47 protein-coding genes and 1 pseudogene (1 of these 48 only partly in view) are annotated in these 57671 nt (G+C 49.7%); 28 read left to right on the top strand and 20 right to left on the bottom strand.

What is annotated here, in order from left to right:
• Positions 1–32: 32 nt before the first annotated feature.
• The 7 genes from ACJHYR_RS17170 to ACJHYR_RS17140 form a co-directional block, all read right to left on the bottom strand.
• On the bottom strand, positions 33–680 hold the full coding sequence (locus ACJHYR_RS17170; RefSeq protein ID WP_000670937.1) for a hypothetical protein: 648 nt from the start codon (positions 678–680) through the stop codon (positions 33–35).
• A gap of 119 nt (positions 681–799) precedes the next feature.
• The gene (locus ACJHYR_RS17165) at positions 800–2179 is read right to left on the bottom strand and encodes an amidohydrolase family protein (protein ID WP_000665140.1); all 1380 of its coding nucleotides are present in this window, start codon (positions 2177–2179) and stop codon (positions 800–802) included.
• A gap of 9 nt (positions 2180–2188) precedes the next feature.
• The gene (locus tag ACJHYR_RS17160) at positions 2189–3139 is read right to left on the bottom strand and encodes a carbamate kinase family protein (protein WP_039720227.1); all 951 of its coding nucleotides are present in this window, start codon (positions 3137–3139) and stop codon (positions 2189–2191) included.
• 94 nt (positions 3140–3233) lie between these two features.
• The gene (locus tag ACJHYR_RS17155) at positions 3234–4652 is read right to left on the bottom strand and encodes a DUF1116 domain-containing protein (RefSeq protein ID WP_000083460.1); all 1419 of its coding nucleotides are present in this window, start codon (positions 4650–4652) and stop codon (positions 3234–3236) included.
• The gene (gene fdrA, locus ACJHYR_RS17150) at positions 4652–6199 is read right to left on the bottom strand and encodes an acyl-CoA synthetase FdrA (RefSeq protein ID WP_059327844.1); all 1548 of its coding nucleotides are present in this window, start codon (positions 6197–6199) and stop codon (positions 4652–4654) included. The genes ACJHYR_RS17155 and fdrA overlap by 1 nt, the downstream gene beginning before the upstream one ends.
• Positions 6189–7052, bottom strand: coding sequence for a DUF2877 domain-containing protein (locus ACJHYR_RS17145; protein ID WP_039720228.1), 864 nt, complete (start codon positions 7050–7052; stop codon positions 6189–6191). The genes fdrA and ACJHYR_RS17145 overlap by 11 nt, the downstream gene beginning before the upstream one ends.
• Before the next feature lie 39 nt (positions 7053–7091).
• Positions 7092–7697: an ankyrin repeat domain-containing protein gene (locus ACJHYR_RS17140; RefSeq protein ID WP_000153102.1), complete on the bottom strand. Its 606-nt coding sequence runs from the start codon at positions 7695–7697 to the stop codon at positions 7092–7094.
• A 257-nt stretch (positions 7698–7954) separates the two neighbouring features.
• Here ACJHYR_RS17140 and ACJHYR_RS17135 point away from each other — a divergent pair, with 257 nt between their 5' ends.
• Positions 7955–8452, top strand: coding sequence for a DUF1097 domain-containing protein (locus ACJHYR_RS17135; protein WP_001013882.1), 498 nt, complete (start codon positions 7955–7957; stop codon positions 8450–8452).
• Positions 8453–8543: 91 nt separating this feature from the next.
• Positions 8544–9476 (top strand): LysR substrate-binding domain-containing protein, encoded by a 933-nt coding sequence (locus tag ACJHYR_RS17130; RefSeq protein WP_001084390.1) that lies wholly within the window; start codon positions 8544–8546, stop codon positions 9474–9476.
• Between the two features lie 41 nt (positions 9477–9517).
• Here the strand turns inward: ACJHYR_RS17130 and ACJHYR_RS17125 are convergent, their stop codons facing one another.
• From ACJHYR_RS17125 to betT, 3 genes are all read right to left on the bottom strand, one after another.
• A complete protein-coding gene (locus ACJHYR_RS17125) occupies positions 9518–10606 on the bottom strand; it encodes an EAL domain-containing protein (RefSeq protein WP_000146391.1) in 1089 nt (362 codons plus the stop codon).
• A gap of 141 nt (positions 10607–10747) precedes the next feature.
• On the bottom strand, positions 10748–14731 hold the full coding sequence (gene ehaA, locus ACJHYR_RS17120) for an autotransporter adhesin EhaA (protein WP_072262391.1): 3984 nt from the start codon (positions 14729–14731) through the stop codon (positions 10748–10750).
• A 573-nt stretch (positions 14732–15304) separates the two neighbouring features.
• Entirely contained in the window at positions 15305–17338 is a 2034-nt protein-coding gene (gene betT / locus ACJHYR_RS17115; protein ID WP_000131044.1) for a choline BCCT transporter BetT, read from the bottom strand.
• A 128-nt stretch (positions 17339–17466) separates the two neighbouring features.
• On the opposite strand from betT, the gene betI reads away from it, so the two are divergent.
• From betI to ykgH, 4 genes are all read left to right on the top strand, one after another.
• Positions 17467–18054 (top strand): transcriptional regulator BetI, encoded by a 588-nt coding sequence (betI, locus tag ACJHYR_RS17110; RefSeq protein WP_001305448.1) that lies wholly within the window; start codon positions 17467–17469, stop codon positions 18052–18054.
• Positions 18055–18067: 13 nt separating this feature from the next.
• Positions 18068–19540 (top strand): betaine-aldehyde dehydrogenase, encoded by a 1473-nt coding sequence (gene betB / locus ACJHYR_RS17105; RefSeq protein WP_000089106.1) that lies wholly within the window; start codon positions 18068–18070, stop codon positions 19538–19540.
• Between the two features lie 13 nt (positions 19541–19553).
• Positions 19554–21242: a choline dehydrogenase gene (gene betA / locus ACJHYR_RS17100; protein WP_001159138.1), complete on the top strand. Its 1689-nt coding sequence runs from the start codon at positions 19554–19556 to the stop codon at positions 21240–21242.
• Between the two features lie 195 nt (positions 21243–21437).
• Positions 21438–22106 carry a protein YkgH gene (gene ykgH / locus ACJHYR_RS17095; RefSeq protein ID WP_059327846.1) on the top strand — a complete coding sequence of 223 codons (669 nt, stop codon included), beginning with the start codon at positions 21438–21440 and terminating at the stop codon, positions 22104–22106.
• A 242-nt stretch (positions 22107–22348) separates the two neighbouring features.
• Here the strand turns inward: ykgH and ACJHYR_RS17090 are convergent, their stop codons facing one another.
• From ACJHYR_RS17090 to rclR, 4 genes are all read right to left on the bottom strand, one after another.
• Positions 22349–23044 carry a lactate utilization protein C gene (locus ACJHYR_RS17090; protein ID WP_001305444.1) on the bottom strand — a complete coding sequence of 232 codons (696 nt, stop codon included), beginning with the start codon at positions 23042–23044 and terminating at the stop codon, positions 22349–22351.
• Positions 23037–24464, bottom strand: coding sequence for a LutB/LldF family L-lactate oxidation iron-sulfur protein (locus ACJHYR_RS17085; RefSeq protein ID WP_001305443.1), 1428 nt, complete (start codon positions 24462–24464; stop codon positions 23037–23039). Before ACJHYR_RS17085 ends, ACJHYR_RS17090 begins: the two co-directional genes overlap by 8 nt.
• A 10-nt stretch (positions 24465–24474) precedes the next feature.
• Complete coding sequence (locus ACJHYR_RS17080) at positions 24475–25194, bottom strand: (Fe-S)-binding protein (protein ID WP_001102128.1); 720 nt, start codon at positions 25192–25194, stop codon at positions 24475–24477.
• Positions 25195–25712: 518 nt separating this feature from the next.
• Positions 25713–26567 (bottom strand): reactive chlorine-specific transcriptional regulator RclR, encoded by an 855-nt coding sequence (rclR, locus tag ACJHYR_RS17075; protein ID WP_001305442.1) that lies wholly within the window; start codon positions 26565–26567, stop codon positions 25713–25715.
• A gap of 226 nt (positions 26568–26793) precedes the next feature.
• Here rclR and rclA point away from each other — a divergent pair, with 226 nt between their 5' ends.
• From rclA to rclC, 3 genes are all read left to right on the top strand, one after another.
• Complete coding sequence (gene rclA / locus ACJHYR_RS17070) at positions 26794–28119, top strand: reactive chlorine resistance oxidoreductase RclA (protein ID WP_001046305.1); 1326 nt, start codon at positions 26794–26796, stop codon at positions 28117–28119.
• Between the two features lie 108 nt (positions 28120–28227).
• Complete coding sequence (gene rclB / locus ACJHYR_RS17065) at positions 28228–28464, top strand: reactive chlorine resistance periplasmic protein RclB (protein ID WP_000474079.1); 237 nt, start codon at positions 28228–28230, stop codon at positions 28462–28464.
• Between the two features lie 11 nt (positions 28465–28475).
• Positions 28476–29069 carry a reactive chlorine species resistance protein RclC gene (gene rclC / locus ACJHYR_RS17060; protein WP_001299021.1) on the top strand — a complete coding sequence of 198 codons (594 nt, stop codon included), beginning with the start codon at positions 28476–28478 and terminating at the stop codon, positions 29067–29069.
• 159 nt (positions 29070–29228) lie between these two features.
• Here the strand turns inward: rclC and ACJHYR_RS17055 are convergent, their stop codons facing one another.
• The gene (locus ACJHYR_RS17055; protein WP_001305439.1) at positions 29229–30098 is read right to left on the bottom strand and encodes an aldo/keto reductase; all 870 of its coding nucleotides are present in this window, start codon (positions 30096–30098) and stop codon (positions 29229–29231) included.
• 247 nt (positions 30099–30345) lie between these two features.
• Here ACJHYR_RS17055 and ACJHYR_RS17050 point away from each other — a divergent pair, with 247 nt between their 5' ends.
• Complete coding sequence (locus ACJHYR_RS17050; protein WP_410233119.1) at positions 30346–31203, top strand: helix-turn-helix domain-containing protein; 858 nt, start codon at positions 30346–30348, stop codon at positions 31201–31203.
• A 120-nt stretch (positions 31204–31323) separates the two neighbouring features.
• Here ACJHYR_RS17050 and fdeC read toward each other — a convergent pair whose 3' ends face one another.
• The gene (fdeC, locus tag ACJHYR_RS17045) at positions 31324–35577 is read right to left on the bottom strand and encodes an inverse autotransporter adhesin FdeC (RefSeq protein ID WP_000092571.1); all 4254 of its coding nucleotides are present in this window, start codon (positions 35575–35577) and stop codon (positions 31324–31326) included.
• 565 nt (positions 35578–36142) lie between these two features.
• Here fdeC and ACJHYR_RS17040 point away from each other — a divergent pair.
• Positions 36143–36994 (top strand): aldo/keto reductase, encoded by an 852-nt coding sequence (locus ACJHYR_RS17040; RefSeq protein ID WP_001174448.1) that lies wholly within the window; start codon positions 36143–36145, stop codon positions 36992–36994.
• 26 nt (positions 36995–37020) lie between these two features.
• On the top strand, positions 37021–38010 hold the full coding sequence (locus ACJHYR_RS17035) for an aldo/keto reductase (RefSeq protein ID WP_001172285.1): 990 nt from the start codon (positions 37021–37023) through the stop codon (positions 38008–38010).
• Between the two features lie 30 nt (positions 38011–38040).
• Here the strand turns inward: ACJHYR_RS17035 and ACJHYR_RS17030 are convergent, their stop codons facing one another.
• The gene (locus ACJHYR_RS17030; RefSeq protein WP_000910713.1) at positions 38041–38934 is read right to left on the bottom strand and encodes a LysR family transcriptional regulator; all 894 of its coding nucleotides are present in this window, start codon (positions 38932–38934) and stop codon (positions 38041–38043) included.
• Between the two features lie 224 nt (positions 38935–39158).
• Positions 39159–40085, bottom strand: coding sequence for a LysR family transcriptional regulator (locus ACJHYR_RS17025; protein WP_001305437.1), 927 nt, complete (start codon positions 40083–40085; stop codon positions 39159–39161).
• 156 nt (positions 40086–40241) lie between these two features.
• On the opposite strand from ACJHYR_RS17025, the gene ACJHYR_RS17020 reads away from it, so the two are divergent.
• The 5 genes from ACJHYR_RS17020 to ykgO all read left to right on the top strand — a co-directional run bounded on the left by ACJHYR_RS17020 (position 40242) and on the right by ykgO (position 43892).
• Positions 40242–41162, top strand: coding sequence for an alpha/beta hydrolase (locus ACJHYR_RS17020; protein WP_000860029.1), 921 nt, complete (start codon positions 40242–40244; stop codon positions 41160–41162).
• Positions 41163–41406: 244 nt separating this feature from the next.
• Positions 41407–42549 carry an NADH-dependent flavin oxidoreductase gene (locus tag ACJHYR_RS17015; protein ID WP_001586711.1) on the top strand — a complete coding sequence of 381 codons (1143 nt, stop codon included), beginning with the start codon at positions 41407–41409 and terminating at the stop codon, positions 42547–42549.
• 473 nt (positions 42550–43022) lie between these two features.
• The gene (ykgR, locus tag ACJHYR_RS17010) at positions 43023–43124 is read left to right on the top strand and encodes a small membrane protein YkgR (protein WP_000662257.1); all 102 of its coding nucleotides are present in this window, start codon (positions 43023–43025) and stop codon (positions 43122–43124) included.
• 364 nt (positions 43125–43488) lie between these two features.
• On the top strand, positions 43489–43752 hold the full coding sequence (locus tag ACJHYR_RS17005) for a type B 50S ribosomal protein L31 (protein WP_000803998.1): 264 nt from the start codon (positions 43489–43491) through the stop codon (positions 43750–43752).
• Positions 43752–43892, top strand: coding sequence for a type B 50S ribosomal protein L36 (gene ykgO, locus ACJHYR_RS17000; protein WP_000866436.1), 141 nt, complete (start codon positions 43752–43754; stop codon positions 43890–43892). The genes ACJHYR_RS17005 and ykgO overlap by 1 nt, the downstream gene beginning before the upstream one ends.
• A 34-nt stretch (positions 43893–43926) precedes the next feature.
• Here ykgO and ykgL read toward each other — a convergent pair.
• Positions 43927–44152, bottom strand: a pseudogene (gene ykgL, locus ACJHYR_RS16995) (protein YkgL).
• Between the two features lie 824 nt (positions 44153–44976).
• Here ykgL and ecpR point away from each other — a divergent pair.
• The 7 genes from ecpR (at position 44977) to ACJHYR_RS16960 (ending at position 52413) form a co-directional block, all read left to right on the top strand.
• Entirely contained in the window at positions 44977–45519 is a 543-nt protein-coding gene (ecpR, locus tag ACJHYR_RS16990; RefSeq protein WP_001305433.1) for an ECP biosynthesis operon DNA-binding transcriptional regulator EcpR, read from the top strand.
• Between the two features lie 74 nt (positions 45520–45593).
• Positions 45594–46181 carry a common pilus major fimbrillin subunit EcpA gene (gene ecpA / locus ACJHYR_RS16985; protein WP_000730980.1) on the top strand — a complete coding sequence of 196 codons (588 nt, stop codon included), beginning with the start codon at positions 45594–45596 and terminating at the stop codon, positions 46179–46181.
• Positions 46182–46238: 57 nt separating this feature from the next.
• Positions 46239–46907: a fimbrial chaperone EcpB gene (gene ecpB / locus ACJHYR_RS16980; protein ID WP_000716404.1), complete on the top strand. Its 669-nt coding sequence runs from the start codon at positions 46239–46241 to the stop codon at positions 46905–46907.
• Between the two features lie 25 nt (positions 46908–46932).
• Positions 46933–49458, top strand: a complete 2526-nt coding sequence (gene ecpC, locus ACJHYR_RS16975) for a fimbrial usher EcpC (RefSeq protein WP_072837336.1) — start codon at positions 46933–46935, stop codon at positions 49456–49458.
• Complete coding sequence (gene ecpD, locus ACJHYR_RS16970; RefSeq protein ID WP_001265646.1) at positions 49448–51091, top strand: fimbrial adhesin EcpD; 1644 nt, start codon at positions 49448–49450, stop codon at positions 51089–51091. Before ecpC ends, ecpD begins: the two co-directional genes overlap by 11 nt.
• Entirely contained in the window at positions 51060–51770 is a 711-nt protein-coding gene (gene ecpE, locus ACJHYR_RS16965; RefSeq protein WP_021564009.1) for a fimbrial chaperone EcpE, read from the top strand. Before ecpD ends, ecpE begins: the two co-directional genes overlap by 32 nt.
• A gap of 313 nt (positions 51771–52083) precedes the next feature.
• Positions 52084–52413 carry a YkgJ family cysteine cluster protein gene (locus tag ACJHYR_RS16960; RefSeq protein WP_001303809.1) on the top strand — a complete coding sequence of 110 codons (330 nt, stop codon included), beginning with the start codon at positions 52084–52086 and terminating at the stop codon, positions 52411–52413.
• 248 nt (positions 52414–52661) lie between these two features.
• On the opposite strand, the gene ACJHYR_RS16955 is transcribed toward ACJHYR_RS16960, so the two are convergent.
• The gene (locus ACJHYR_RS16955) at positions 52662–53276 is read right to left on the bottom strand and encodes a YagU family protein (protein ID WP_001019920.1); all 615 of its coding nucleotides are present in this window, start codon (positions 53274–53276) and stop codon (positions 52662–52664) included.
• A gap of 406 nt (positions 53277–53682) precedes the next feature.
• On the opposite strand from ACJHYR_RS16955, the gene paoA reads away from it, so the two are divergent.
• The 4 genes in view from paoA to paoD are tightly spaced (at most 9 nt apart) and all read left to right on the top strand, a layout consistent with a single transcriptional unit that may run on beyond the window.
• On the top strand, positions 53683–54372 hold the full coding sequence (paoA, locus tag ACJHYR_RS16950; protein WP_059327848.1) for an aldehyde dehydrogenase iron-sulfur subunit PaoA: 690 nt from the start codon (positions 53683–53685) through the stop codon (positions 54370–54372).
• Positions 54369–55325: an aldehyde oxidoreductase FAD-binding subunit PaoB gene (gene paoB, locus ACJHYR_RS16945; RefSeq protein ID WP_000643330.1), complete on the top strand. Its 957-nt coding sequence runs from the start codon at positions 54369–54371 to the stop codon at positions 55323–55325. Before paoA ends, paoB begins: the two co-directional genes overlap by 4 nt.
• Complete coding sequence (paoC, locus tag ACJHYR_RS16940; RefSeq protein ID WP_001586706.1) at positions 55322–57520, top strand: aldehyde oxidoreductase molybdenum-binding subunit PaoC; 2199 nt, start codon at positions 55322–55324, stop codon at positions 57518–57520. Before paoB ends, paoC begins: the two co-directional genes overlap by 4 nt.
• Before the next feature lie 9 nt (positions 57521–57529).
• Positions 57530–57671: the 5' end (the start) of a molybdenum cofactor insertion chaperone PaoD gene (gene paoD, locus ACJHYR_RS16935; RefSeq protein ID WP_000122401.1), read on the top strand. Its footprint extends 815 nt past the window's final position; 142 of the gene's 957 nt are visible here — the first part of the coding sequence; its start codon is at positions 57530–57532; its stop codon lies beyond the right edge, outside the window.

Here is a 57671-nt window from a genome sequence, read left to right as displayed (position 1 = left end):
GCCGTGAAATTCAATTATTACGCACACGCCGTTTACCCCGCAAAAGAAACACGCAATAACTTTAACTGCCCGTTAATCATGCCAAATTCCAGTATAGTTGTGCCATCACAAACAGCCGGTGGAATTTGTTCATTAGCCTGCGAACCAATATTCAGCGTAATGCCATCGTCAGAAATATTCCCCGACATCGCCAGTTCACATATTCCCGTGACGTAGTGGCGCTCCCCTTTCTCTTCGTAATAGAAACGTCCATCATTGAGGGGATAATATTTTCTTTTTTGCTCCGCTGGCGTCAGCGAATGACTGAGATAATCATCAATCCATTGGGTACCCGGATGTATCGTGAATTTTGTGACATTATGCAGACGCCGCATAATGGTTTCTGAATGGCGATCAAATAGTGCTTCTGTGAAGGGTTCAGATTCAGGCAACTCAATCTCAGCGAGAAAGCCGAAATAGGTATCGTAGGGGAATTTTAAGAAGGTTTTTAGTTTCGTGGCATTCTTTGCACTCAGCGCTTGCTGAAACTTTTGCAATTGCGTTAAGGCATCTTTTTTCTGCTCCGGCGTGACCAGGGGCTGTATGCGCACCGCCTCGCATTCGTGTTGTGAATTTCCAGCAGGGCAAGTTGCCAGGACGGCCTGACTCAGAAACAACAGCGATAACCAAAGAAATTTCACGGCGTCTATCCATCCCTGGATAAAAAAGATAATCCGCAGTGTACGTCATGGGCAAAACGCAGAGGATATCGGGTTTTAAAATCGGAATAGTGCCTGCCCGGATATCCTCGCTGATAACGTTACACCACACTCCCCCACACCAGTTGTCCTTTATGGAACGTTGCCGTTCTCGGCGAGATACGCGCCACCGCCTCGGCGGAACAGGAGGCGTCCACCAGCACAAAACTGGCGTCATCCTGCGCTTTGGGCCACACGCGCTCGCCTTTTTCATTCAGCGGCAATACATCGCCAGTGGCTAAAAACAGCGAACGGGACAAATTCTGTTCGTTAGGGCGAATATAGAGCTGCGCGTACAGATTGGCTTTTTCCAGCATGTCGCCCAGGCCATAAGGTGACCAGTGGTCAATAACGCTGTCAGTTCCGGTCATGACTTTTACGCCTTTGTCGTGCAACTGTTTGAGCGGCATATGCAGCGTGCCAATCGGCACCGTCGAGGCGATAGAAATTTGCTGCGCCGCCATCCGGTGCGCCAGTTCATCTACCTGTTGTTCGTTGAGCGTTGCCAACGCAAAGGCGTGACTGATGGTCAGCTTGCCCTTCAGCTGTGGCGTTTTCTCTACCGTTTCAACCATATAATTGATGGCTGCCACACCTGCCGGAGTGGTTTCGTGCAGGTGAATATCGACGCCTTTGTCGTAGTCCAGCGCAATCTGAAACATGGTGTCGAGGGATTTTTCCATCGCGCCATCAACACTGGTTGGGTCCAGCCCGCCGACGTAATGCGCGCCCGCCTGCATCGCTTCACGCATTAAGGGTTCTGATTTCGACAGCAGCAAACCGTGCTGCGGGAAGGCGACGATTTCACACTCGAAGCCCGCCTGACGTCGCGCCAGCACCGCCTGCAAATTTTGCAGATTTTTCAGGCCGGAAACCGGTTCGATATTGCAGTGGCTGCGGGCAATGGTGGTGCCTTTCGACTGCAATAAATCGATCAGTTTTTCCGCTCGTTCCTGAGTGTACGGTTGCAGCTCCGGCAGCATTTTCTGCTCGAGTTTGATCATGTCCTGGATGGTGGTGCCTGCCGGGCGATTGAGCGAGCGCCACGGCCCGCCGTAAAAGGTTTTGTCGAGATGAATATGCATGTCGCGGGTGGTGGGCAGCATCAGCTTACCGCCAGCGTCATAGTACGGCAGCGTGGCGTCCGGATGCTGCTTGTTCTCGCGCAGGGCAACAATTTTGCCGTTCTGAATCTCTACGGTCTGGTGCGCCGTGCGGGTCTGTACCGCCACACCGTTTTCGTAGTCAAAACCGGTTTCCAGCAGCACGTTGTCGAGATAGTAGTGCGGGTCAGTGATTTTCATGGTGTTATTCGCGTCGCAGTGGGTTGTGCCAGAGACTGCCGCATGGGCGAGCGGCACAGAGGTACCAAACAGCGCGGCGGCGGTGACCATCTTACCGCTCTGGCTCAGAAACTCACGGCGGCTATTGCTTTCTTTCATCTTACGTCCTTACGTTTTAATAATATGGGTGCCCGTTTCACCGCGCAGCGCCGCAGGCAGGCATTCCGGCGTGGTGATAATCACTTCTTTGCCGCCCTGTTCCAGGAACGTCAGGCTGGCGATGATTTTTGGCAACATGCTGCCAGGCGGAAAATGCCCTTCCTGCATATAGCGGGTCATGGTGGCAATATCCACCCGATCGAGCGCCTGCTGCTGCGGTTTACCAAAATGAATACACACTTTTTCCACGCCCGTGGTGATCACCAGAATGTCGGCGTGAATTTCACGGGCCAATAGCGCGGTAGAGAGATCTTTGTCGATAACCGCGTCCACGCTTTGGTAATCCCCCGCTTCAGTACGCACTACCGGAATTCCACCGCCGCCCGCGCCAATTACCACAAAGCCTTGTTGGATCAGCGTCTTAATGGCAGGTGCTTCGACAATACGTTTCGGTTCCGGCGAGGCGACCACGCGGCGATAGCCCCGTCCGGCATCTTCAACAAAACGCCAGTCAGGATTTGCCTTTTGTAATTCGTCACGCTGGCTGTCACTAAAGAATGCGCCGATGGGCTTGGTGGGATGAGCAAATCCCGGATCGTTTTTATCCACTTCCACCTGAGTCACCACGGTGACGGCTTTTTTCTCGCCGTGACGCGCCAGTCGGTTATTCAGCGCCTGTTGGATCAGGTAGCCGATGCCACCTTGCGTATCCGCCACACAGTTCGCCAGCGGCGTTAAGGGCAGCCCTTCGCGCTCGTGGGCAATCTCCGCACGGCGTAAATCCAGCCCGACCTGCGGCCCGTTGCCGTGGGTCAGCACAATGTCGTAATCGGAAGCCAGCATTTCCAGCACCGTATCGGCGACGGCCTTCACCGCCTCCGCCTGATGCTCAATCGACTGGCTGGCGTTATCTTTGATAATGCTGTTGCCACCAATGGCAACGACCACAAGCTCTTTCATGTTGTTATGTCCGCTACAGAGGGTGATGGGGTTATGAGAGTGAGGTTGCCCCTCTCCCCAGAAGGGAGAAGGGATCGTAAGGTGCGTTTGCAGGTCAGACGCCGTAACGTTCGCACCAGCCGAGAATGGCTTTCTCGAAGCAGGCGAATGGTGGATGCACAATGCCCGCGCCAATCATGCCGATGCCCGCATCTTTATGAGCGATGGCGGTGTTGATCACTGGCAGAATGCCGCTACTGCCCACGCGGGTGATGTCGATTGCCGACGGCACGCCCATAAAACCGAGCAGCGGAATGGTGACGTTGGGGTTTTCGCCGAGAGTGATTTCGCGCATCTGACGGGAGAAATCGATAGCTTCTTCCACCGTACCGCCCACCAGCGCGACGATCGCGGGCGCGGTCGCCATAGCAAATCCGCCAATGCCGTAGGTTTCGGTGATGGCGCTGTCGCCGATATCCAGCCCCGAATCTTCCGGCTTATAACCGGCAAACATCGGGCCGATCACCTGCTGCGCCGGACCGGTAAACCATTGCCCCGGTAATCCGCTGACCCGCAGGCCGAACTCGACGCCGTTACGCGCCATCGTGGTCACCACGGTGCTGTATTCGATGCCGTGCGCCGCATCCATCGCCGCTTTACACATCGCCATCCACGTCGGGCCGGAGAAGTAGTCGCTGCTGGCGACAAACTCAAACACTTCGCGCTGTTTCTCCACGGAATAACCTGCCTGAATAATTCCCGGCGTCAGCGCCTGAATCAGCAACGTCGTCCCGGCGTTATTGCGGTTATGGCACTCATCGCCCATATGCAGCGCCTGCGCCAGCATTAAGCGCAGATCGATCTCGCCGATAATTTTCATCGCATCGCGCAGCATGGGGCCCTGCACATCACGCATCCAGTTGAGGCGGTCGATCACGCTCTGGTCGTTAGCGCCCATACGCAAAATCTTCGCCATCTGCTCGCTCATGTTGGTATAAGCGATGTTGCCGTAGGTTTTGTTTTTTACGATGTGCATAAACATCGAGGCCGAGGTAACACCCGCCATCGATCCCACACAGTCGTGTTCATGGCACGGCGAGAAGGTGATCTCCCCGGAGGCCGCCAGTTCAGCCGCCTCGTCGAGATCTTTCGCCAGCCCTTCGAACACCAGCGCTCCGGTGACCGCGCCTTTCATCGCGCCGCACATTTTTTCCCAGGTGACCGGCGGCCCGGCGTGAAGAATGGTTTTCGGCGTCATGCCCGGCACCACGTTAATCGCCTGATCAAAACCAATCAGCACCGGATGCGACTGGATAATGCGCTCCAGCGCCTGCTGGTTAGCGGCGGCGATTTTGTCTGCCAGCGGCGAATCGGCAATGTTATCCAGCGCCTGCACCACCTGCATATTGCCCTGCCCCGGCGGCGTCCAGTCGAGTTGGGTCACTTCTACATGCTGCTTTTTCAAATCATCGCTAAACATGGCGATGCCGACGTTAATAACGTTCAACGGTTGGCTAAACAGTGACTGGCTCATCAGGCTTCCTCCCCTTTGCAGATAAATTCACGCGCCAGCAATCCGGTATTGGTGCTGCTGCTTGCCAGAATTACCCCAGCATCAAGCAGCATCTGGCTTTGTTGTTCTAACGATGGCGTATCGAGATCGGTACCCAGCACATAGGCGAGAATGATCAACTCGCGCCCTTCGGCAGCGGCGATCGCTTTCGCCTCTTTGATCGCCTCGATGGTGGAACCGACCGGATCTTCATGCGATCCAAACCCGAGCACAAAATCCATCACGATCACCGCCACTTCTGGATCGCGCGCTTCTTCGATCAACCGGCTGATGCGGTTGGTCGGGTCAATCATTGGATGCGGCTTGCCGTTGGTAAAATCGTCATCGCCAAAGTCGAGGAAGGTGTGTTTGATGCTGCGGTTGATATCTTGCAGGCGGAATTCAGGATCGGGCTGGATGTTGCTGTAGACATCGCCGTGTTTTTCCATCACCGCGAACATGGTTTCGTCACACAGCGTGCCGCCGCAGAACAGGCCACGAATGTATTTCTGCTGCGGTTGCAGACGCGCACGCACATCCGCAATCAACGGCTGGTTCAGGGTATGCAAGTCGAGATGTTCTTGTTTCACACCGGAGAGCATCACCGCTTTTAGTGCCGCCTCTTTGGTGCCGCGAGCAAACTGTAGCCCCTGCTCATCCACTGGCGTTTCGCCACGACCGAGGAAGCAGACTACCACTGGCTTACGGCAGGCGCGTGCGCGTTCCAGCACTTTGCGGGCCACCGCAGGCGCAGGCGGTTTGGAGATAAGCACAATGATTTCAGTTTGCGGATCGTTTTCCAGCATCCCGATGGCGTCGAGCATCATCAGGCCGCCGATTTTCTCGCTCAGGTCGCGCCCGCCGGTGCCGATCAGTTGCGAAACGCCGCCGCCAAATTCATGAATGCGGACGCTCAGTTCCTGGCTACCGGTGCCGGATGCGCCAACAATGCCGATGTTGCCGCGACGCACGGCGTTACCAAAGCAGAGCGCCGCGCCGTTGATAATCGCCGTACCGCAGTCTGGCCCCATCATCAGCAGCCCTTTTTCGTGGGCCAACTGTTTGAGCGCCAGTTCATCTTCAACCGAGACGTTATCGGAAAACAGCATCACGTTAAGATCATTTTGCAGCGCCTGATGCGCTTCGCGCGCGGCAAACAGACCGTTGACCGAAATCACTGCCAGGTTACTTTCCGGGATATGCTTTTTGGCGCTGGCAATAGTGGCGTAACGCGCCTCATGCGAGCCGCTTTGCGCTTTGGTGTTAAACAGTTCTTCAATCTCCACCAGCAACTGCTCGTTGTCCGCACCCGATTTACCATTGATGACAATCATCAGGTCACCGTTTTTCGCCTGCTCCAGTTCCGGCGTCAGCAGTCCTAAATTCTTCAACACGCCTTTATTCATTTCAGTCGCCATCGCCACAAATGCCTGCTCGACGCCGTCGAGTTTATTTGCACGCGTGGAGATAGACATCAGAGAGACAGAATCAAAATAGGTATTCGGTTTAATGACTATTTTAACTGACATAATTCCCTCCGTAGGTTTGGCTCAGCGCACAACCATCGGCCATGCCATACAGCATGTCGCAGCCGGAACTGGAGCCAATATGTTTAATTTTTTCTATTGCCTGGGTTGAATTCCCAGGGACACCATAAATAATGTTGTGAATAAAACGATGAATATTTTCCCGGCAGCGTTGTTGTAATGCGGCTTCCAGCGTTATGGCACTTAATAACGTGGTATTATTTCTGCCGCGTTGCAGACCGAGATAAAATTCCTCTTTGTATTTTTCCGCCGGATGTCCGGAAATAAATAAAATAAGCGCCAGACCTGTTAAATAATCGTCGGCTGATGGCGTAAGGCCAATCCCTAAGCCCATCATACTGGCGACTGCTGAGGCGATATTTTGTTTATCGTTTACGGCCTGAATAACTGCCCGTCGTTTAATATGTAATTCTTTATTTAACGCCTGATAAAACGGATTATCGCCGCAATAATTAAACAGGGTTTCATTTTGCCCCAGGTGCTGATGAATAATGTCATGCCACTGTTGCCAGGCGATAAGGTGAAAATTCACAGCGGTCATTTGCAAGGTTGGGGACAGCCAACGCAGGCAATGACTCATCTCTATATGAAGATGTTGACCAACCGTAATGCCTTGATCGTCAAACTGAACCTTATCACCATGCCGGAACAGACCATCAAAGTGAGTGAGTGCCAACCGACAACTGTTTGGCGCATTGTCGTACTCTTCACAAAGCAGCGTCAGCAACTGCTGGCGGGCCGGAAGTGCGATATTTACCGCTCTGGCAAAGACCTGTTCAACCTGTCCTTGCCCCCGCTGCGCCAGAAAATCAGCATCCGCAGTTAGCGCCCACACACACCGTCTTTCTGGTGTGTTGATAGCAAGCCTCCCGGTTTATGCACCTGCCGCAATCAGCAACTGAGCAATCTCTTCAAAGCCTCGTTCCCGCGCCAGTTCCAGCGGCGTTTTGCCATATTTATCCGTCATGTGCGGGCTGGCACCGTGTTCCAGCAATAACTGGACAATCGCCTGCTGTTTAATCCCGCCATCATTAAGCACGATTGCTTCCAGTAGCGGCGTCCAGCCAACATGGTTGGTCTGGTTAACGTTAATCTCCGTATGCGCCAAAAGCTCTTTTACAATACTTAAATGGCCTTTTTCACAGGCAGGCGTCAGGCCGACACCGCCAAAACGGGTGACGCAATTAAGATCAGGTTTAGCCGGTAAAATAATCCGTAACAGGGTTAAATCGCCGGTCAGGCAGCTAATTAAAAAAGGATTTGAACATATTTGATCTTGCTTATTAATATCTGCTCCGGCATCAATTAATGCCTGAACGCAAGCATATTGCTGATATAAACTTGCCAGCGTAATTGCCGTTTTCCCCTGACGATCGCAGGTATTAATATCGACACCCAGCGCAAGGCAGGTTTTTACTTTATCGATATCACCCTGTTGCGCAGCCAATAAATAGTCGGCAGGTAGATTTTTTATAGTCATTCACATTCCCCTGATTTTTGTGGCTGTTTTCGATGAATTGAGAATAGCAACGATAATCTGATAAAAGAACCCGCTTAAATTTAATTCGCCGTATTTCGCCTTTTTGTTGAATGATGTTCAACAATCTTTTCGCAGTGTGCGGTAGTGCAATATTTGTTTCTTTGACCCGATACCCTTTCACTCAATCAGGTTTTATTTCTCTATAGTCTGCACATGTAAGAGTAGCTTTCGTCCATGTCTAACCAGAGGGGAACAAGATGAACGGACTCACGGCAACGGGTGTCACCGTCGGTATTTGTGCAGGGCTTTGGCAGTTAGTGTCTTCACATGTCGGGCTCTCTCAGGGATGGGAATTATTAGGAACTATTGGCTTCGTCGCCTTTTGCAGTTTTTATGCCGCAGGCGGCGGTAAATCGGGGTTTATCAGAAGCCTGGCGGTTAATTATTCCGGGATGGTGTGGGCGTTTTTCGCCGCGCTGGCTGCCGGTTGGCTGGCCTCGGTGAGTGGATTGTCCACGTTCTGGGCGAGCGTGATTATGACTGTACCCTTCTCGGCGGTGGTGGTCTGGCAAGGACGTTTCGGTTTATTGTCTTTTATTCCCGGAGGCTTTCTCGGCATGACGCTATTTTTTGCCAGCGGGATGAACTGGACGGTGACATTACTGGGTTTTCTGGCGGGTAACTGCGTGGGGATAATTTCAGAATATGGCGGACAAAAATTAAGCGAAGCGACGACTAAACGCGACGGGTATTAAAAGTTATTCAAAAATGATTATCTATCTTTAACCGATACCTCTACAGTCATGACTGGAGAAATTCATATTCGATAATGGCGGGAATGGTTTAATGAACTCAATTTTTACCGAAGAGAATCTGTTGGCATTTACTACCGCTGCGCGTTTTGGCAGTTTCAGTAAAGCCGCAGAAGAGTTGGGTTTAACCACTTCCGCCATTAGCTACACCATCAAGCGAATGGAAACAGGGCTGGATGTGGTGCTGTTCACTCGCAGTACCCGAAGCATTGAGTTAACGGAGTCCGGGCGTTATTTTTTCCGCAAAGCTACCGACCTGCTGAATGATTTTCACGCCATCAAACGCAGCATCGATACTATTTCGCAGGGTATAGAAGCACGGGTGCGCATTTGTATTAACCAACTGCTTTATACGCCCAAACACACCGCACGCTTATTACAGGTACTGAAAAAGCAGTTTCCAACCTGCCAGATTACCGTGACGACCGAAGTGTATAACGGCGTCTGGGATGCGATTATTAATAATCAGGCGAATATTGCTATCGGCGCGCCCGACACACTGCTGGACGGCGGCGGCATTGATTACACGGAGATTGGCGCAATTCGCTGGGCTTTTGCTATCGCCCCGGATCACCCATTAGCCTTTGTGCCGGAACCCATCGCCGAAAGCCAGCTGCGTCTCTACCCTAATATTATGGTGGAGGACACCGCGCATACGATTAATAAAAAAGTGGGCTGGTTGCTGCATGGGCAGGAGTCGATTCTGGTGCCAGATTTCAACACCAAATGTCAGTGCCAGATTTTAGGCGAAGGAATTGGTTTTTTGCCGGATTACATGGTCCGCGAGGCGATGGCACAATCCCTGCTGGTTACCCGACAAATCCATAATCCGCGCCAGGATTCACGCATGTTACTGGCGACCCAGCACTCTGCCACCGGTCAGGTGACGCAGTGGATTAAAAAACAATTTTCGCCAAATGGCATATTAACGGGGATCTATCAGGATTTACTGCATCGGGAGAATTAATCGCTGCCAACCTCCCGATGCGCTGTGAATAGCGGTTTACATCAACCACCTGCTTTCATTACCCATTCAGAGATAAATTTATTACCCGGTACTGGCGGAGAGTACAAATAGCCCTGCAAAAAGTGAACGCCTTTGCCGATCATTAAATCCGCCTGCTCCTGGGTTTCTACCCCTTCCGCCACGATACTCAGACCAGGCTTACGCGCCAGTTCGACAATATTGTCCACAATATGACCGGATATTTCGTCCACGCTCGCCATTTGCACAAATGACTTATCGATCTTAATAAAATCGACCGGGAACGCCTGCAAGTAACGATAGGTCGCATAACCCGTACCAAAGTCATCCAGCGCAAAGGTAATGTTGTGCTGATGAAGGCTGTCAAATATCGCTCTGGCTTCTGGCGTTACCGGAATAGGGTTACGTTCCGTTAGCTCGAGAACCAGTTTGATTTTATCGTTACCTAATTTCTTAACCAGGTTCAGGCATTCTTTTTCAAATCCCGCAGCCAAAAAACAACCCGCCGAGACGTTGATGCCAATATGGAAATTGTCCGGCAGCAAATGTTTTACCGGCATCAGAATATCCGCAGTCTGTTTCATCAACTGGCGAGTCATTATGACGATAAGACCAGATGACTCCGCCAGAGGAATAAACTGATCCGGTGGGATAATTCCCGTTTGTGGATGTTCCCAGCGGACAAGCACCTCACAGCCCGTCAGTACCCCAGTCTGCGCGCAGAAAACCGGTTGGATCCACGGTTTAAATTCATGGTTTTCCAACGCCAGACTGATGGCTTCAGGCGTGACGATATGGTGACAACGGTTATCAGGAATATAAAAATTATTTTTATTTCCCGTGCCACTGATGACTTGCGGATGATATTGAAAAAAGATATCCCGCCAGAAGGTAATATCACTCTGGATGCCTAGTTTTTCATACAGCTGCTTCTTTTGATGTGAAATTGTCTTTGCACTGCGATTTCTGTACTGTGAGATTTCTGTAACCGACATTCCCTCCATTAGCAGCTTGAGTAAAAGCCGTTCTTTTTCGGACACGATACCAGGCAACGTCAAATTCACCGTTGCCCCGAACTCTTCCAAAAAAACACTCAAATCATGCGAAGCCATTGAACACACCTTGATTAAATCTTGTGCGCCAGCTAAATCTGCGAGTCTTCACTCTGACGGATAAAGCTGGCTGCAAGAAAATGACACAGAGAGCCGAATTATCTCCCGTTCGGCTCTCTCTCCTTTTACTCATTATTCAGATCAGAATTGCCACTTAATGCCAACCATTGCAGAGGTGTCATTATATCCCCTATCGGCAACCTGAACGCCCACATTCCCCCAGACATTCAGGTTGGCATTTAGCTGTCCTTCCACCCCGGTTTTTATCTCAGCAATATTTCGGGCTCCATCCTGAGTGACGGACACGCCATCCATACTGGTGCTGAAATCCTTACTGTTATGCAGCCAGTTCACTTCTACAAACGGCTGGAACTCGCGGGATTTACCGTCATCCATTTTATGGTGGCTCTTCAGCCAGGTTTTTACGCCAAGTCGGGTTTGAACATTGCCATCACCGTTGCTATGAACGAGGGTTCCGTTGCTTTCGCGGTGATTATCGGCTTTGACTCCCATCCAGGTAACCTGTGCTTGCGGCTGAACATACCATTCATTACGCGTTCCCTGGCTGCCATTACATTCAGCTAATTTGTGTTTGTATCCAGCTTCCAGTGAAGCGGTAAATCCTTTTGATTTATAGGATTCACTTTGTAAGTCATCCCCTTTCACTGTGTTATCAAACCAGCTGTACTGCGCCCAACTGTCGAAATACGCGCCATTACGCGACTCGTCATCGGCATACCAGGTGGCATAGAGGCCTGTGCTATATCCGTTCACACTCGCTTTAGCACGATAACCAGTTCGCGAGGAAATGGTTTTGCTGTCGCTGTTGCCATATCCCGTCATGACCCCAACATGCCAGCTGTCGCTGCCGTTTTGGCTCCACTGCGCGATATCGCCTCCCAGTTGCAGAACATAGCGATTGCTTTGGGTTTTCAGCTGGCCGCTGCCATCACGCCATTTATTATGACCACCTTCATGGCGCATCCACATAGTGGTTTGTTTCTGCTCACCCGTCACCATGTCGGTATAGTACGTATTACCCAGACGCTCATGCAGACGCGTGGTGAACATGGTATTCGCTGCTGCAAGGTTCGCAATGTAGCTACCCGCCTCCGGTCGTAGGTCATTATCCACATTCAGATCCGGACCCGGCGTAGGTGTCGGGTTAGGGTTCGGCTCTGGATTCGGGTTTGGCTCCGGATTCGGCATCGGGTCTGGCTCCGGCTGCAGTTCAGGAGAATCACTGCCGCTGGTCAGATACCAGTTACCACTATTTGCCCCTTGTCCACGCGCGAGAGTGTAGTCATATGCCCCCGCAACGATACGCCCAGCCTGAACAAATTCGCCCTCAGACTGACCGTCAACATGGATAAGTTCGATACCGTTAAGGGTTTTCGCACCTGTACCGCCAGCGTTATTCACCGTAACGGCAGTCGTGCCGCTAGTATCGCCCTCGACAACCAATTTATCGGTTACTGAGTCATCGCCATTCAGTACCGTATTCATTACTAGTTGACCGTTATTACCGTGGTAGTTCCCCTTCACCACTAACACATTGCCAGCTTGCTGTCCTGACATTCCGGTCATCAGCGTACCGTTGTTGGTCAGATTGCCGCCCAGGGTGTAATTCACAGACGCAGCCGCTCTTTTTTCAGCGCTATTATTCAACGCCAGGGTACCGTTGTTCTCAACGTTTGCGCTACCCAATCCCTGCGCATGACTTACCAGGACATTAGCCGAATTAGCAATGTTCACATTCGCCGTTAGGTTGCTGTTATCGCCCGCGATATCCAGCGTGCCGCCCTGAATATTCAACTCTCCGCTCCCCGTTAACGAACCGGATGAATTGCCCCCGTTGGTAACCGTCAGACTCCCGCCGTTCAAGCTCAGCAGTGAATCGGCGCTGCCATTGAGCGTGCCCACGATCTGGCTGTGACCATTCATATCCAGTTCAGTCTCTGCCGCCAGACGCAGTTCATGGGTATTACCCAACACGTTATCGTTATTCAACAAAAGCGTCCCACTGCGCAGATCGGTAACACCGGTATAGTCGTTGTCTTTGTTAGAAAGCGATACGGTCTGACCCTTCTGGCTGCTGAATGCCAGGTCACCACTACCGGTAATCTTTGCGCTGAGATCGGCGGCATTCTCGCTTTTACCGTTAGAGCTCAGCACCAGAGCATCGCTGTCGGTAGCCTGCAATTCAAGCTGGGTCAGGCCGTAACCGATATACAGACCGTCATTGTTTACCCCACTCGTCAGACGATAGTCGTAAGTGCCGACGGCCGCTTTTTGCCCATTCTGCTGAATATCACGTTGGGCGCTGCTGGAGAGGATTTGCCCATTTTTATCCTGCAATTGCAGATTGCCCGCATCGCCCAGAACTTCCGCACCTTGCGCATCAACCAACTTAATGGTGCTATTACCATCATCGACTTCAGTGAGCGATAACGCAGAGTCAATATCACGAGATACTGAGCGGACAACGTCACTGTCAGAAACCTGAATCACACCCTCGCCACGCAAATCCAGCGTTTTGCTGACTTTGACGGTCCCTTCTGTCATCTGTGCACCAGCTGTCAGGGCACCAAAATCAACGGTTCCGCCGGAGAATCCCAAAGTGCTAATGGAGTGAGCGCCCTTACCCACTGTTACCAGGCTTCCCTGACCCGCAGTGATCCCGCCTTTCTGCAGAAACTCAGCATTCTTTTCCAGGTTAAATGTCGTGTTCTGGAACGCCAGTGAACCCTGGAACCAGTCTGTATAAGCAAACTCATCGAAGGAGAATTCGTGATTCCCCATGTTTATTTCAACAATGCCTCTACCTTCAAGATCGTTATCAAATACCCAATCTTTATTGGCATTGATTTGCAGTTTGCCATCAACATCCAGTTCTGCACGGCCGATGTTCTTGTCTTCAGAAATAACCGCGACAGCACCAGAAGCGACATCAATATATCCGCTGAATGCATAGTTATTGCCGGTCAGCGTCACTGTCCCACTGTCGATACTTATTGTACCGTTGCCAGAAATCTTATTGGCAAAGGTCATGCTATCGTCAGCCTTCAGGTGTAATTTCCCGCGGTTGGTGATTTCTGCAGAGCCTATATTTTGGGTGATCCCCAAAGCGCCATTTTGCTCAATTTTGACTTTACCGCTGAAGGCAGAGTTATCCCCGGTTAAGTAAGTCGTGCCATTGAGCGCATTGATATAGCCCAGGCCCTCGCTGCCACTGACAATATCCGCGGAAATAGTCGCGTTTTTATCCGTGTGGTTTAAGGTGATTTTCTTATCGGATGTCTTTGCCCACACAAACTCAATTTTTTCTGCATCAATAATCCCTGCTGCCTTCGCAGCACTTCCTTCCTGTGCCCCTAACGCTAACTCAGAGTTGGTGCTTAAACTAATTTTCGGTGCGGATATTTTACCTCCATCTGATACGACTAATGTTGTATCAGAACGTTGGTCGTAATAACCCAGGCTAATATGTTCACGAGCATTAACTTCACCACCGTTATTAACCGACAGGAACTGATTACCGCCATATCCGCCGTAAACGCCCATAAAGAAGGTCCCGGCATTTACCTGACTACCTTCGCCGCTTACATTCCCCTGCGTATAAGTCAGACGACTGGTGCCCTTAACATGGATTTTGCCGCCATTGGAGACATTAAAATAGCCTTGATCATGTCTCATGCCTGAGTTTGACTCATACAAATCATCAGCATATAACTCGCTGCCAGCATTGGAGACATTCAGGAACCCCGTACCTTTCAGCAAAAAGTTAAGTGGGCCATTGATTGTTACCTTTCCTCCGGTAATATCCAACCCACCACCAGAAGCGAGAGTCAGACGCGGACGGGAAGTATCTGTCGCATTGATTACCAGATTGGCATTGTCGGTCACTGAAATACGGTAATCAATAGTCTGGTTATCTTTACCGAATACAGCTGTGTAATCTTCACTTACAGCGATATCTTTAGACAGTGCCAGAGATGAATATAAACTTATCGCGCTAATTAAAACAGCCCGGGACTTTTTTCCTTTTACTCTACTCCCCAGCTCAGAGCAGACGCTCCAACAGTTACGGGACCTGTTCCACTTTAGCCGATATATTTTATTCATCACAATCTCCAGCAATACATCCAAATAAAACCAAGATTGCATAAACAGCAACGCATTAAATGCCATTCCGGTTACTGTTCATCGCATATAAAAATTCAAAAATTTTGCATAGCATTGGCAACCACATATCTGAGTATGTAGTTCAGAGGGTAATAAAATAGAAAGTTATTACTTAAAACTTATTTTAAGTTAACACTCTTAACTTTATCATTACATTCCCCCCCAGTCTCTAATACCTGCGCATTATATGTATCCAGGAACTCAAATCAACTCAAAATATAAACAAAAGCAGGAGAAATACATTTAATATACAGACGGTAAAAGTGGTAACTCTTATTAGGTATCCAAATATAAGAATCGTCTTATTAATAAATATATAACTCTATAGGACTGAATCCATTCAGCTAATACAAAATAAAATAGTTAATTAATAAAATATAAAATCATGAAGTGATACAAGAGGAATTTCAGGATATGACATGACAATCATATATAATATATGCATAATTTTTTACAGCGAGTCAATGATTCCCGCGCCATATGCAGACATGGCGCGGTTTTATGCAATAACAATCACGCATCCGGGAACATCACGCTATGGCCCGGCGCTTCACGATGGAGATGGATAAAGTTAAGGTGCCGCTCGTACTGGTCGAGAATATCGGTGATCACCTGCTCTTTGCTGTAGTCCATCAGGTCGTTGCCCTGGCTGCCTTCTAACAGGAAGGTTTCCAGCCGGTAGTAGGTCGATTTCCCGCTACGTGCGCGGTAGGTAAAGCCCGGCACCGAATATTGCTGCGGCCAAATCTGATAGACAAAGTTTTGCTCTTCGCCCATATGCACCAACAAATCCAGATGCCCCAACTGTTGTCCCTCTTCCGGCGGCAGGCTTTTTAGCTCCACGTACGCGCCGCGCAACCGCAGCTCCTGCGCCACTTCTTCCATTGCCGGGTAACAGACCGTCTCCATCATCTGTTTAGTGTAACGCGTGCCCGGATAATTCATCAGGCGCGAGAGACGTTTTTTCCAGCTCAGGCGATCCTGAAGCCCCAGCGGTCGCGGCGCGGTATCACGGTTGGCACTTTCACGGCGGTAATCTTCTACCTTCAGAGATTTATACAACCCCGCCATCACGAAGAAAATCACAAAGCTGAACGGCAGCCCCATGATTACCGTGGTGTTTTGCAGCGCGGATATCCCGTTGGTCATCAGCATGCCGAGCGTTAGCAGGCCAATCGCCACCGACCAGAAGACGCGCAGCCAGCCGGGGGCGTCGCTGTTGATATCTTTAAGCTGCGAGGTGAAATTCCCCAGCACCAGCGCCCCGGAGTCCGCCGAGGTCACATAAAACAGCAGGCCAGTAATGGTGGCGACGGAGGCGCTAAAGGTAAACGCCGGATACTGCGCCAGCAGGCTGTAGAAGCCGCGCTCCGGATGGACCATCGCTTCCTCGGCAAATGCCGCGCCGCCGTGGATGATTTCATACAGCGCGCTATTGCCGAACACCGAGAGCCATAACAGCGTGAAGGTAAACGGAATAATCAACGTGCCCAGCACGAACTGGCGAATGGTACGCCCGCGCGAGATACGCGCCAGAAACAGGCCGACAAACGGCGACCATGCCACCCACCATGCCCAGAAGAAGAGCGTCCAGTTATTCATCCACTCAACCGGACGGTCGAAGGCAAAACTGTTGAGCGTCATGCCCATAAAGCGATTCACATAGTCGCCAACGTTCAGCACCAGCGCATTAAGCAGGAACGAGGTGTCGCCCATAAACAGCACGAAAAGGATCAATCCCAGCGCCAGCGCAACGTTAAGTTCCGATAACACACGAATGCCCTTATCGACACCGGAGGTGACAGAGATCGTTGCGATGATCACCGACAAGGCGATCAGTGCCGCTTTCGCCGCCATTGAATCGGGAATATCAAACAGTACGCTCAAGCCATAGTTAAGCTGTACCACACCGATACCGAGCGTAGTGGCAATACCGAAGATGGTGCCGATTACCGCTGCAATATCCACTGAATGACCAATCGGCCCGTTAATCCGTTTACCGAAGATCGGGTACAGCGCCGAGCGGATGGTGAGCGGCAAATTATAACGATAGCTAAAGTATCCGAGCGCCATGCCCATCAGCGCATACATCGACCAGCCGGTTAAGCCGTAGTGAAACAGCGTCCAGACCATCGCCTGACGCGCAGCCTCAATCGTCTGACCCGCGCCTTCCGGCGGCTGCATATACTGCGTTACCGGTTCGGCTACGGAGAAGAACATCAGGTCGATACCGATCCCGGCAGCAAACAGCATCGCCGCCCAACTCAGCAGACTGAATTCCGGTTTGGATTGTTCTGGCCCGAGCTTCACCGAACCAAAACGCGAACAAGCGATACAGACCACAAAGACAATATAGAGCGTTGCCGCCAGCAGATAGTACCAACCGAAGGTTTTAGAGACCCAGTCCAGCGTGCGGCCAATCCACAGGGCCGAGAAGTCGCGAAACAGGATCGTTGTCAGGGAAAACAACAAAATCAGTCCGGCGGAGGTGTAAAACACCACCGGATTGATTTTGTCCTTTTCCCTGCTGTGTGAAAGGTCTGTCATCCAGTATCCCCACTGTTATTGTTACCATTTAAAATCAAATTCGTAACAATTAAGACACATTTTATATTGAACGTCCAATCAATAACCGCTTTAATAGATAAACAACGCTGATGAATGGAGTGGCGAAAATGCCCAAATTGGGGATGCAGTCGATCCGGCGCAGACAACTGATCGACGCCACGCTGGAAGCAATCAATGAGGTGGGCATGCACGATGCAACGATCGCGCAGATCGCCCGCCGTGCAGGCGTTTCTACGGGGATCATCAGCCACTATTTCAGGGACAAAAATGGTCTGCTGGAAGCAACCATGCGCGATATCACCAGTCAGCTGCGTGACGCGGTTTTGAATCGATTACATGCACTTCCGCAGGGCAGTGCAGAGCAGCGATTACAGGCGATTGTTGACGGGAATTTCGATGAATCGCAGGTCAGTAATGCTGCGATGAAAGCCTGGTTGGCGTTTTGGGCCAGCAGTATGCATCAGCCGATGCTTTACCGTTTGCAGCAGGTGAGCAGCCGCCGCTTGTTGTCGAATCTGGTGAGCGAATTTCACCGCGAGTTACCGCGCCAACAGGCACAGGAAGCGGGCTACGGCCTTGCCGCGCTGATTGACGGATTATGGCTGCGCGCGGCACTGAGCGGCAAACCGCTGGATAAACCTCTCGCACACTCGCTGACCCGTCACTTTATTACTCAGCATTTACCCACCGATTAACCGAGGAGACGTGATGTCCCGAATGGCAGAACAGCAGCTTTATATACATGGTGGTTATACCTCCGCCACCAGCGGTCGCACCTTCGAGACCATTAACCCGGCCAACGGTAACGTGCTGGCGACCGTGCAGGCCGCCGGGCGTGAGGATGTCGATCGCGCCGTGAAGAGTGCCCAACAGGGGCAAAAAATCTGGGCGGCGATGACCGCTATGGAACGCTCGCGTATTCTGCGTCGGGCCGTTGATATTCTGCGTGAACGCAATAACGAACTCGCAAAACTGGAAACCCTCGACACCGGAAAAGCGTATTCGGAAACCTCAACCGTCGATATCGTTACCGGCGCGGACGTGCTCGAGTACTACGCCGGGCTGATCCCGTCGCTGGAAGGCAGCCAGATCCCATTGCGTGAGACGTCATTTGTCTATACCCGCCGCGAACCGCTGGGCGTAGTGGCAGGGATTGGCGCATGGAACTACCCGATCCAGATTGCCCTGTGGAAATCCGCCCCGGCGCTGGCGGCAGGCAATGCAATGATCTTCAAACCGAGCGAAGTCACCCCGCTTACCGCGTTAAAGCTGGCTGAAATTTACAGCGAAGCGGGCCTGCCGGACGGTGTATTTAACGTGTTGCCGGGCGTGGGCGCGGAGACCGGGCAATATCTGACCGATCATCCGGGCATTGCCAAAGTGTCATTTACCGGCGGTGTCGCCAGCGGCAAAAAAGTGATGGCTAACTCGGCAGCTTCCTCCCTGAAAGAAGTGACCATGGAACTGGGCGGTAAATCGCCGCTGATCGTTTTCGACGATGCAGATCTCGATCTCGCCGCTGATATCGCCATGATGGCGAACTTCTTCAGCTCCGGTCAGGTGTGTACCAACGGCACCCGCGTCTTCGTTCCGGCGAAATGCAAAGCCGCATTTGAACAAAAGATTCTGGCGCGCGTTGAGCGCATTCGCGCGGGCGACGTTTTCGATCCGCAAACTAACTTTGGCCCGCTGGTCAGCTTCCCGCATCGCGATAACGTGCTGCGTTACATCGCCAAAGGCAAAGAGGAAGGCGCGCGCGTACTGTGCGGCGGCGATGTACTGAAAGGCGATGGCTTCGATAACGGCGCATGGGTTGCACCGACCGTGTTCACCGATTGCCGCGACGAAATGACCATCGTGCGCGAAGAGATCTTCGGTCCGGTGATGTCGCTTCTCACTTATGAATCTGAGGACGAAGTGATTCGCCGCGCCAATGATACCGACTACGGCCTGGCGGCGGGCATCGTGACGGCGGACCTGAACCGCGCGCATCGCGTCATTCATCAGCTGGAAGCGGGTATTTGCTGGATCAACACCTGGGGCGAATCCCCTGCTGAGATGCCCGTTGGCGGCTACAAACACTCCGGCATTGGTCGCGAGAACGGCGTGATGACGCTCCAGAGTTACACCCAGGTGAAGTCCATCCAGGTTGAGATGGCTAAATTCCAGTCCATATTCTAACCAGGAGGTTTATTTGCAATTTGACTACATCATTATTGGTGCCGGCTCAGCCGGCAACGTCCTCGCTACCCGTCTGACTGAAGATCCGAACACAACCGTGCTGCTGCTTGAAGCAGGCGGCCCGGACTATCGCTTTGACTTCCGCACCCAGATGCCCGCCGCGCTGGCATTCCCGCTACAGGGTAAACGCTACAACTGGGCCTATGAAACGGAGCCCGAACCGTTTATGAATAACCGTCGCATGGAGTGCGGACGCGGTAAGGGGCTTGGCGGGTCATCACTGATCAACGGCATGTGTTACATCCGTGGTAACGCGCTGGATCTTGATAACTGGGCGCAAGAACCCGGTCTGGAGAACTGGAGCTACCTCGACTGTCTGCCCTACTATCGCAAGGCCGAGACTCGCGATGTGGGCGAGAACGACTACCACGGCGGTGATGGCCCGGTGAGCGTCACCACCTCCAAACCCGGCGTCAATCCGCTGTTTGAAGCGATGATTGAAGCGGGCGTGCAGGCGGGCTACCCGCGCACGGACGATCTCAACGGCTATCAGCAGGAAGGTTTTGGCCCGATGGATCGCACCGTCACGCCGCATGGCCGTCGCGCCAGCACCGCGCGTGGCTATCTCGATCAGGCCAAATCGCGCCCTAACCTGACCATTCGTACTCACGCCATGACCGATCACATCATTTTTGACGGCAAACGCGCGGTGGGCGTCGAGTGGCTGGAAGGCGACAGCACCATTCCGACCCGCGCGGCGGCGAATAAAGAAGTGCTGTTATGTGCAGGCGCGATTGCTTCACCGCAGATCCTGCAACGCTCCGGCGTCGGCAACGCTGGACTGCTGGCGGAGTTTGATATTCCGCTGGTGCATGAATTACCTGGCGTCGGCGAAAATCTTCAGGATCACCTGGAGATGTATCTGCAATATGAGTGCAAAGAACCGGTTTCCCTCTACCCTGCCCTGCAGTGGTGGAATCAGCCGAAAATCGGTGCGGAGTGGCTGTTTGGCGGCACCGGCGTTGGTGCCAGCAACCACTTTGAAGCAGGCGGATTTATTCGCAGCCGTGAGGAATTTGCGTGGCCGAATATTCAGTACCATTTCCTGCCAGTGGCGATTAACTATAACGGCTCGAATGCAGTGAAAGAGCACGGCTTCCAGTGCCACGTCGGCTCGATGCGCTCGCCAAGCCGTGGGCATGTGCGGATTAAATCCCGCGACCCGCACCAGCATCCAGCGATTCTGTTTAACTACATGTCGCACGAGCAGGACTGGCAGGAGTTCCGCGACGCAATTCGCATCACCCGCGAGATCATGCATCAACCCGCGCTGGATCAATACCGTGGCCGCGAAATCAGCCCCGGCACGGAATGTCAGACGGATGAGCAGCTCGATGAGTTCGTGCGTAACCACGCCGAAACCGCGTTTCATCCGTGCGGTACCTGCAAAATGGGTTATGACGAGATGGCAGTGGTTGACGCCGAAGGCCGCGTACACGGGTTAGAAGGCCTGCGTGTGGTGGATGCGTCGATTATGCCGCAGATTATCACCGGCAATTTGAACGCCACGACGATTATGATTGGCGAGAAAATAGCGGATATGATTCGCGGGCAAGAAGCGTTGCCGAGGAGCACGGCAAGATATTTTGTGGCAAATGGGATGCCAGTAAGAGCGAAAAAAATGAGTCGTGATTTGAACTAACTCAGGAACCTATCAGATTGAGAGTTACCGTTCTACTATGAGGACCGAATCCTTATATAAAACACTGAGGTAACTCTCATGCTTCATATCCAGTATTCATGATGCTGGCTTTTTGCTGATATTTACCCTGAACATTCCTGATACAGACTATTAATACAACCTTATCTGCGACAGATTTCATTTTCTGGATATATTATGAATGAACAAATCAAACAGGATATCGATCTGATTGAGATTTTATTTTATCTGAAGAAAAAGATTCGTGTTATCCTTTTTATTATAGCCATCTGTATGGCAATGGTGCTTTTATTTCTGTATATCAATAAAGATAATATAAAAGTGAGTTACAGCCTAAAAATAAATCAGACAACACCAGGCATACTTGTTAACTGTGATAGCAATAATAACTTTGCCTGTCAGACCACAATGACTGAAGATGTTATACAGCGAATTACTACATTTTTTCACACCAGCCCAGATGTCAAGAACAGAGAAATAAAGCTGGAATGGTCAGGAGATAAGAGAGATTTACCAACTGCTGAAGTGGAAATATCTCGCGTGCATGCGTCTATTATCAAATGGTATGCGTCAGAATACCATAATGGCAGGCAAGTTCTTGATGAGATACAAACGCCTTCAGCAATTAACAGTGAGCTTTATACAAAAATGATATACCTGACCAGGAACTGGTCATTGTATCCGAACGGTGATGACTGTGTCACTATAAGCTCACCAGAAATAAAAAATAAATACCCTGCTGCCATTTGCCTGATTCTGAGATTTTTTCTAAGCATTGTAATTTCTGTAATGTTTTGTCTTGTCAAAAAAATGGTAGATGAATACCAACAAAACTCTGGGCAGTAATAAACAGCATTCTGATAGAGAGTGCCTGTATAAAACTGAAGTGACAATGACCGGGAAGGGAGCCCGTCTTCAGGAATGGATTCCTGTCTTTTTCACTGTAAATATCCTGGCATTATTAATGTCAGGATATTTACAGAAGAGCAGCATAACCATGACGGAACGGGGTTAAGTCAGGTTGTCCTTAACGCTATTCACAACCTCGTATGCCGCCTTCAGGTTTATGTCCAGACTTCATATCTCTCTCAGCAATCCTCAATAATCAGATACACCGCTTTCACCGGACCATGAACCCCAACGACTTTGATAAGCTCAATATCCGCCGTTGAACTGGGGCCGCTAATGATGTTAATGCAGGAAGGCATTCGTTCACCGGCCTGCGCTTTCTGATGCAATTTTTCTGCGAGTTGCGCTACACGCGGCAGGATAGTGCTTTTACGCAGGATAAAAAGAGAAGATTCCGGGAGCAGGCTCAATGAACGCCCGCGCCCGGCGGCGGAAAAAAGAACCACGCCTCCCGATTCGGTTAAACCATATTCAGCATACACTACGCCAACTTTAGCCTGCTCTGCTTGTGATATGTTCTCAATACCTTTCGCCGGATCCCAAACAACGGCATTGCATTCCTGCTGCAAACGTTCACTAATCCCCAATTCCTCCAGCCTCGTGTCACCGCTAATCACGACCGACTGCTCTCCCAGCTCTTTACACAGACGTATTGCAGCTTCTGCCGCCTTCGCCTCGCTGGTCAGCTCACAGCGCGTCAACATAACATCGCTGGCAAACTGAATAAACGCGTCACAGCGCTGCTGTTGGTTAAGTTCGGTAAGCCGCTCGTTAGCATAGTTGTTAAGCGGCGCATCTTCTGCTTGCGGTTCAAGTCGCAGCGGGCGACCCAGTGCCTGAGCAACGTTATTCAAAAATTCGCTCCGATTATCCATTCTTTTTCTCCTGCGCCTGATGTTTCTTAAACCAACTACGGAAACTCTCTCCGTCAGCTTCAGGAAGATCGCGTGCTTCCATCCAGTCGCTAATCGCGCCAAATTTGAGTGGTGTTTTGCCGCCATTGATAAACCAGCTTGCCGCATGAGCACCAGCCATCATCCCGACTTTCCACAATCCTGGATGACTATTGGCATAAGCGAACATTTTTATCGCCCGTTGCTCTGCTTTTGCGGTGATCCCTTTTTCAGCCATCACCCGACGATGACGCAAAATCAGTTTTGACAGCGGAATACGCACCGGACACACGTTGTCACAAGCAGTGCATAAAGAGCAGGCGTAGGGTAAATCTTTAAAATCTTTATAGCCGCCAAGTAGCGGAGAAATCACCGCACCAATTGGCCCTGGATAAATAGAGCCATATCCATGACCGCCAATATGGCGATATGCCGGACAAGTATTCATACAAGCCCCGCAGCGAATACAGCGCAGCACATCCCGAAATTCAGAGGCCAGCACCTCAGAACGCCCGTTATCGACAATAACCAGATGAAACTCTTCAGGACCATCAACGTGCCCCGCTTCGCGCGGTCCTGTCAGCCAGGTGTTGTATCCCGTCAAACGTGCACCAACGGCACTGCGCGCCAGCATGGTGATCAATACATCTACCTCGGCAAACGTGGGGGCAATACGCTCCATTCCCATCACTGCAATATGCGTTTTAGGCAGCGTGGTACACATTCGCGCATTACCTTCATTGGTCACCAGGCATACCGAACCGGTCTCTGCCACCGCGAAATTACAGCCGGTAATACCTATTTCAGCACTGAGGAAATCTTCGCGGATTTTTTGCCGGATGAATAAGGTCATTGCTTCAGGCGTTTCCGCCCCCTCATAGCCCAGACGTTCGTGTAGCACCCGACGGATCTGATGGCGATCTTTATGAATTGCCGGGACCACAACATGAGAGGGCGGATCTTGATCCAGCTGGAGAATGTATTCACCCAGATCGGTTTCAATCACCTGAATGCCAGCATCCTGCAACACATGATTGACACCAATCTCTTCGGTCACCATCGATTTAGATTTCACCACCTTCCGGGCATTTTTGCGTTGGGCAACCTGTAAAATGTAGCGGGTAGCGTCTTCTTTGGTTTTTGCAAAATAGACGTGACCGCAGTTTTGCGTCACTTTTTCTGAGAGCTGGTACAGATAAGCGTCGAGATTACTCAGAACATGATCACGTATCTGGGCGGCCCGATCGCGCCACTCCTCCCAGTGCCCCAATTCATCGACCATTTTTTGCCGATTTGCCCCAATACGCTGCTGCGCGTTTGCCACCGCTTTGCGCATGATCGGATCTTCAATTTGCTGACGGATGCGTGTCTTAAAATCTGTATTACTGGTTTTGATCGACATCTTTATATCCTCAGCGGCTCATCAGCACTTCAGCAATATGCATCACTTTGACTTTCTGCCCTTCCCGTTGTAATCGCCCACTGATGTTCAGCAGGCAACTCACGTCAGCACCAATTAAATACTCAGGGCGGACTTCCATCAGGTGCACAACCTTTTCTTTCACCATCTCGCCGGATATTTCGGCCATTTTGACCGAGAACGTGCCGCCAAATCCGCAGCAGGTATCCTGTTCAGCAAAGGTCAACAGCTCCAGTCCACGCACATTTTTCAGCAACGTAAGTGGCTCGTCCTTCACCCCCAGCTTACGGGCCAGGCTACAAGATGGGTGATACACCGCTCTCCCTTGCAAACTGGCACCTACATCGACTACCCCTAATGTATTAACAATAAAAGAGGTGAGATCCTGCATACGCGCGGCAACCCTTTCGGCACGTGATGCCCATTCAGGCTCATCCGCCAGATACGTTGGGTAACTTTTTACGGCATAGGTACAGGAGCCAGCCGGTGAAATAATGGGATCGTCGTTATCCTCCAGTGCGGCGATCAGATTTTTCATCCCTGGAATCGCTTCTTTGATATAACCACTATTGATCGCAGGCTGACCGCAGCATCCCTGTTTCTCTGGGAAATTTACGCGACAGCCGAGTTTTTCCAGTAGCAGCACGGAGTCTCGTGCCATTCTTGATTTCAGGGCGTCACCAATACAGGTGACAAAGAAATTGACATTCACAACTAATACTCCATTACTTCATGCCCATTTATGCCCGATGGTTCCCCCCTTCCGGGGGAGCAATCATCAATAAATATGGCGTTCTTTTTTAATTGGCTAGCAACATACCACCCCTCATTTGTATGACAAATGATAATCTTTCATCCAAACTTCAAATGCAATAACTAATTTTATTTCTTTCGGCATCGCTCACATTTTATGGGGAGATCGACGATCATTTTTGGCATAAGAAATCCATTTAAAAATGGCCACATCCCTTATACCTATTCAGTGCTACTTATTCAGGGGTTATTGAGATATACACTGATGGTGTACAAACAAAATCACCAACAATAATTACGTATCAAGTAATAATCGGCATTTTATTTAATTGAAGCAATTTAGTTTGTATCTTTTATTTAATTACTAAGCCAGACCACTTCAAAAAAATATATAAAAAACTTGGAAATAGAAATAGTTGAAAGGCTCACAACTCCCGGAATGCGGATTATCTTTGCCCTGATTTCTGGCGGTTTTATTCAGGGTGCAAGCTGTCTGACCCTTTCCCGATATTCTCCCGGGGTACAACCAAACTCGCGAACAAACGCCTTGTGAAAAGATGATTCACTGGCATAGCCTACTGACTCAGCGATCACCACAACAGGGAGCGTTTCCCGGGAAAACATCTGGGCCGCTATTTGTAGACGCAACTTTGTTAATACAGCCAGCGGCGTGGTTCCGGAAACATCACGGAAAAGCTGGGCAAAACTTGCCCGGGACATGTGGGCGATGCTGGCCAGCGATTCGACGGTCCAGGCGTGTCCTGGCATTTCCAGCATTTGCTGTATTACCGCACCAAGACGTGGATGCAGAAGCAAACTGAGAATGTTTTTCTCTGTATTAACCTGTGCAATCCACTCACGCACCGCGAGGATAAAGAATGTAGCGCAGATCTGGCTACACAGTGCATCCACTCCCGGCATTGCCGATCTGGATTCCTGTTGTAAAAACGGGATCGCCTCCCTCAGCCAGTTATATTCCACGCTATGGTTCACTGGTGCTACAAACAGCGTTTCCGGCAAAGACGTTAAAAAATAACGCGCCGAATGTTGCAGCCGAAGAGTGCCACAGACAATATAGGTCGATTCATTATCGACATGACTCAGGCGATGAGCTGAATTTTGTGGTAGCAGGACCACATTTCCCGGGCGTAATGTAAAAATCTCTCCCGTCGGCATTTCCAGCTTCGCCGCTCCTTGCGTTAACGCATGCCAACGAATAACCGACAATTCCCCGGCACCATGTGGAAGTTGCCAGTCACTTCCTAACACGCAATTCTTATCGATCGTTCCTTGTGGAGCGTTAAGCATCAACAAACGGCTAAGAGCATCCATATCAGACTCCTGAGTGGTTTTTTGATTACAAACACCAACAATCTTAGTCAATAATTAATCTAATACCATCAAATAGTTAATCATGATTTTTGTTTTGTGATTCTGATTAAGAAAAAGAAAATACCAGACGATAAGACAAAATATCAAGCGTTGTGAAGAAATGTTATTTGCTCTTTTGCGTCTATAGTCATGATGTCAAATGAACGCGTTTCGACAGGAAATCATCATGAATAAATATCAGGCAGTTATTATTGGTTTTGGCAAGGCTGGAAAAACATTAGCCGTCACGCTGGCAAAAGCAGGTTGGCGTGTGGCTCTCATCGAACAATCAAATGCAATGTATGGCGGGACCTGTATTAATATCGGCTGCATCCCAACCAAAACATTGGTTCATGACGCACAGCAGCACACAGATTTTGTCCGTGCCATACAGCGTAAAAATGAAGTGGTTAATTTTTTACGTAATAAGAATTTTCATAATCTTGCGGATATGCCCAATATCGACGTGATCGACGGCCAGGCGGAGTTTATCAATAATCATAGCCTGCGTGTTCATCGGCCTGAGGGAAATCTGGAAATTCATGGCGAGAAAATTTTTATTAATACCGGTGCACAAACCGTGGTTCCGCCAATTCCTGGAATTACCACAACGCCAGGAGTATATGACAGCACCGGATTACTTAATCTAAAAGAATTGCCTGGGCATTTAGGTATTTTGGGCGGCGGATATATTGGCGTTGAGTTCGCCTCTATGTTCGCTAATTTTGGCAGCAAGGTAACCATTTTAGAAGCAGCTTCGCTGTTTTTGCCTCGGGAAGATCGGGATATTGCTGATAATATCGCGACGATTTTACGCGATCAGGGCGTCGATATAATCCTCAATGCCCATGTGGAGCGAATCAGTCACCATGAAAATCAAGTGCAAGTGCATAGCGAGCACGCCCAACTGGCGGTGGATGCACTGTTAATAGCTTCCGGTCGTCAACCGGCTACCGCTTCGTTACATCCAGAAAATGCAGGTATCGCAGTAAACGAGCGCGGGGCAATTGTCGTTGACAAGCGATTACATACCACCGCAGACAATATTTGGGCGATGGGAGATGTTACCGGCGGGCTGCAATTTACTTACATATCACTGGATGATTACCGCATTGTACGTGATGAGTTACTGGGTGAAGGCAAACGTAGTACTGATGATCGGAAAAATGTGCCTTATTCCGTATTTATGACACCGCCCCTGTCCAGGGTTGGTATGACAGAAGAACAAGCCAAAGAGAGTGGTGCTGATATTCAGGTGGTGATATTGCCTGTAGCTGCAATTCCGCGCGCAAGAGTGATGAACGATACCCGTGGGGTATTAAAAGCGATTGTTGATAATAAAACCCAACGTATATTAGGGGCATCACTGCTGTGTGTTGACTCCCACGAGATGATTAATATAGTGAAAATGGTGATGGATGCCGGGCTGCCTTATAGCATATTACGCGATCAGATATTTACTCATCCGTCGATGAGCGAATCACTCAATGATCTATTTTCATTAGTCAAATAAACTCAAAATCAGACGCCAGAACAAATATTCTGGCGTCTCAGAGAAAAGAATCTTATTAATTCTCTGTTACTCTATAACTTCTTAATCACTTCATTGATGGTATTTTATATGTTTAAAAAATCTGTTTTATTTGCAACACTATTATCTGGCGTTATGGCATTTTCCACCAATGCAGATGATAAAATAATTCTGAAACATATCAGCGTCTCGTCAGTATCAGCATCACCGACAGTTCTGGAGGATGCCATTGCTGATATGGCCAGAAAATATAATGCTTCATCCTGGAAAGTCACATCGATGCGAATTGATAATAATTCAACCGCAACAGCAGTATTGTATAGATAAGGATGTTTACAATGGAGAAATACCTGCACCTGTTAAGTCGGGGAGATAAAATTGGCCTGACATTGATTCGTCTGAGTATTGCGATTGTTTTTATGTGGATTGGGTTATTAAAGTTTGTCCCTTACGAGGCAGACAGCATTACACCATTCGTCGCAAACAGTCCACTAATGTCGTTCTTTTATGAACACCCGGAAGACTATAAACAGTATCTGACTCACGAAGGCGAATACAAACCAGAAGCAAGGGCATGGCAAACGGCCAATAATACCTATGGTTTTTCCAACGGTCTTGGCGTCGTGGAGGTGATTATTGCTCTGCTGGTTTTGGCTAATCCTGTCAATCGCTGGTTAGGTTTATTGGGAGGGCTGATGGCATTTACCACACCGTTGGTAACACTCTCATTTTTAATCACCACCCCGGAGGCATGGGTACCCGCATTGGGTGACGCTCATCATGGTTTCCCTTATTTATCCGGTGCTGGTCGCCTGGTATTGAAAGATACTCTGATGCTGGCAGGTGCTGTCATGATAATGGCAGATTCGGCGCGGGAAATTCTTAAACAACGCAGTAATGAATCCAGTTCAACGTTAAAAACTGAATATTGATAATCCGAACACTGTCTGTTGTTCACTTTTTCAGGCGTCAGGCCCCCTTTCTGATGATGAAGCCTGACGCCATATTACCGGAGATATGACAGAGTGAAGATCAATATCACTCCCCTGTTAAAAGATTCTTGTCGTCTCAGGTAAAATAAGTGATTAATATCAATCATGTATTTTTACAGCAAGACAACCACGAACAAACTCAGGATTAAAATGTTTTACCGATTCCCCAACATAACCCAAATCAAGCGAACTAATTTGCGCCATTTCTTTCTCTGTCAGTGAGAAATCCCAAATAGCAAAATTTTCTTCGATACGCTGTTGATGTGTCGATTTCGGAATAACGACCACTCCCCGTTGAATATTCCAACGCAGAATGACCTGAGAAATCGATTTTTGATGGGCATCTGCAATACTCTGAAGCAGATTATTTTCAAAGGGTTTATGTCGTCCACCACCTAACGGAGCCCATGCTTCAGGCTGCACGTTATAATACTTCATGGTTGCCAGCGCCTCTGGTTGGGCAAAATAGGGATGCAACTCGACCTGGTTGACCATCGGTTTAACTCTTACCGTTTCACAAAAGTTCGCCAGAACATGAGGGTAGAAATTGGAAACCCCAATCGCTTTTAATTTGCCCTCTTCATAGGCATCTTCGAGTGCACGCCACGCACTGAAATAATCGCGCATGGCCTGGTGCAATAAAAAGAGATCGAAGTATTCCAGTCCCGATTTTTTTAATGATGCTTCAATACCTGCTGCTGCAATATCCTGATTCAACATATCCTGCACCCACAATTTAGACGTTATAAATAACTCTTCTCGGGTACATAAACCTTCAGATATGGCTTCACGAACGGCTTCACCGACGGCATCTTCATTACCGTATACCGCTGCAGTGTCGATGAGTCGATAACCCGTGCGGATAGCATTCAACACTGACTGTTTGCACACGTCTTTATCGGTAACCTGAAAAACACCAAATCCCATCATCGGCATTTTCAGATTGTTACTTAATACGGAAAATTCCACTGTCAGTCCCTCCATTAGGTATGAACAATGAGTCTACGTTAAAACGTAACCTCAAATTAGTATGTGGATTTTGATATCACTTATGCAAAAAATTCATTAATAATGTAGGACTGAAACCTCTCTATTTTTGGGGCAATGAAGCAGACGCTATCAGTGCTTTTGCCTTGGGACTTGCTATTTTTGATACACTTAGGGCCCAGGACATAACGAAAATGTGCGATATGACAAAGAATTAACGGAGAATGTGATGATCAGGCAGAAGATTCTACAGCAGCTCCTGGAGTGGATTGAGTGCAATCTTGAGCACCCTATTTCAATCGAAGATATCGCACAGAAATCTGGCTACAGCAGGCGCAACATCCAGCTTCTGTTCCGAAATTTCATGCATGTGCCTTTAGGAGAATACATTCGCAAACGAAGGCTTTGTCGTGCCGCCATTCTTGTCCGACTCACCGCGAAATCTATGCTTGATATTGCACTCTCTTTGCATTTTGACTCACAGCAGTCATTCAGCCGCGAATTTAAAAAGTTATTCGGCTGCTCTCCCCGTGAATACCGCCACCGTGATTATTGGGATCTCGCAAATATCTTCCCTTCTTTTTTAATACGTCAACAGCAAAAGACGGAGTGTAGATTAGTCAACTTTCCTGAGACACCTATTTTTGGCGATTCATTTAAATATGACATTGAAGTGTCGAATAAATCACCGGATGAAGAAGTCGAACTGCGACGTCATCATTTAGCCAGATGTATGAAGAGTTTTAAGACGGATATCTATTTCGTCTCCACATTCGAACCGTCAACAAAATCGGTCGATTTGCTCACAGTTGAAACTTTTGCCGGTACGGTATGCAAACAAACCGATTCAGAGATGTCGAAAGAGTGGACAATTAACCGAGGACTGTATGCCTCTTTCCGCTATGAAGGTGAGTGGGAGCACTACCCTGAATGGGCGCGAAACCTCTATCTGATGGAATTACCTGCCAGGGGGTTAGCCAGAGTGAACGGCAGTGATATTGAGCGATTTTATTACAATGAAAACTTCGTCGAAATTGATAGCAATAACATTGTTTGCGAAATTTTTATCCCCGTTCGCCCGGTTTAGCTGTAGCGATGTTTACATGAATTTATAACGAGACTACTGTCAGGCAATTCAATAAATAATGGCGTTGAAGATGTCAACGCCATTATTGTTTATTAGAATGTTACTTTCATATTCTTAATATTACTTCATCGCCTCCTCGCCCTTTGCCGTATCGGCATCCACCGCGGTTATGGTCACCGTCACTGGCTTCATTTCGTACCCGCCATAGGTCAGGGCGTTAAATGTGAACGTATAGACACCAGGCTTGCTGGTACTAAATGTACGCGTGATTTTTCCGCTCACGAAATGGTCATTTTTCGACGGCAGGAATTGATAATCCTTCTCCGTCACTCCTTCCGGAGCCTCAATGTCGACCCACACATTCCCCCCAACAGGGTTATTTGCCGAGAACAGGGTAACCTCCAGCTTCGCAGTCGATTTCCCATCCGCCACCAGCGATTGCACATCAGATGATGCGGTGAGCTCCGCGTTTTTATCATCCGCGACGAATTTAGATTCGGCAGTTTTCGTTGATACCTGACCGTTGGTCTGACTCACTTGCGCCTTGAGTGTGTATGTCGCCGCAACAGTAGTGGTAGCGGTGAAAATAGCCTGCCCTTGCTCATTCGTTGTCGCAGTGCCATTCGGTTCCAGGTTTAACGAAGCCGGGCTGGCAGTCAGCGTCACGTCGCTATCTTTCAACAGGTTGTTATTGGCATCAGTCACCGTAACTTTATACGTCTGTTTGGCTTTGCCGTCCGCCAGTGCATAGTTGCCAATCACCTCAATACCGGAGACGGTTGCGGTAGCCTTATCGGCTACAAACGTTATAGTCTGCGCATCTGAAGGCTGGTCATTTCCTGCCGACGCCGTGATCTCATAGGTTCCGGCAGTCACGGAAACCACCTGCAACTCTGCTTTCCCCTCATCGTTGGCTTTCACCCAGACATTATCGCCAGTAAGCGGCTTGACACCCCGGGGCAGATTAAAGGTCACCAGAGTGCCTGGAACAGGGTTACCGTTTTTATCCTCAACGGTCGCCGTCAGCGTAAAGGCATCTTTGCCGTTTGCCACTTTTTGAACGGCGGTGTCTACCTGCAGGTTTGCCTGACCGGTGCTGGCATCCGCGTTGAATTTCACCGTGACCGTCTTCTGAGAGTTTTTCACCGCGGCCGCGATTTCAAGTTCCCCTGCAACGGTTGATATCAACTCAATATCCGCCTTACCTGCCGCATTGGTTGTTACTGTATTCCCCGTCTTGCTAGTCACACCCTGCGGTAAAGTCAGCGTAACTTCTTGCCCCTGCAACGGGTTACCATAGCTGTCCACGACGGTCAGGGTTACCTGGTTAGCAGACTGTCCATTTGCCAGTTGGTTATTCACCTTCACCGCCATATCACTGATCACTGCCCGGGAAGCGTCGCCTGCAACATTCAGCACCAGTGGCTGAGCAACGGCATTTTGGCCGTTCACTCGCGGCATCACAGACAACTGACCTGCAGCCGATCCCAGCGTTAAGGTCGCCACGTAGACCCCATTACTTTGCTCTGTCCAGCTTCCTGCTGAAGGTCGCGCTGATCCCGTGCTGGCGGCACCGCTAAACACTGGTGCATCTGGCTTCAGCCCGGTGACCGGGTTCCCGTACGCATCCTTCACGGTGAAGGTGAGTTCCGTCGTCGTTTTAACCGTTGGAGTCTTATTGTCCGCAACAAGCGTAGAGTTCGCTGATGACATCTCTCCGGCGATGACCGTCAACTGCGCGGCTTCGGTGGCTGCTGGCTGGCCGTTGAAGAGAGGCATGACACGAAGCTCGCCCGTCTTTCCGCCTGTGGTCAACGTAGCAACATAGGAACCGTCACCTTTTTCGGTCCAACTGGAAATGGTCGCCCCTTCAGAGGCGGTCCCCGTCAAACTTGCCGACAACGAAAGACCACTGATAGCGTTGCCATGCGCATCTTTTGCAATAAGCGTTACGGTTGTGCTTTCACCGGCTTTTACGTGATCTTCTGCGACAGAGACTTTCGACTGGTTTGAAGATAATGCATCAGCCACCACGGTTACTTTTGCCGCATTTGCTGCCGCATCCTGTCCATTTAGCTTCGGCATAACTTCTAATTCACCCGCCGTAGAGCCGAGAGTAATCTGCGCAGTCCACGTCCCATCACCATTATTTGTCCAGCCAGATGCCGTAGAACCAGCAGCTGCTGCGCCCGATAATGACGGTGCATCCGGATTGAGGCCTGTTACAGGGTTGTCATTGGCATCTTTTGCCGTCCAGATTGCCGTAACTGTACCGCCGACCACCGGTTTATCCGGATTCAGGGTGATGGACGAATGTGCTGCATCAAGCGGCCCGGCAACAAACTTCAGCGTTTGTTGTAATGTGCCCAGCTGATACTGCTCGCTGAAGGCACGCACAACAACGTTTCCGGCACGGGTCGAAGAAACCGTGGCGCTGTAAACCCCTGGTTTTATTTCCGAAATGGCACCAACGGTTACACCATTAGTGTCTTGCGGAACAAGTCGCAGGCGGCTGGCTTCTCCCGTCACCGGATTACCCTCGGAGTCCACCGCTGTCAGTGTCAGCGTGTAGGCTTGCTGACCATCAGCAACCACGTCACCTGATGGCTCGTTAGCGCTCAGGGTGGAGTTTGCCACATCCATCATCGTGGCCCGCAGTTCTGCAGTGACGGTTTTGCTCATGCCATCAACGCTAACAGTAATCGTTGCCTCACCTGACTGCGTGCCGGTAGTAAAGACAGACTGATACACCCCTGCTTCAGTTTCGGTGAACTCACCCAGTGTTGGCTTTGCCTGTGATTTAGTGGCCTTCAGGGTACGAGTCACAATATTTCCAGCCGGTTTGAAGGTTAGTTCAGTCTTGATCTGATCTTTCATGCCCGTGACTGGCTGGCCCTCGGCGTCGCGCAGAGACAGCACCAGCGGCTTTTGCTCATTACCGTTAGCAAGCATTTGAATACGGCTCTGACCGTCAAGCGTTAACGCCGTACGATCGGCGCTCATACCAGCTCCGCTAATAACCACTTCTGTCTGCACACGTTTCGAGGCATTGCCTTTGTTATCGTAGGCAATCGCTGAAACCGCATAATAATTGTCTTTGCCTGGACGATAAGCCGGGAGCGTTACTTGCCACTGACTACCCTGACCGGTAATTTTGCCACCTTCAGCCAGTAATGACGGCGCTTCCCACTGCACATTTTTCAGTCCGTGAGTTGCTTTGCTGACCACAAGTCCCAGGGAAAGTGTCTGACCGCCCTTACCTTCAATCCGCTCAGGCAGAGCAATACGGATCACTTCAGATTTGCGATACTCAAGAACGATATTGTTATTACGCTCAACCAGGTCATAGCGGCTGCCTGCCAGCATTCGACGCTCGCGAATGCTGTCTGTATCGAGTTGTTTTTCCAGAGGTTCGCCAATCCGATAATTAACTTCCAGGCCAAAGCGAGTGTCATTCTCACCACTCTTGCCCTGCTTATGCCCGGCACTCAGGGTCAGAAGAGGCACTGGCGTGTAATTCACTTCAGCGGTAATCGCATGTGGATCTTTCTGGCGTTTATCTTTACCAAACAGCCCGACTTCATCGCCATAATACTGTTCATACATCAGGCTTGCGCCAAGCTGCGGCCAGGCAGGTAAATAGCCCTCAGCACGAATATCCCAGCCATTCGCCGGGCGTTCCTGATAATCCTCAACATCCGGCGATTTTTTCCAGCCAGAAGCCCGGATATAACCATTGGCGCTCAATTTCAAATAATCACGCCAGTATTCCGCACCAACACCAATGCGGGTATGACTACGGGATAAATCATGGTCGATAAAGGTGTTCACCCCCGCCATCCAGTCATTTCCTGAAAAATGACGCCAGCCAAAACCAATATTTGACTGAGTACGATCGTCGGTACGATGTATTGCTCCCTGAGTGAACAACATATTTGTCGGCGTATCATAAATCGGATAAAGCATTTCCAGCGAAGAATCCTTCAGCGAGAATTCTTTATCGACATTCAGTTTGACGCGCGCAGTACCATATTTCCCGAGCCACTCCTGTATTTCCTGGTTAGCTTTAGCTGTGGCCATTCCGGTAATAAAGTTACGTGTCGCATCGCTATCTGGCTGACTGCTTAAAAATGTCCCGGCATTTGCGGCAAACGACGCGACATTTTTCTCCACATTATTATCAGCAGCTACTGTGGTATTTTCCATGCTCAAACGTGGCTGAACCGCATGCTGCGCGCGTGCTGCCATTACTGGGGTAAAGGTGACAGCGAGTGGGAAAAGAACCTGAACAGAGATATTTGCCCACGCCACGCAGCGGGCCAGAACTGAATAACGAAATCGTGGTTGTTTATGACCTGTTTTATAACGTGACATTGAGATAATTTCCTGATGAACGAATTAACGAACATAGGCAGACACAAATAATGGCGTCTGCTTGTCAGAAAAACCGGGGATTTCCCGGTTTCCTTTTCCGCAGAAAAGGAAATACCTTTATGTAAGAAAGTACACCGCCACCTAATATATCCAGTGTCTGTAGCCACTCATCAGGTGGTTGGGCGCGGGATTATATTTTTATTTATGGGTAAAAATTTAGCTTTTTGTGCAAGTTATTAAATAGATACTTAAGTTATATTTCTTACTCTGCGGGCAGTGAATAATTCATTATTAAGAGTGAATAATAATGACCTGTCTTTAATTAATCGCTATTGGGAATACGTCGAAGTAGGTATATACACCAGGATAAACCAATATATTTTTTATGGATATTCATTTTTCTTCATCAGACTGTGAATTGCAGGGATATCGAACTTGCACGACTCATCGCAACACTCAAGCAGATTTATGAATTTCGTTCATAACCCCTGACAAATCCTGCCGTCTAATCGAGCTCTTCCCTTTACGTTATGCTTCTCATGAACGATAACGGAAGGATAACACCATGCAAAAAGTAAAACTGAACAACGGTATTGAAATGCCCCTGTTGGGCTTTGGTGTATTTCAGATGACCGATGCCGCCGAATGCGAAAGAGCGGTCATTGACGCTATTAACATCGGTTATCGACTGATTGACACCGCCGCCTCCTATCAAAATGAAACCCAGGTCGGGAACGCACTGAAACGAAGCGGTATCGCCCGTAACGAACTCTTTGTCACCACAAAACTCTGGTTGCAGGATACCAGTTACGAAGGGGCCAAAGCCCAGTTCGAACGCTCTCTGAATCGACTGCAACTTGATTACGTTGACCTGTATTTGATTCACCAGCCATACGGCGATGTCCACGGAGCCTGGCGTGCCATGGAAGAGCTGCAACAGGCCGGTAAAATTCGCGCTATTGGCGTCAGTAACTTCCATCCTGACCGACTGGCAGACCTTATCGCTTTTAATAACGTCGTTCCGGCGGTAAACCAGGTTGAAGTTAACCCTTTCAATCAGCAGCTACAGGCCGTTCCCTGGATGCAAAGTCGTGGCATTCAGCCAGAAGCCTGGGCACCGTTTGCGGAAGGGAAAAATGGTCTGTTCCAGCATCCTGTTCTCACGGCAATTGGCGAGAAGTATGGCAAAAGCGTGGGCCAGGTTGTTCTGCGCTGGATCTACCAACGAGGCATTGTTTCACTGGCAAAATCAGTGCGAAAAGAACGCATGGAAGAGAACATCAACATTCTCGATTTTGAACTCAGCCCTGAAGATATGCTGCAAATTACCGCCCTGGATACCGCAACCAGCGCGTTCTTCTCTCACCGCGATCCCGCAATGGTGGAATGGCTGACTGGCCGCAAACTTGATGTTTAAGCCGCGATAAAAGAGGTATTCATTCAATGCAAAAACGTTATCTGGGTAAATCCGGACTCGAAGTCTCCGCCCTTGGGCTCGGTTGCATGGGCTTAAGCCACGGCTACGGCCCGGCGACCGATACCCGTCAGGCTATCGAACTTATTCGTGCTGCGGTTGAACGTGGCGTCACCTTCTTCGATACCGCCGAAGTGTATGGTCCGTATCTGAATGAAGAAGTGGTCGGCGAAGCCTTAAAACCGTTTCGTGACCGCGTGGTAATTGCCACTAAATTCGGTTTTACCTTCGGCGATGATAATAAGCAGCAGATTTTAAACAGCCGTCCGGAACATATCCGTGAAGCCGTTGAAGGATCATTACGTCGTCTGAAAACAGATGTTATTGACCTGCTGTATCAACACCGTGTTGATCCGGATGTTCCTATTGAGGATGTTGCAGGAACGGTGAAAGACCTCATCGCAGAAGGTAAGGTCAAACATTTCGGCCTGTCGGAAGCGGGAGCACAAACCATTCGTCGTGCACATGCGGTACAACCTGTCACCGCCCTGCAAAGCGAATATTCCATGTGGTGGCGTGAGCCTGAACAGGAAATTCTGCCGTTACTGGAGGAACTGGGAATTGGTTTTGTCCCCTTCAGCCCACTAGGTAAAGGTTTCCTGACAGGGGCGATTAAGCCGGGAACCACTTTCGGCAAAGATGATTACCGCAGCACCGTACCGCGTTTCGCAGCACAAGCCATTGAAGCCAATGAAAAACTGGTCACCTTGTTAGGTGAACTGGCTGCGGAGAAAGGGGTAACGTCTGCACAAATCGCACTGGCATGGCTATTAGCACAAAAGCCGTGGATTGTTCCCATCCCTGGCACCACTAAACTGAACCGGCTGGAAGAAAACCTGGCCGCTGCTGACATTGTTCTTTCGCAGAAAGATACGCAGCAGATAACCGAGGCGCTGGAAACAATTAAAATCGTCGGTGAACGTTACTCGCCTGAACATCAGGCACGCGTAGGCCGCTAATACCCAAACGGGTCCAGGATAAAGGACCCGTTATTCGGTGTAGCGAAGCGCATCGATCAACAGCGCAAAAGCTGGCGGATGCTGCTTGCGGCTGGGGTAGTAAAGATAATATCCGGGAAAAGTTGGACACCACTCCTGTAACACCTGAATAAGCTTGCCTGACTTTATATACTCCTGAACCATGTCTTCAGGGACACAAGCGATCCCAAACCCTGATAACGCGGCATCAATTCTTTCTGGCAATGGACTACACGTCAGCTGCCCATCAACCTTAACGCGAAGAGGTTTCCCTTCTCGCTCGAACTCCCAGTGGTAAAGCCCACCGGCAGTTGGCAAACGCATGTTGATGCAGCGATGATTTTGTAGCTCGTGAGGCGTTTCAGGCGCAGGGTTTGCAGCAAAATACGCCGGAGCTCCCACCACAGCCATCCGCATATCTGGTCCAATCCTGACTGCAACCATATCTTTATCAACATTTTCACCCAGTCGTATCCCGGCATCAAAACGGCCTTCAACAATATCGACAAAACCGTTATCCACCACCAGTTCGACATTGATTTCGGGATACTCTCTGAGAAAAGGTTTTAGCTTCGGCCAAACCAGACTTCGCGCGGCATGTTCCCCGGCAGATAAACGAATATTCCCGGAGGGCGTGCCGTTCAGTTGAATAAGTGACTCCAGTTCCTGTTCAAGCTCGTCAATACGCGGTTCAAGGCAGGCAATGATTCTCTCCCCCGCTTCTGTGGGAGCCACACTGCGGGTAGTCCGTGTCAGGAGGCGGATGTTGAGCCTTTCCTCCAGAGCCTTCATTGCATGGCTAAGTGCAGACTGAGAGACGCCGAGTTTGCCCGCTGCTTTGGTAAAACTTCGCTCTCTTGCCACCACAAGAAAGATTTGCAGTTCGTTGAAGTTTTCTTTGAGCATTGGCGATTTCCTTGTAGAAGCATCCTCTTCACAGACACTCATGAAGGGGGGAGCATAGATGCTATTATTTTAACCACATTACCGGTGATAATGATAATTGATATTATGGCCGTATAGAAAATAAGTATTAATTATCAGAAAGTTTATTATGTAAACGCGTCCTAATGATTACGTTATTCCTCTTACCGATATTCGCCCAGAGCAACCATCAATTACACATATCATCAATTTTCGAGTTTTACTCTTTTCTCCACCATAAAATCAATAAAAGCACGAACTTTAGAGGGCATTCTCACCCGTGATGAAACATAAATATAAAATCCAGGAAATGAAACAGCCCAATCCTCAAGAATCGGCTGTAACTTGCCCGCATTGATATGTTCAGCGATTGCAAAATCCAGATGTTGAATGATACCCGTTCCATTCAGCGCCATTCGTATCATGCTTTCGTCATCATTAGAAATATACTTACCTGAAACCTCTATTTCGAACTCTTCATTACCCCCCGCAACATTAGAAAACTCCCATGCAGAGAGTGCACCACTACTTTTATGCCGCAACCGAAGGCAATTATGGTTACTCAGTTCCTGAGGCGTTTCAGGAATACCGTGCTCTTTTAAATAATCTGGCGATGCCACAGTAACCAGTTTAATAAGCGGAGAAACAGGAATGGCAGTCATATGCTCATCCAGTCCTTGCTCAAGACGTATGCCCACATCACAGCCGTCCGCAATAATGTTAGATAAACCGTCATCCATAATGAGTTCTATCTTTGTTTTGGGGTAACGAGTAAGAAACTCGCCAATATGAGGCTCAACAAGCATCCGTGCTGCAACACGGGAGGAATTTATTCTCAACAGGCCTGTAGGTTCAAGTTGGGTATCACCAACATCTTTCAAAGCATCATCAATTTGCCCCAAAGCCGACACCAGCACTTCATACAGACGCTGTCCTTCCTCAGTAAGCGACATATTGCGGGTCGTACGGTATATCAGCTTGGTGTTAAGACGTTCCTCAAGAGATTTTAAATTCTGGGACAATGCGGCCCGCGTAATACCCATTTCAGAAGCGGCTCTGGAAAAACTGCCGGCACGAACAATCAGCGCAAACCAGGCAAGAGAAGGCAAAATTGAAGGCTCTATTTTCATCATTGTAAACCTTAACTTAACACTGTGATAGATATTAGACCATTGATGATAACCAATACAAGTCATACTATTACGCCGTTCTCGACATGAACACGAATGCCAGTTGCGGATAATAGAAATGATATTTAAATCTGTTTAGGCAATTCCCCGGAGCTTGAAATGAAAACTGTTTCGATAAAACATACTTACTGGGATATAGCTGCTGATATCTATTTCCCTGACGATTTTAATAGTGAAAAAAAGTATCCTGCCATTATCAGCGCCCATCCAATTGGAAGCTGCAAAGAACAAACATCGGGTAGTGTGTATGGTGCCGCCCTGGCAAAAGCTGGCTTTATCGTCATTGCTTTTGATGCCAGTTTTCAGGGAAGCAGCGGTGGAGAACCGCGTTATCTGGAAGATCCAACAATGCGAGTAAAAGACTTCAGCATTGTCGTTGATTACCTTACCACCTTACCTTACGTTGATGCCGGGCGTATTGGTGTACTGGGTATTTGTGGTGGAGGTGGATATGCCATTAATGCCGCAATGACAGAACGTCGAATTAAAGCTATTGGTACTGTCACGGGTGCAAACTACGGGCGTCTTATGCGTGAGGGATTTACAGCGTTTAATCCTATCGGAGCACTCGAAGCAATGGCGCAACAAAGAACAGACGAAGCTAACGGCGCAAAACTTCGCGTAGATGATTTACTCCCCTCTTCTCCGGATGCAGCTCTTGAAGCGGGATTAACAGAAATAGACCTTTTTGAAGCCACAGAATATTATCGTTCGCCACGAGGCTGTGCACCTAATGGGGTAAATCGTTCGCTATTCTCACATCAGACTGTTGCCGTGGGTTGGGATGCATTTCATCTTGCAGAAGTCCTGTTAACTCAACCAATAATGGTTGTGGTGGGCGATAGAGTGGGCGCATTTGGTGCCTACCGTGACGGCTGCGAAATTATTGGCCGCGCTGCCTCAAAACATAAAGAGCTGGTCGTGGTTGAAGGTTATTCACATTACGACCTGTATGATAAGCCAGAACCTGTGAAACAGGCACTCGATAAATTAATTCCTTTTTATAAAACACATTTGTAATAATCTTACAGGGAGATTCCTTATCTCCCTGACATTTATCCTTTATTGACTACACAACAATAATAAAATTACTCAAAAAGAAATTTCATTAAAGAAACAAAAAAGCAGCAACTCAATTATTAAGATTATTAGAAACCCTTTGAAGGAATTATAAATAAAGCCATAAACCTTGGTTCCAAAGCTGGCAACAACTAACCAGTTAAAACATACGCATCAAAATCAGATAAACATTTGAGGTATTGTTATGACAAATAAACACCCATCATTGTTTTCTCCTTTTATGCTGACAGAAAAAATAAAGCTACGTAATCGTATCGTTATGGCTCCTATGACGACCTGGTCAGCGAATCCTGATGGAACCATCTCTGAGCAAGAACTCGAATTTTATAAACGTCGCTCACAAAATGTTGGTTTAGTAATAACAGGATGTACCTATGTCACGCCAAGCGGCATTGGGTTTACTCATGAATTTGCCGCGTATGACGACCGTTTCATTAACAGCCTTGAAAAGTTAGCAGCGGCAGCCAAAAGTGGCGGTGCTCCGGCTATTTTGCAGATTTTCCACGCCGGTAATAAAGCCATCCCGGAGCTTGTACCAAATAACGATGTTATTAGTGCCAGCGCATCAAGCGTAAAATCTGGTGACTTTATGAAGAGAGTGGTAAAAAGCAGGGAAATGACTGAAAACGAAATTCAGGAAACCATTAGAGCATTCGGAGATGTCACAAAAAGGGCGATTAAAGCAGGTTTTGATGGCATTGAACTTCATGGTGCGCACGGATTCCTTCTACAGAATTTCTTCTCCCCTCTATTTAACCAGCGTAATGACCGATGGGGAGGAGATCTCGAAGGACGTATGCGCTTCCCGCTGGCCGTATTACAGGAAGTAAAAAATGTAGTCTATGAATATGCGACAAAGCCCTTTGCCATCGGTTACAGAATATCTCCTGAAGAATCTGCAACAGGGGGGCTGCGGATAGAGGATACTTATAAACTCCTTGATCGGCTCATTTCATCCGGTATTTCGTATATACATACCTCGCTGGTCAGTATTAACGATAGCTACCCTGTTGAGTCGCCAAATGGCCCCCGAACTATTGAATTGATTTTAAATCATATTGCAGGCAGAGTGCCGGTAATCGCCGCAGGTAAAATACGCACACCGTCTCAGGCTCAAGAAGCAATTTCCACTGGCCTGCCACTTGTTGCGATCGGTAAAGGGCTGGTGATAAATCCAGAATGGGTGACTTTAGCTGAATCAGGTAGAAGCCATGAAATTCAAACAACCCTTAATCCACAACTTGTTCCTGAATTAACCATTCCGGATAAACTATGGGATCAAATTCAGGCATCGAAAGGAACTGGCTGGTTTCCGTTAATGGATTAAATATCTATTACTCTCCCGAGAGTAAAACTATCAAACCAATGAGTAACCGATACAGCCTCGCAAATTCTTTCAGATAATTAACCCGTCACTGCGGCACGTTCTCTCATAAGGCGTGCCTGCTGTGTAATCCAGTATGTATCCGGCATAGTTGACGGTTTAATAGAACTCAATTCCTCTCCCAGGTCACCAACAACGATATCTTGTATAACACCCCAGGAGATACGACATTATGATGAGATGCGATATGCTCCTCAGCGCTAATCAACGCCAGGACTGGGCCTGTCTTGAGATCAGACTCATTCCCGGAACTGACTTCAGGCGACATATATCAATGACGTTGGGGCAATAAAAGATAGTTGATGTAATACATCTATTCAAATTTGTGATACATGTCAAAAAATTGGTTGACCAAACTCGTTATTTATATAAGGGCACTTACGAAGTGCACTCTTTTTTAAAGCGAGGAAGTACCAATGAAAGAGAATAAAGTACAACAAATCAGTCATAAACTGATTAATATCGTTGTTTTTGTCGCAATTGTAGAATACGCCTATTTATTTTTCCATTTCTATTAATAACGGCAATAAACTGTTCACTTCAGTGATATTTAAAATATGCATCCTCTCCCTTTTTGTAAGTAATTATTATATCCGTGGGAGAGGAATACACGCTGTCAGGTAATCAATCATACTGCGATAAATCATCGGCCAGTAAAGTGGAGATAACCTCCATTCTCGAAAAATCCATACTCTCAGCGAAACCATCATCAATCACTCATCCAGGCGTTTATGGGAGCGTCAGCCAATGGCTGTTAACAATGCCAGACTTCCCCGTTGAGGAAATTCCACATACCACAAATGGTCACAGGGATTGGGTGTTGAAATGATCCGGATGAGCATGTATCTTTACGGTTATGTTATAACATAACAGGTAAAAATGATGAAACCCAATATCCATCCTGAGTATCGTACTGTGGTGTTCCATGACACCAGTGTTGATGAGTACTTTAAAATCGGCTCGACTATCAAAACAGACCGTGAGATTGAGCTGGATGGCGTAACGTATCCGTACGTGACAATTGATGTCTCTTCTAAATCGCACCCGTTCTATACAGGGAAGCTGAGAACAGTGGCATCAGAAGGAAATGTTGCACGATTCACCCAACGTTTTGGTCGTTTTGTTAGCACGAAAAAGGGGGCATGATGAAAGTCCTTAACTCTCTGCGTACCGCAAAAGAACGCCATCCAGACTGTCAGATTGTGAAGCGAAAAGGACGGCTATATGTGATTTGTAAATCTAATCCACGTTTTAAGGCCGTTCAGGGTCGTAAGAAAAAACGTTGATTCAAAATTCGACGAATTAACGATATTTGTCTGATTAATAATCAGACCGGATTAATGTTGGTGTATTTATTACACCAGCATTAATTTTCCTGGGGATGTATCTTCCTGTTCATTTAAGGTCAACTGCCTGACGTTTCTCTCCGAATATTCCATTATATTAATGTTGACTTGTTGACCAGGTGCGCCCTGTATGCTGGCATCAACTCTCTTTTAGACTGAACACGCCACTCAGTTTCCTCCCTTTGCGACGCAGCCTGCATTTACACTCAAACGGTTAAGATGATAAATGTGGTAAATCTGTTGGTACTGACATAAAAACGTTTACGCCACAGGAACGGCCTGATCCACCGGTAACCCCATCGCCGACGTTCGAGTGCCAGTTAGAGTAACGCGCACAGATGACTGAATGCAGTGCCCTGGCAAAGAGGCCATCGTTCCTGTGACAACTGGCAGTCTTCGTTTAACTTCACTTAATTTGGCTCTTAGGGGGCTTACCGGACAGATGACGTACTTACACCTGTTTAATTTTTCATCACTTATTGGAATGAACACCCATAACCATTTTGTGCGGCATGTTAATCCATTAAAACACTTTACTGATTGGCAAATCATCTTTAATTATGACTCATTATAGTTTTATATTCTATTTCTTATCATTTAAACTTGTTTTTTTACTAGTCCATTACACAACACATTAAGACTATTCCTAACACCTCAGGGCAAAGTTCCTGGCTAATATAAAATGCAAGTAAGAATTGAACGTTATATTGCCAATAACCTTATGAAACTGAATGTCTTTTTCTTCTTATCAAAAAAGCAATATTTTCATTTTTTGTAAATATTGACTTAACCATGGAATTCCTTTTCTGTTCACATATTGACACTCATCAGGAAAAAAACATAAATTTAAGCCCAATCGAAAATAATTAAAACTTAATCTCGTTTAACCTATATTGATATGTGCTACGTATCTTATTTACTTCCGATTTACTAAAGAAACTGAATGTACCTGTAAAAATTACAGGTTTGGAAAGTAGTGACATGGCAAAATGATTACAGCAGGGACTATGAGGTTAAAAACCATATGGAATGTCAAAACCGTTCTGATAAATACATCTGGTCTCCCCATGACGCCTACTTCTATAAAGGACTATCTGAACTGATTGTGGATATCGACAGATTAATTTATCTATCGCTGGAGAAAATCAGAAAAGATTTCGTGTTTATCAATCTCAATACGGATTCTTTAACTGAGTTTATAAACCGTGATAATGAGTGGTTATCCGCGGTAAAGGGGAAACAGGTCGTATTGATTGCGGCCAGAAAGTCAGAAGCCTTAGCAAATTATTGGTATTACAACAGCAATATTAGGGGCGTGGTATACGCTGGACTGAGTCGTGATATTAGAAAAGAACTGGCCTATGTGATTAATGGCAGGTTCCTGAGAAAAGATATTAAGAAAGATAAAATCACTGACCGGGAAATGGAAATTATCCGCATGACGGCTCAGGGAATGCTGCCTAAATCGATTGCCAGAATTGAAAATTGTAGTGTGAAGACAGTGTATACCCATCGGCGTAATGCTGAGGCCAAGCTGTACTCAAAAATATATAAGTTGGTTCCGTAAACTCCAGGCAAGTTAGTTTTAAAAAATGACTCACAGGGACATCACGTCCTCAATTCAACTCGGGAAGAAAAGCAATGAAAAAAAAGGTTCTGGCAATAGCTCTGGTAACGGTGTTTACCGGTTCAGGTGTGGCGCAGGCTGCTGACGTAACAGCTCAGGCTGTAGCGACCTGGTCAGCAACAGCCAAAAAAGACACCACCAGTAAGCTGGTTGTGACGCCACTCGGTAGCCTGGCGTTCCAGTATGCCGAAGGCATTAAAGGTTTTAACTCACAGAAAGGTCTATTTGACGTGGCTATCGAGGGTGACTCAACGGCTACCGCCTTTAAACTGACCTCACGTCTTATCACCAACACCTTAACCCAGTTGGATACCTCAGGTTCCACACTGAATGTGGGCGTGGATTATAACGGCGCGGCAGTCGAAAAAACTGGCGATACCGTGATGATCGATACCGCCAACGGCGTACTGGGCGGCAACCTTAGCCCACTGGCTAACGGTTACAATGCCAGCAATCGTACCACCGCACAGGATGGTTTCACTTTCTCCATCATCAGCGGCACCACCAATGGTACCACCGCAGTAACCGATTACAGCACTCTACCGGAAGGCATCTGGAGCGGCGACGTTAGCGTACAGTTCGACGCGACCTGGACCAGTTAATCTCTCTGATGTACCAGCAGGGGTAGCCCCCCTGCTTTATTCCTGGACGGAATTGTTATGAAAAAGCACCTTCTGCCTCTCGCTCTGCTGTTTTCCGGAATATCTCCGGCCCAGGCGCTGGATGTCGGCGATATATCATCGTTTATGAACAGTGACAGCAGCACGCTGAGCAAAACGATCCAAAACAGTACCGACAGTGGCCGCCTCATCAATATCCGTCTCGAACGGCTCTCTTCACCGCTTGACGACGGGCAGGTTATCGCAATGGACAAGCCGGATGAGTTGCTACTCACTCCCGCCAGCTTGCTGCTACCCGCCCAAGCCAGCGAAGTGATCCGCTTCTTCTATAAGGGACCAGCAGATGAAAAAGAGCGCTACTACCGCATTGTCTGGTTTGATCAGGCCCTCAGTGATGCGCAGCGCGATAATGCCAACCGTAGCGCTGTGGCCACTGCTTCCGCCCGCATCGGCACCATTCTGGTCGTCGCCCCCCGCCAGGCGAACTACCACTTTCAGTACGCCAACGGCTCCCTGACAAATACAGGAAATGCGACGCTGCGGATCCTCGCCTACGGCCCCTGCCTGAAAGCCGCCAATGGTAAGGAGTGTAAAGAGAATTACTACCTGATGCCGGGCAAGTCGCGTCGTTTTACCCGCGTGGACACGGCGGATAACAAAGGACGGGTTGCACTTTGGCAGGGTGATAAGTTCATTCCCGTGAAATAGATAGCTGTGCAGATGGATAATGACAATGCCTTTACGACGGTTCTCCCCAGGACTGAAAGCCCAGTTTGCCTTCGGCATGGTCTTTTTGTTCGTTCAGCCCGATGCCAGCGCTGCTGACATAAGTGCGCAGCAAATAGGTGGGGTGATTATTCCGCAGGCCTTCAGTCAGGCGCTTCAGGACGGCATGAGCGTCCCACTTTATATTCATCTCGCCGGTAGCCAGGGGCGCCAGGACGATCAGCGAATCGGCAGCGCTTTTATCTGGCTGGATGATGGACAGCTACGCATCCGGAAAATACAGCTGGAAGAGAGTGAAGATAACGCCAGTGTCAGCGAACAAACTCGACAGCAGCTGATGGCTCTGGCGAACGCCCCGTTCAATGAGGCCCTTACCATCCCCCTGACTGACAACGCGCAGCTGGATCTCAGCTTGCGCCAACTGCTGCTGCAGCTAGTGGTCAAGCGCGAAGCGCTGGGCACCGTACTACGCTCACGTAGCGAAGACATCGGGCAGTCCAGTGTTAACACCCTCAGCAGTAATCTGAGCTATAACTTCGGCGTCTATAACAACCAGTTGCGTAACGGCGGGAGCAACACATCCAGCTATCTGTCGCTGAATAACGTTACTGCACTGCGCGAACATCACGTGGTGCTCGACGGCTCGCTGTACGGGATCGGTAGCGGTCAACAGGACAGTGAATTATATAAAGCGATGTATGAACGCGATTTTGCCGGTCACCGATTTGCCGGTGGAATGCTCGATACCTGGAACTTGCAGTCCTTAGGGCCGATGACCGCCATTTCAGCAGGGAAGATTTACGGCCTTTCCTGGGGAAACCAGGCCAGCTCCACCATCTTCGACAGCAGCCAGTCAGCCACGCCAGTGATCGCCTTTTTACCGGCGGCGGGCGAAGTACATCTCACCCGTGATGGGCGGCTACTAAGCGTTCAGAACTTCACCATGGGCAATCATGAAGTGGATACCCGGGGTCTACCGTACGGTATTTACGATGTGGAAGTTGAGGTAATCGTTAACGGTCGCGTGATCAGCAAACGCACTCAACGGGTCAATAAGCTGTTTAGCCGGGGGCGCGGCGTCGGTGCACCACTGGCGTGGCAGATATGGGGCGGTAGCTTTCATATGGATCGCTGGTCGGAAAACGGGAAAAAGACGCGACCAGCTAAAGAGAGTTGGCTGGCAGGTGCCTCGACCTCCGGCTCACTGAGTACGCTTAGCTGGGCGGCAACGGGATATGGATACGATAATCAGGCGGTGGGCGAAACCCGTCTGACGCTGCCGCTTGGGGGGGCGATCAACGTTAACCTGCAAAATATGCTGGCCAGTGACAGCTCATGGAGCAACATCGCCAGCATCAGCGCCACTCTACCGGGAGGCTTTAGTTCGCTGTGGGTTAATCAGGAAAAAACCCGCATTGGCAATCAATTGCGACGTAGCGATGCCGACAACCGTGCAATCGGCGGCACACTCAACCTGAACTCACTGTGGTCGAAGCTGGGTACGTTCAGCATCAGCTACAATGATGACCGCCGCTACAACAGCCATTATTACACGGCAGATTACTATCAAAGTGTCTACAGCGGTACCTTTGGTTCGCTTGGCCTGCGGGCCGGTATTCAGCGCTATAACAACGGCGACAGCAGCGCCAATACAGGGAAATATATCGCTCTCGATCTCTCGCTACCACTGGGCAACTGGTTTAGCGCAGGGATGACCCATCAAAACGGCTACACCATGGCAAACCTGTCAGCACGCAAACAGTTTGATGAAGGAACCATTCGCACTGTTGGTGCCAATCTGTCACGAGCCATCTCCGGCGATACCGGTGATGACAAAACCCTCAGCGGTGGGGCGTATGCACAGTTCGACGCTCGTTACGCCAGCGGAACGCTGAACGTCAATAGCGCGGCGGACGGCTACATCAATACCAATTTGACCGCCAACGGCAGCATCGGCTGGCAGGGTAAAAACATCGCTGCCAGCGGGCGGACCGATGGCAACGCTGGGGTGATATTCGACACTGGCCTGGAGAACGATGGTCAGATCAGCGCCAAAATCAACGGGCGGATTTTCCCGCTTAACGGCAAGCGTAACTATCTCCCGCTCTCTCCCTATGGGAGATATGAGGTGGAGTTACAGAACAGCAAAAACTCACTCGACAGCTACGATATCGTCAGCGGCCGCAAAAGTCATCTGACTCTCTATCCAGGCAATGTCGCTGTCATTGAGCCAGAAGTGAAGCAGATGGTTACCGTCTCCGGTCGTATCCGTGCGGAAGACGGCACACTGCTGGCTAACGCACGGATTAACAACAATATCGGCCGAACTCGAACCGATGAAAACGGCGAGTTTGTCATGGACGTGGATAAGAAATACCCCACTATCGATTTTCGCTACAGTGGCAATAAAACCTGCGAAGTGGCGCTGGAACTCAACCAGGCGCGCGGTGCCGTCTGGGTCGGTGATGTGGTCTGCAGCGGCCTCTCATCGTGGGCGGCGGTGACGCAGACAGGAGAAGAGAATGAGAGTTAACCTACTGATAGCGATGATAATCTTTGCGCTAATCTGGCCTGCAACCGCGCTCAGAGCGGCAGTGAGCAAAACAACCTGGGCGGATGCTCCGGCACGCGAGTTTGTGTTTGTCGAAAACAACTCAGACGACAACTTTTTCGTCACGCCTGGCGGGGCGCTGGATCCGCGCCTGACCGGTGCCAACCGCTGGACCGGTTTAAAATACAATGGTTCAGGAACCATCTATCAGCAAAGTCTCGGCTACATTGATAACGGTTACAACACCGGCCTTTATACCAACTGGAAGTTTGATATGTGGCTGGAAAATTCACCAGTTTCATCTCCTTTAACTGGCTTGCGCTGCATCAACTGGTACGCAGGGTGTAATATGACCACCAGTCTTATCCTGCCGCAAACCACCGACGCCAGTGGATTTTATGGCGCGACGGTGACCAGCGGCGGCGCGAAGTGGATGCACGGCATGTTGTCAGACGCGTTTTACCAGTATCTGCAACAAATGCCCGTCGGCAGCAGCTTTACAATGACCATCAATGCCTGCCAGACCTCTGTGAACTATGACGCCAGCAGCGGCGCACGCTGTAAGGATCAGGCCTCCGGCAACTGGTATGTTCGCAACGTCACCCATACGAAAGCAGCAAATCTGCGGTTGATAAATACCCACTCGCTGGCGGAAGTATTTATCAACAGCGACGGAGTACCGACTCTGGGCGAAGGGAACGCCGACTGCCGGACGCAAACCATCGGCAGCCGTTCAGGATTAAGTTGTAAGATGGTTAACTATACCCTGCAAACAAACGGACTCAGCAACACCTCAATCCATATATTCCCGGCGATCGCCAACTCGTCGTTAGCCTCGGCCGTCGGGGCGTACGATATGCAGTTCAGTCTGAATGGCAGTTCATGGAAACCGGTGAGCAATACCGCCTATTACTACACCTTCAACGAGATGAAGAGCGCAGACTCGATCTATGTTTTCTTCTCGAGCAACTTCTTTAAGCAGATGGTGAACCTCGGGATCAGCGATATCAACACCAAAGATCTATTCAACTTTCGCTTTCAGAACACCACATCACCGGAGTCTGGCTGGTATGAATTTTCTACCTCCAACACGCTGATTATCAAACCCCGTGATTTCAGCATCAGTATTATCTCCGATGAATATACTCAGACACCATCGCGGGAGGGATATGTCGGCAGCGGCGAGTCGGCACTCGATTTCGGCTATATCGTAACCACCAGCGGTAAAACAGCTGCCGACGAAGTGCTGATCAAGGTGACCGGACCCGCGCAGGTGATTGGCGGGCGCTCCTATTGTGTCTTCAGCTCCGATGACGGTAAGGCGAAAGTACCGTTCCCGGCGACGCTTTCCTTTATTACCCGCAACGGAGCTACAAAAACCTACGATGCCGGGTGCGATGATAGCTGGCGGGATATGACCGATGCGCTGTGGTTGACCACACCGTGGACTGATATCTCTGGCGAAGTGGGGCAGATGGATAAGACCACAGTCAAATTTTCGATTCCAATGGATAACGCCATTTCGCTGCGTACGGTAGATGATAACGGCTGGTTTGGCGAAGTCAGCGCTTCAGGAGAAATTCATGTTCAGGCGACGTGGCGTAACATTAACTAAGGCCCTGCTGACAGCGGTCTGTATGCTAGCGGCACCTTTGACACAGGCGATTTCGGTCGGCAATCTGACATTTTCGCTGCCGTCCGAGACTGACTTTGTCAGCAAACGTGTAGTGAATAACAACAAAAGCGCACGGATATACCGTATTGCCATCAGTGCTATCGATAGCCCGGGCAGCAGTGAATTGCGCACCCGACCGGTGGATGGTGAACTGCTTTTCGCCCCCCGCCAGCTGGCGTTGCAGGCTGGTGAGAGCGAGTATTTTAAATTTTACTATCATGGTCCACGGGATAACCGCGAGCGCTACTACCGGGTCTCATTTCGCGAGGTCCCCACTCGCAACCAGACAAGACGTAGCCCGACCGGCGGCGAGGTCAGCACGGAGCCGGTGGTGGTGATGGATACCATTCTGGTAGTACGACCTCGTCAGGTTCAGTTTAGATGGTCCTTCGACCAGGTGAAAGGAACGGTAAGTAACACCGGCAACACGTGGTTTAAGCTACTGATTAAACCAGGATGTGATTCGACCGAAGAGGAAGGCGACGCCTGGTATCTACGTCCGGGAGACGTGGTTCATCAGCCTGAGTTACGTCAGCCGGGGAATCATTATCTGGTCTATAACGACAAATTCATTAAGATTAGCGATTCCTGTCCTGCTAAGCCCCCTTCGGCGGACTAAGACTTATCCATCGGACGAGGGAAGAATTCCACCTCAGAGACTCAAATAATCGATTAAATGATGTGGAAGCGATCGTCAATGTCACCTGTAACGATGGGCTTTCTCATATGTACACCATAGTGTTCAGGAGACACGGAAAGGTACCAGGCAGCCTGCTAACGAGTGGTTTATTCACGAATTAGTACGTAAAATCGGTAACGGCTGGAAATCATTCAATACTCACACTATCGAAAGTTCCCCAGCCAACCGCGGTACGTTCTTACATACGATGTACCGCTGTTCTCTTTACGATTTATAGCTGTACTGGTGAATTATGAGCAATCTGAATCCATGCATGACGTGTGGTGCCTGTTGTGCATTTTTCCGCGTCTCTTTTTACTGGGCCGAAGCCGACGATGCTGGCGGTACCATTCCCGCCAGGCTCACTGAACAAATATCCCCTTTTCACCGATGCATGAGCGGTACCAATCAGAAAAACCCCCGATGTATTGCCCTTGCAGGAACACCGGGCAAAAATGCCTGCTGCACGATATATAAAAATCGATCGTCCACGTGCAGAGAATTCGCCATGTCTGGTGAGAACGGAGTCGTCAATGAGGCTTGCAATCGTGCAAGAGCTAAATACGGGCTGACACCGTTATAAATATGCAATAATTAATTGCACTGCCCCGCCAGCTATAACCGCGGGGCTTCGTTTTTCAGGGATAACAAAACCCGAAACTTCTTCCATCTGCCAGCAACAATGCATCTTCCTCTATAGTGTTCTCCGGATCTACAGCATCCTGAAGTAGCGCGATGTACTCACTGGCTATCTGCTTCAGAAAGTAAAAAGCAATGTTTTTAACCTATAAAAATGGCGCTGCATTTGCGCCATTTTTATTATTCAATGCATTATCTGTTTGAGCCTAAAGGGATCTCAGGGTCTGGCTCATGAGTAATTCTGTTTCGTAAATCTCTGCGAATAATTTCAATGGACCAGAACCAGACTAAATGTCCAAAAATTTCAGAAACATTCTCATACCACGGGAGATCAAACAGAGGTGGCGTCAGTCCCATGAGAGGGAATGAAATCATATGAACAAAAAGTTGGGCTAAAGCACCTGCCAGTAAGCCCTGCCAGAGTTTAATTTTTGGAAATACTTCAGCAACCACACAATAACCGACAGCAAACACTATCGAAAAGATAATGTGCGTAACGCCAACCCAGTTAAAGACATGCCCGGCAAAGGTATAAACAGCCGCATTGGGATCTGTCAGCCCTAGCCAGTCTCGAAGAAAAATATACGGAGGATTGAGAAAATTACGGGAGCAATCAATTTGCCCAGCAGCCCTGATTAATGATTCCGGGCCACACGCTGCATTAAACATATCCACCGGGCTACGTGGCGGCAATGGAACTTCAGCCCCCCACTTCACAAATGCGGAAACAACGCCAGCAATCAGCCCAATGAATGCAGCAAGACCATAACGTCTGCGGTTCGGTGGAGTTTGTTCAAATATATTCATATCTACCCTGCTTGTACCATTATGTTATACACCTCTTCAGGAGTATTCATAAAACAAGACAAATGTAAAGAACTGTATTGTTTTGTATAACAAAATAGTTTCCTAATCGCCAATTAATATAAGCACCATCATTTCTCCCTATTGTTATATTAGAAGTGACAACGATTTGCAGGGTGATGCTGAGCTGACAATCACAGGTTTCCTTATCGGTTTTTGCATCGCACAACTAAAGCAATAAACGAGCTCCCGTCATCGGCGAATATGAATTAATTAGCCGGGCTCATAGCTGCATTCGCGTTTTAAGAATAATCCTCCTGCTCTCACCGACTATGCTTAACGTTTAAAAAAGCATCAGCACTCTCGCAACGCTCTCTTATTTTCCCCTTTAGAATACCGGAGGCCTGGTATGAGCAACCAAGGCGAATACCCCGAAGATAATCGGGTTGAGAAGCACGAGCCGCACGATTTTAGTTTGACCCGTCGCGATCTGATTAAAGTCAGCGCCGCAACGGCGGCGACCGCCGTGGTTTATCCTCATTCTACGCTTGCAGCAAGCGTTCCGGCAGCTACACCCGCGCCAGAGATAATGCCCCTGACACTTAAGGTGAACGGCAAAACCGAGCAGTTGGACGTTGATACCCGAACCACGCTACTGGACGCTTTGCGTGAAAATCTGCATCTGATCGGTACCAAGAAAGGTTGCGATCACGGGCAGTGCGGAGCCTGTACCGTGCTGGTCAATGGTCGCAGGCTTAATGCCTGCCTGACGCTTGCAGTCATGCATCAGGGGGCCGAGATCACCACCATTGAAGGCCTGGGTTCACCAGAGAATCTTCACCCCATGCAGGCGGCCTTTATCAAGCATGATGGCTTCCAGTGCGGCTACTGCACCTCCGGGCAAATTTGCTCATCAGTAGCGGTGCTAAAAGAGATTCAGGACGGCATTCCCAGTCACGTCACGGTCGATTTGGTTTCCCCTCCAGAAAGAACTGCCGATGAGATCCGTGAACGTATGAGCGGCAACATCTGTCGCTGTGGTGCATACGCTAACATCCTTGCCGCCATTGAAGATGCTGCGGGGGAGATAAAATCATGAAGGCGTTTACCTATGAACGAGTGAACACCCCGGCCGAGGCGGCACTTAGCGCTCAGCGCGTACCCGGCGCAAAATTTATCGCTGGCGGGACCAATCTGCTGGACCTGATGAAGCTGGAAATTGAAACGCCAACCCACCTTATCGATGTGAACGGGCTCGGGCTCGATAAGATTGAAGTGACCGACGCGGGTGGGCTGCGCATCGGCGCACTGGTACGGAACACTGACCTGGCAGCTCACGAGCGCGTGCGTCGTGATTACGCGGTACTCTCCCGCGCCCTGCTCGCTGGCGCGTCTGGTCAGTTACGTAATCAGGCAACCACCGCAGGTAATCTGCTCCAGCGCACGCGCTGCCCCTATTTTTACGACACCAATCAGCCCTGCAATAAGCGCCTGCCCGGGAGCGGCTGCGCGGCACTTGAAGGCTTTAGCCGTCAGCACGCGGTGGTAGGCGTAAGCGAAGCCTGCATTGCCACCCATCCGAGCGATATGGCGGTCGCAATGCGGTTGCTGGATGCGGTGGTGGAAACCATCACGCCGGAGGGAAAGACTCGCAGTATCACACTGGCTGATTTTTATCACCCTCCGGGAAAAACGCCGCACATTGAAACCGCCCTGCTTCCCGGTGAGCTTATCGTTGCGGTGACGTTACCTCCGCCGCTCGGCGGAAAACATATCTACCGCAAGGTGCGCGATCGCGCCTCCTACGCCTTTGCCCTTGTATCGGTCGCGGCGATTATTAAGCCTGACGGCAGCGGGCGCGTCGCGCTGGGCGGAGTAGCACATAAGCCCTGGCGCATTGAGGCTGCGGATGCTCAGCTATCCCAGGGGGCGCAGGCCGTGTATGACGCGCTGTTCGCCAGCGCCCATCCCACCGCTGAAAATACCTTTAAACTCCTGTTGGCGAAGCGAACGCTTGCCTCCGTACTGGCTGAAGCGAGGGCACTGGCATGAAATTTGATAAACCCGCAGGGGAAAACCCGATCGATCAGCTGAAGGTTGTCGGTCGTCCCCATGACCGCATCGACGGACCGCTGAAAACTACCGGCACGGCACGCTACGCCTACGAATGGTATGAAGAAGCTCCCAACGCCGCCTATGGTTATATCGTCGGTTCCGCCATTGCCAAAGGATGCCTCACCGCCCTCGATACGGACGCCGCGCAAAAAGCGCCGGGCGTACTGGCTGTCATTACCGCCAGTAACGCCGGGGCACTCGGCAAAGGCGACAAAAACACCGCCAGGCTGTTAGGCGGCCCGACTATTGAGCACTATCATCAGGCCATTGCGCTGGTAGTGGCCGAGACCTTCGAACAGGCGCGAGCGGCGGCCTCGCTGGTGCAGGCGCACTATCGCCGTAATAAAGGAGCTTACTCCCTGGCGGACGAGAAACAGGCCGTCAGTCAGCCGCCGGAAGACACGCCCGATAAAAATGTTGGTGACTTTGACGGGGCTTTCACCTCCGCTGCGGTGAAGATTGATGCTACCTACACGACCCCGGACCAGAGCCATATGGCGATGGAGCCGCATGCCTCGATGGCCGTCTGGGATGGGAATAAGCTTACCCTCTGGACCTCAAATCAGATGATTGACTGGTGCCGCACCGATCTGGCAAAAACGCTGAAAGTGCCCGTGGAGAATGTGCGTATTATCTCCCCGTATATCGGCGGAGGGTTTGGCGGCAAGCTGTTCCTGAGAAGCGATGCGCTGCTGGCGGCCCTCGCCGCCCGTGCGGTGAAACGTCCGGTTAAAGTGATGCTCCCCCGCCCCACTATTCCCAATAACACCACGCACCGCCCCGCCACCCTTCAGCACTTGCGTATCGGTACTGACCAGAGCGGGAAAATCACCGCTATCTCACATGAAAGCTGGTCCGGAAACCTGCCCGGTGGCACGCCGGAAACGGCGGTACAGCAAAGCGAATTACTCTACGCAGGGGCAAACCGTCATACAGGCCTGCGGCTCGCCACGCTTAATTTGCCGGAAGGGAACGCCATGCGTGCGCCCGGCGAAGCCCCCGGTCTGATGGCGCTCGAAATCGCGATCGACGAACTGGCGGAAAAAGCGGGCATCGATCCCGTCGAGTTTCGCATCCTGAATGACACTCAGGTTGACCCCGCCGACCCGACGCGCCGCTTCTCTCGCCGTCAGCTTATCGAGTGCTTGCGCACCGGAGCGGATAAATTTGGCTGGAAGCAGCGCAACGCCACACCCGGACAGGTACGCGACGGGGAGTGGCTAGTCGGCCACGGTGTTGCGGCGGGCTTTCGCAATAATCTGCTGGAAAAATCGGGTGCGCGGGTTCACCTAGAACAAAACGGCACCGTTACCGTGGAAACGGACATGACCGATATTGGCACTGGCAGCTACACCATTCTGGCCCAGACGGCAGCGGAAATGCTTGGCGTACCGCTGGAGCAGGTTGCGGTTCTCCTCGGCGATTCCAGTTTCCCGGTTTCTGCGGGTTCTGGTGGACAATGGGGCGCGAATACCTCCACCTCCGGCGTTTACGCCGCCTGTGTGAAGCTTCGCGAAATGATTGCCTCGGCAGTCGGGTTTGATCCTGGGCAGTCGCAGTTTGCCGACGGCAAGATTACCAACGGTACCCGAAGCGCCACGCTACATGAGGCCACCGCAGGCGGCAGGCTGACAGCGGAAGAGAGCATTGAATTCGGAACACTGAGCAAGGAGTACCAGCAATCGACCTTTGCCGGGCATTTTGTGGAGGTCGGCGTGCATAGCGCGACGGGAGAAGTTCGGGTCCGGCGTATGCTCGCTGTGTGTGCTGCAGTACGCATCCTGAATCCGAAAACCGCACGCAGCCAGGTCATTGGCGCAATGACTATGGGCATGGGCGCGGCACTGATGGAGGAGCTGGCGGTGGATGACCGTTTGGGCTACTTCGTTAATCACGATATGGCGGGGTATGAGGTGCCGGTTCATGCGGATATCCCAAAACAGGAGGTGATTTTCCTGGATGATACCGACCCCATCTCCTCCCCGATGAAGGCCAAAGGTGTCGGTGAGCTGGGCCTGTGCGGCGTGAGCGCGGCTATCGCCAACGCGGTGTATAACGCCACCGGTATTCGGGTACGGGATTATCCCATCACTCTGGATAAGCTGCTCGATAAACTGCCGGATGTGGTTTAAGGAGGAACAATGTCATACTCGCTTTTTGACAAAGACGAGCACTGGCATAAGCCAGAGCAGGCGTTTCTCACCGATGACCACCGGACCATTCTGCGCTTCGCCGTAGAGGCGCTAATGTCCGGTAAAGGAGCGGTGCTGGTGACGCTGGTGG

The sequence above is a fragment of the Escherichia sp. WS1450 genome, from assembly GCF_046487395.1.
GTDB lineage: Bacteria > Pseudomonadota > Gammaproteobacteria > Enterobacterales > Enterobacteriaceae > Escherichia > Escherichia coli.
Note: the sequence above shows the minus strand (reverse complement) of the source record. Positions and strands in the feature narration are given on the sequence as shown.

Bases quoted from the DNA above. Each gene is read 5' to 3' on its own strand.
- ACJHYR_RS17165 (WP_000665140.1), bottom strand. From the start codon at position 2,179: ATGAAAGAAAGCAATAGCCGCCGTGAGTTTCTGAGCCAGAGCGGTAAG.
- ACJHYR_RS17160 (WP_039720227.1), bottom strand. From the start codon at position 3,139: ATGAAAGAGCTTGTGGTCGTTGCCATTGGTGGCAACAGCATTATCAAA.
- ACJHYR_RS17155 (WP_000083460.1), bottom strand. From the start codon at position 4,652: ATGAGCCAGTCACTGTTTAGCCAACCGTTGAACGTTATTAACGTCGGC.
- fdrA (WP_059327844.1), bottom strand. From the start codon at position 6,199: ATGTCAGTTAAAATAGTCATTAAACCGAATACCTATTTTGATTCTGTC.
- ACJHYR_RS17140 (WP_000153102.1), bottom strand. From the start codon at position 7,697: ATGACTATAAAAAATCTACCTGCCGACTATTTATTGGCTGCGCAACAG.
- ACJHYR_RS17135 (WP_001013882.1), top strand. From the start codon at position 7,955: ATGAACGGACTCACGGCAACGGGTGTCACCGTCGGTATTTGTGCAGGG.
- ACJHYR_RS17130 (WP_001084390.1), top strand. From the start codon at position 8,544: ATGAACTCAATTTTTACCGAAGAGAATCTGTTGGCATTTACTACCGCT.
- ACJHYR_RS17125 (WP_000146391.1), bottom strand. From the start codon at position 10,606: ATGGCTTCGCATGATTTGAGTGTTTTTTTGGAAGAGTTCGGGGCAACG.
- ehaA (WP_072262391.1), bottom strand. From the start codon at position 14,731: ATGAATAAAATATATCGGCTAAAGTGGAACAGGTCCCGTAACTGTTGG.
- betT (WP_000131044.1), bottom strand. From the start codon at position 17,338: ATGACAGACCTTTCACACAGCAGGGAAAAGGACAAAATCAATCCGGTG.
- betI (WP_001305448.1), top strand. From the start codon at position 17,467: ATGCCCAAATTGGGGATGCAGTCGATCCGGCGCAGACAACTGATCGAC.
- betB (WP_000089106.1), top strand. From the start codon at position 18,068: ATGTCCCGAATGGCAGAACAGCAGCTTTATATACATGGTGGTTATACC.
- ykgH (WP_059327846.1), top strand. From the start codon at position 21,438: ATGAATGAACAAATCAAACAGGATATCGATCTGATTGAGATTTTATTT.
- ACJHYR_RS17090 (WP_001305444.1), bottom strand. From the start codon at position 23,044: ATGGATAATCGGAGCGAATTTTTGAATAACGTTGCTCAGGCACTGGGT.
- ACJHYR_RS17085 (WP_001305443.1), bottom strand. From the start codon at position 24,464: ATGTCGATCAAAACCAGTAATACAGATTTTAAGACACGCATCCGTCAG.
- rclR (WP_001305442.1), bottom strand. From the start codon at position 26,567: ATGGATGCTCTTAGCCGTTTGTTGATGCTTAACGCTCCACAAGGAACG.
- rclA (WP_001046305.1), top strand. From the start codon at position 26,794: ATGAATAAATATCAGGCAGTTATTATTGGTTTTGGCAAGGCTGGAAAA.
- rclB (WP_000474079.1), top strand. From the start codon at position 28,228: ATGTTTAAAAAATCTGTTTTATTTGCAACACTATTATCTGGCGTTATG.
- rclC (WP_001299021.1), top strand. From the start codon at position 28,476: ATGGAGAAATACCTGCACCTGTTAAGTCGGGGAGATAAAATTGGCCTG.
- ACJHYR_RS17050 (WP_410233119.1), top strand. From the start codon at position 30,346: ATGATCAGGCAGAAGATTCTACAGCAGCTCCTGGAGTGGATTGAGTGC.
- fdeC (WP_000092571.1), bottom strand. From the start codon at position 35,577: ATGTCACGTTATAAAACAGGTCATAAACAACCACGATTTCGTTATTCA.
- ACJHYR_RS17040 (WP_001174448.1), top strand. From the start codon at position 36,143: ATGCAAAAAGTAAAACTGAACAACGGTATTGAAATGCCCCTGTTGGGC.
- ACJHYR_RS17035 (WP_001172285.1), top strand. From the start codon at position 37,021: ATGCAAAAACGTTATCTGGGTAAATCCGGACTCGAAGTCTCCGCCCTT.
- ACJHYR_RS17030 (WP_000910713.1), bottom strand. From the start codon at position 38,934: ATGCTCAAAGAAAACTTCAACGAACTGCAAATCTTTCTTGTGGTGGCA.
- ACJHYR_RS17025 (WP_001305437.1), bottom strand. From the start codon at position 40,085: ATGATGAAAATAGAGCCTTCAATTTTGCCTTCTCTTGCCTGGTTTGCG.
- ACJHYR_RS17020 (WP_000860029.1), top strand. From the start codon at position 40,242: ATGAAAACTGTTTCGATAAAACATACTTACTGGGATATAGCTGCTGAT.
- ACJHYR_RS17015 (WP_001586711.1), top strand. From the start codon at position 41,407: ATGACAAATAAACACCCATCATTGTTTTCTCCTTTTATGCTGACAGAA.
- ykgR (WP_000662257.1), top strand. From the start codon at position 43,023: ATGAAAGAGAATAAAGTACAACAAATCAGTCATAAACTGATTAATATC.
- ACJHYR_RS17005 (WP_000803998.1), top strand. From the start codon at position 43,489: ATGAAACCCAATATCCATCCTGAGTATCGTACTGTGGTGTTCCATGAC.
- ykgO (WP_000866436.1), top strand. From the start codon at position 43,752: ATGAAAGTCCTTAACTCTCTGCGTACCGCAAAAGAACGCCATCCAGAC.
- ecpR (WP_001305433.1), top strand. From the start codon at position 44,977: ATGGAATGTCAAAACCGTTCTGATAAATACATCTGGTCTCCCCATGAC.
- ecpA (WP_000730980.1), top strand. From the start codon at position 45,594: ATGAAAAAAAAGGTTCTGGCAATAGCTCTGGTAACGGTGTTTACCGGT.
- ecpB (WP_000716404.1), top strand. From the start codon at position 46,239: ATGAAAAAGCACCTTCTGCCTCTCGCTCTGCTGTTTTCCGGAATATCT.
- ecpC (WP_072837336.1), top strand. From the start codon at position 46,933: ATGCCTTTACGACGGTTCTCCCCAGGACTGAAAGCCCAGTTTGCCTTC.
- ecpD (WP_001265646.1), top strand. From the start codon at position 49,448: ATGAGAGTTAACCTACTGATAGCGATGATAATCTTTGCGCTAATCTGG.
- ecpE (WP_021564009.1), top strand. From the start codon at position 51,060: ATGTTCAGGCGACGTGGCGTAACATTAACTAAGGCCCTGCTGACAGCG.
- ACJHYR_RS16960 (WP_001303809.1), top strand. From the start codon at position 52,084: ATGAGCAATCTGAATCCATGCATGACGTGTGGTGCCTGTTGTGCATTT.
- ACJHYR_RS16955 (WP_001019920.1), bottom strand. From the start codon at position 53,276: ATGAATATATTTGAACAAACTCCACCGAACCGCAGACGTTATGGTCTT.
- paoA (WP_059327848.1), top strand. From the start codon at position 53,683: ATGAGCAACCAAGGCGAATACCCCGAAGATAATCGGGTTGAGAAGCAC.
- paoB (WP_000643330.1), top strand. From the start codon at position 54,369: ATGAAGGCGTTTACCTATGAACGAGTGAACACCCCGGCCGAGGCGGCA.
- paoC (WP_001586706.1), top strand. From the start codon at position 55,322: ATGAAATTTGATAAACCCGCAGGGGAAAACCCGATCGATCAGCTGAAG.